At 38.2% G+C, this 57,671-nt stretch carries 46 protein-coding genes and 1 pseudogene (1 of these 47 cut by a window edge); 33 read left to right on the forward strand and 14 right to left on the reverse strand.

Going from position 1 to position 57,671, the window contains the following annotated elements:
- Nucleotides 1-64 precede the first annotated feature (64 nt).
- Nucleotides 65-1,402, forward strand: coding sequence for a branched-chain amino acid transport system II carrier protein (brnQ, locus tag J2S05_RS02525; protein ID WP_306979587.1), 1,338 nt, complete (start codon nt 65-67; stop codon nt 1,400-1,402).
- Between the two features lie 259 nt (nt 1,403-1,661).
- On the opposite strand, the gene J2S05_RS02530 is transcribed toward brnQ, so the two are convergent.
- Nucleotides 1,662-2,243, reverse strand: coding sequence for a LysE family translocator (locus tag J2S05_RS02530; protein ID WP_306979589.1), 582 nt, complete (start codon nt 2,241-2,243; stop codon nt 1,662-1,664).
- Nucleotides 2,244-2,298: 55 nt separating this feature from the next.
- Between J2S05_RS02530 and J2S05_RS02535 the strand changes: the two genes are divergently transcribed.
- Nucleotides 2,299-2,910 carry a helix-turn-helix domain-containing protein gene (locus tag J2S05_RS02535; protein ID WP_306981068.1) on the forward strand — a complete coding sequence of 204 codons (612 nt, stop codon included), beginning with the start codon at nt 2,299-2,301 and terminating at the stop codon, nt 2,908-2,910.
- Between the two features lie 63 nt (nt 2,911-2,973).
- On the opposite strand, the gene J2S05_RS02540 is transcribed toward J2S05_RS02535, so the two are convergent.
- Nucleotides 2,974-3,297, reverse strand: coding sequence for an AzlD domain-containing protein (locus tag J2S05_RS02540; RefSeq protein WP_306979593.1), 324 nt, complete (start codon nt 3,295-3,297; stop codon nt 2,974-2,976).
- Nucleotides 3,294-4,016 (reverse strand): AzlC family ABC transporter permease, encoded by a 723-nt coding sequence (locus J2S05_RS02545; protein ID WP_306979594.1) that lies wholly within the window; start codon nt 4,014-4,016, stop codon nt 3,294-3,296. The genes J2S05_RS02540 and J2S05_RS02545 overlap by 4 nt, the downstream gene beginning before the upstream one ends.
- Before the next feature lie 125 nt (nt 4,017-4,141).
- On the opposite strand from J2S05_RS02545, the gene J2S05_RS02550 reads away from it, so the two are divergent.
- The 10 genes and pseudogenes from J2S05_RS02550 to J2S05_RS02595 all read left to right on the forward strand — a co-directional run bounded on the left by J2S05_RS02550 (nt 4,142) and on the right by J2S05_RS02595 (nt 19,333).
- Nucleotides 4,142-5,512, forward strand: coding sequence for an aminotransferase-like domain-containing protein (locus J2S05_RS02550; protein ID WP_306979596.1), 1,371 nt, complete (start codon nt 4,142-4,144; stop codon nt 5,510-5,512).
- A gap of 269 nt (nt 5,513-5,781) precedes the next feature.
- Nucleotides 5,782-7,791, forward strand: coding sequence for a methyl-accepting chemotaxis protein (locus J2S05_RS02555; RefSeq protein ID WP_306979598.1), 2,010 nt, complete (start codon nt 5,782-5,784; stop codon nt 7,789-7,791).
- A 163-nt stretch (nt 7,792-7,954) separates the two neighbouring features.
- Nucleotides 7,955-9,628, forward strand: a complete 1,674-nt coding sequence (locus tag J2S05_RS02560; protein ID WP_306979599.1) for a type 2 periplasmic-binding domain-containing protein — start codon at nt 7,955-7,957, stop codon at nt 9,626-9,628.
- A 56-nt stretch (nt 9,629-9,684) separates the two neighbouring features.
- A complete protein-coding gene (locus tag J2S05_RS02565) occupies nt 9,685-11,394 on the forward strand; it encodes a sensor histidine kinase (protein WP_306979602.1) in 1,710 nt (569 codons plus the stop codon).
- 14 nt (nt 11,395-11,408) lie between these two features.
- Nucleotides 11,409-12,608 (forward strand): response regulator transcription factor, encoded by a 1,200-nt coding sequence (locus J2S05_RS02570; RefSeq protein ID WP_306979604.1) that lies wholly within the window; start codon nt 11,409-11,411, stop codon nt 12,606-12,608.
- A 24-nt stretch (nt 12,609-12,632) separates the two neighbouring features.
- The gene (locus tag J2S05_RS02575) at nt 12,633-13,592 is read left to right on the forward strand and encodes an ABC transporter permease (RefSeq protein WP_370873598.1); all 960 of its coding nucleotides are present in this window, start codon (nt 12,633-12,635) and stop codon (nt 13,590-13,592) included.
- A gap of 12 nt (nt 13,593-13,604) precedes the next feature.
- Nucleotides 13,605-14,486 (forward strand): carbohydrate ABC transporter permease, encoded by an 882-nt coding sequence (locus J2S05_RS02580; protein WP_306979606.1) that lies wholly within the window; start codon nt 13,605-13,607, stop codon nt 14,484-14,486.
- Between the two features lie 185 nt (nt 14,487-14,671).
- A pseudogene (locus tag J2S05_RS02585) lies at nt 14,672-16,032 on the forward strand (FAD-dependent oxidoreductase).
- A gap of 173 nt (nt 16,033-16,205) precedes the next feature.
- A complete protein-coding gene (locus J2S05_RS02590) occupies nt 16,206-18,236 on the forward strand; it encodes a Na+/H+ antiporter (protein WP_306979608.1) in 2,031 nt (676 codons plus the stop codon).
- 161 nt (nt 18,237-18,397) lie between these two features.
- Nucleotides 18,398-19,333, forward strand: a complete 936-nt coding sequence (locus tag J2S05_RS02595; RefSeq protein WP_306979610.1) for an NADP-dependent oxidoreductase — start codon at nt 18,398-18,400, stop codon at nt 19,331-19,333.
- Between the two features lie 47 nt (nt 19,334-19,380).
- Here J2S05_RS02595 and J2S05_RS02600 read toward each other — a convergent pair whose 3' ends face one another.
- Nucleotides 19,381-20,343 carry a nucleoside recognition domain-containing protein gene (locus J2S05_RS02600; protein ID WP_306979612.1) on the reverse strand — a complete coding sequence of 321 codons (963 nt, stop codon included), beginning with the start codon at nt 20,341-20,343 and terminating at the stop codon, nt 19,381-19,383.
- Between the two features lie 121 nt (nt 20,344-20,464).
- Here J2S05_RS02600 and J2S05_RS02605 point away from each other — a divergent pair, with 121 nt between their 5' ends.
- The 3 genes from J2S05_RS02605 (at nt 20,465) to rlmN (ending at nt 22,759) form a co-directional block, all read left to right on the forward strand.
- The gene (locus tag J2S05_RS02605; RefSeq protein ID WP_306981071.1) at nt 20,465-20,773 is read left to right on the forward strand and encodes an antibiotic biosynthesis monooxygenase family protein; all 309 of its coding nucleotides are present in this window, start codon (nt 20,465-20,467) and stop codon (nt 20,771-20,773) included.
- 1 nt (nt 20,774) lies between these two features.
- Nucleotides 20,775-21,518 carry a metallophosphoesterase family protein gene (locus J2S05_RS02610; protein WP_306979614.1) on the forward strand — a complete coding sequence of 248 codons (744 nt, stop codon included), beginning with the start codon at nt 20,775-20,777 and terminating at the stop codon, nt 21,516-21,518.
- Between the two features lie 170 nt (nt 21,519-21,688).
- The gene (rlmN, locus tag J2S05_RS02615; RefSeq protein ID WP_306979616.1) at nt 21,689-22,759 is read left to right on the forward strand and encodes a dual-specificity RNA methyltransferase RlmN; all 1,071 of its coding nucleotides are present in this window, start codon (nt 21,689-21,691) and stop codon (nt 22,757-22,759) included.
- A gap of 53 nt (nt 22,760-22,812) precedes the next feature.
- Here the strand turns inward: rlmN and J2S05_RS02620 are convergent, their stop codons facing one another.
- Entirely contained in the window at nt 22,813-24,306 is a 1,494-nt protein-coding gene (locus tag J2S05_RS02620; protein ID WP_306979619.1) for a peptide MFS transporter, read from the reverse strand.
- A 230-nt stretch (nt 24,307-24,536) separates the two neighbouring features.
- Between J2S05_RS02620 and J2S05_RS02625 the strand changes: the two genes are divergently transcribed.
- The 6 genes from J2S05_RS02625 to J2S05_RS02650 all read left to right on the forward strand — a co-directional run bounded on the left by J2S05_RS02625 (nt 24,537) and on the right by J2S05_RS02650 (nt 33,631).
- On the forward strand, nt 24,537-26,318 hold the full coding sequence (locus tag J2S05_RS02625) for a cache domain-containing sensor histidine kinase (protein WP_306979621.1): 1,782 nt from the start codon (nt 24,537-24,539) through the stop codon (nt 26,316-26,318).
- Nucleotides 26,315-27,838 carry a response regulator transcription factor gene (locus J2S05_RS02630; RefSeq protein WP_306979622.1) on the forward strand — a complete coding sequence of 508 codons (1,524 nt, stop codon included), beginning with the start codon at nt 26,315-26,317 and terminating at the stop codon, nt 27,836-27,838. Before J2S05_RS02625 ends, J2S05_RS02630 begins: the two co-directional genes overlap by 4 nt.
- Nucleotides 27,839-28,328: 490 nt before the next feature.
- Nucleotides 28,329-29,291 carry an ABC transporter permease gene (locus J2S05_RS02635; protein ID WP_306979624.1) on the forward strand — a complete coding sequence of 321 codons (963 nt, stop codon included), beginning with the start codon at nt 28,329-28,331 and terminating at the stop codon, nt 29,289-29,291.
- 16 nt (nt 29,292-29,307) lie between these two features.
- Entirely contained in the window at nt 29,308-30,222 is a 915-nt protein-coding gene (locus J2S05_RS02640; protein ID WP_306979626.1) for a carbohydrate ABC transporter permease, read from the forward strand.
- A gap of 25 nt (nt 30,223-30,247) precedes the next feature.
- Nucleotides 30,248-31,912, forward strand: coding sequence for an ABC transporter substrate-binding protein (locus J2S05_RS02645; protein WP_306979628.1), 1,665 nt, complete (start codon nt 30,248-30,250; stop codon nt 31,910-31,912).
- A gap of 54 nt (nt 31,913-31,966) precedes the next feature.
- A complete protein-coding gene (locus tag J2S05_RS02650) occupies nt 31,967-33,631 on the forward strand; it encodes an ABC transporter substrate-binding protein (protein ID WP_306979629.1) in 1,665 nt (554 codons plus the stop codon).
- Between the two features lie 49 nt (nt 33,632-33,680).
- Here J2S05_RS02650 and J2S05_RS02655 read toward each other — a convergent pair whose 3' ends face one another.
- From J2S05_RS02655 to J2S05_RS02665, 3 genes are read right to left on the reverse strand one after another with little or no spacing between them, the layout of a single operon-like run.
- Nucleotides 33,681-34,115: a hypothetical protein gene (locus J2S05_RS02655; RefSeq protein ID WP_306979631.1), complete on the reverse strand. Its 435-nt coding sequence runs from the start codon at nt 34,113-34,115 to the stop codon at nt 33,681-33,683.
- Nucleotides 34,116-34,117: 2 nt separating this feature from the next.
- The gene (locus J2S05_RS02660) at nt 34,118-35,692 is read right to left on the reverse strand and encodes a glutathione ABC transporter substrate-binding protein (protein ID WP_306979633.1); all 1,575 of its coding nucleotides are present in this window, start codon (nt 35,690-35,692) and stop codon (nt 34,118-34,120) included.
- 19 nt (nt 35,693-35,711) lie between these two features.
- Nucleotides 35,712-36,407, reverse strand: a complete 696-nt coding sequence (locus tag J2S05_RS02665; RefSeq protein ID WP_306979635.1) for a FadR/GntR family transcriptional regulator — start codon at nt 36,405-36,407, stop codon at nt 35,712-35,714.
- 348 nt (nt 36,408-36,755) lie between these two features.
- Between J2S05_RS02665 and J2S05_RS02670 the strand changes: the two genes are divergently transcribed.
- From J2S05_RS02670 to J2S05_RS02695, 6 genes are all read left to right on the forward strand, one after another.
- The gene (locus tag J2S05_RS02670; RefSeq protein WP_306979637.1) at nt 36,756-38,321 is read left to right on the forward strand and encodes a GGDEF domain-containing response regulator; all 1,566 of its coding nucleotides are present in this window, start codon (nt 36,756-36,758) and stop codon (nt 38,319-38,321) included.
- Nucleotides 38,322-38,347: 26 nt separating this feature from the next.
- Complete coding sequence (locus tag J2S05_RS02675) at nt 38,348-38,710, forward strand: response regulator transcription factor (RefSeq protein ID WP_306979639.1); 363 nt, start codon at nt 38,348-38,350, stop codon at nt 38,708-38,710.
- A complete protein-coding gene (locus J2S05_RS02680; RefSeq protein WP_306979641.1) occupies nt 38,707-41,565 on the forward strand; it encodes an ATP-binding protein in 2,859 nt (952 codons plus the stop codon). The genes J2S05_RS02675 and J2S05_RS02680 overlap by 4 nt, the downstream gene beginning before the upstream one ends.
- 103 nt (nt 41,566-41,668) lie before the next feature.
- Entirely contained in the window at nt 41,669-43,165 is a 1,497-nt protein-coding gene (locus tag J2S05_RS02685) for a phytoene desaturase family protein (protein ID WP_306979643.1), read from the forward strand.
- Nucleotides 43,162-44,631, forward strand: coding sequence for a phytoene desaturase family protein (locus tag J2S05_RS02690; RefSeq protein ID WP_306979645.1), 1,470 nt, complete (start codon nt 43,162-43,164; stop codon nt 44,629-44,631). Before J2S05_RS02685 ends, J2S05_RS02690 begins: the two co-directional genes overlap by 4 nt.
- Nucleotides 44,628-45,461, forward strand: a complete 834-nt coding sequence (locus J2S05_RS02695) for a phytoene/squalene synthase family protein (RefSeq protein ID WP_306979647.1) — start codon at nt 44,628-44,630, stop codon at nt 45,459-45,461. The genes J2S05_RS02690 and J2S05_RS02695 overlap by 4 nt, the downstream gene beginning before the upstream one ends.
- 31 nt (nt 45,462-45,492) lie before the next feature.
- Here J2S05_RS02695 and J2S05_RS02700 read toward each other — a convergent pair whose 3' ends face one another.
- Complete coding sequence (locus tag J2S05_RS02700) at nt 45,493-46,173, reverse strand: TetR/AcrR family transcriptional regulator (RefSeq protein WP_306979649.1); 681 nt, start codon at nt 46,171-46,173, stop codon at nt 45,493-45,495.
- A gap of 175 nt (nt 46,174-46,348) precedes the next feature.
- Here J2S05_RS02700 and J2S05_RS02705 point away from each other — a divergent pair, with 175 nt between their 5' ends.
- Together J2S05_RS02705 and J2S05_RS02710 are read left to right on the forward strand one after the other, a co-directional pair.
- Nucleotides 46,349-47,851 carry a BCCT family transporter gene (locus tag J2S05_RS02705; RefSeq protein ID WP_306979650.1) on the forward strand — a complete coding sequence of 501 codons (1,503 nt, stop codon included), beginning with the start codon at nt 46,349-46,351 and terminating at the stop codon, nt 47,849-47,851.
- Between the two features lie 36 nt (nt 47,852-47,887).
- The gene (locus tag J2S05_RS02710) at nt 47,888-49,936 is read left to right on the forward strand and encodes a CocE/NonD family hydrolase (protein ID WP_306979651.1); all 2,049 of its coding nucleotides are present in this window, start codon (nt 47,888-47,890) and stop codon (nt 49,934-49,936) included.
- A gap of 39 nt (nt 49,937-49,975) precedes the next feature.
- Here J2S05_RS02710 and J2S05_RS02715 read toward each other — a convergent pair whose 3' ends face one another.
- The 4 genes from J2S05_RS02715 to J2S05_RS02730 are packed head-to-tail and all read right to left on the reverse strand — an operon-like array spanning nt 49,976 to nt 54,052.
- A complete protein-coding gene (locus J2S05_RS02715; RefSeq protein ID WP_306979652.1) occupies nt 49,976-51,445 on the reverse strand; it encodes a phytoene desaturase family protein in 1,470 nt (489 codons plus the stop codon).
- A complete protein-coding gene (locus tag J2S05_RS02720; RefSeq protein WP_306979654.1) occupies nt 51,442-52,551 on the reverse strand; it encodes a glycosyltransferase family 2 protein in 1,110 nt (369 codons plus the stop codon). Before J2S05_RS02720 ends, J2S05_RS02715 begins: the two co-directional genes overlap by 4 nt.
- On the reverse strand, nt 52,548-53,264 hold the full coding sequence (locus J2S05_RS02725) for a lysophospholipid acyltransferase family protein (protein WP_306979656.1): 717 nt from the start codon (nt 53,262-53,264) through the stop codon (nt 52,548-52,550). The genes J2S05_RS02720 and J2S05_RS02725 overlap by 4 nt, the downstream gene beginning before the upstream one ends.
- Nucleotides 53,261-54,052 (reverse strand): carotenoid biosynthesis protein, encoded by a 792-nt coding sequence (locus J2S05_RS02730; protein WP_306979658.1) that lies wholly within the window; start codon nt 54,050-54,052, stop codon nt 53,261-53,263. Before J2S05_RS02730 ends, J2S05_RS02725 begins: the two co-directional genes overlap by 4 nt.
- 67 nt (nt 54,053-54,119) lie before the next feature.
- Between J2S05_RS02730 and J2S05_RS02735 the strand changes: the two genes are divergently transcribed.
- Together J2S05_RS02735 and J2S05_RS02740 are read left to right on the forward strand one after the other, a co-directional pair.
- Nucleotides 54,120-54,869 (forward strand): SDR family NAD(P)-dependent oxidoreductase, encoded by a 750-nt coding sequence (locus tag J2S05_RS02735; protein WP_306979660.1) that lies wholly within the window; start codon nt 54,120-54,122, stop codon nt 54,867-54,869.
- A 47-nt stretch (nt 54,870-54,916) separates the two neighbouring features.
- On the forward strand, nt 54,917-55,261 hold the full coding sequence (locus tag J2S05_RS02740; RefSeq protein ID WP_306979662.1) for a metal-sulfur cluster assembly factor: 345 nt from the start codon (nt 54,917-54,919) through the stop codon (nt 55,259-55,261).
- A 45-nt stretch (nt 55,262-55,306) separates the two neighbouring features.
- On the opposite strand, the gene J2S05_RS02745 is transcribed toward J2S05_RS02740, so the two are convergent.
- Nucleotides 55,307-55,846: a GbsR/MarR family transcriptional regulator gene (locus J2S05_RS02745; protein ID WP_306979664.1), complete on the reverse strand. Its 540-nt coding sequence runs from the start codon at nt 55,844-55,846 to the stop codon at nt 55,307-55,309.
- 171 nt (nt 55,847-56,017) lie between these two features.
- On the opposite strand from J2S05_RS02745, the gene J2S05_RS02750 reads away from it, so the two are divergent.
- Nucleotides 56,018-57,163, forward strand: coding sequence for a betaine/proline/choline family ABC transporter ATP-binding protein (locus tag J2S05_RS02750; RefSeq protein ID WP_306979666.1), 1,146 nt, complete (start codon nt 56,018-56,020; stop codon nt 57,161-57,163).
- Nucleotides 57,164-57,166: 3 nt separating this feature from the next.
- Nucleotides 57,167-57,671: the 5' portion of an ABC transporter permease gene (locus J2S05_RS02755; protein WP_306979668.1), read on the forward strand. It continues 149 nt past the right edge of the window; only the first 505 of its 654 coding nucleotides appear in the window; its start codon is at nt 57,167-57,169; its stop codon lies beyond the right edge, outside the window.

Raw genomic sequence — 57,671 nt, forward strand, 5'->3', positions numbered from 1 at the left:
TACTGGGCAACGGACTAGTTTTATTTAGGGTCATAGAAAACCGTATTTAGGGAGTTTTTGTCACGTGTCTAGTAAAGTACCAGCTTCATTTACTGTTGTTATTGGTTTGATGTTATTTGCATTATTTTTTGGTGCAGGGAATTTAATCTTTCCTGCGATGTTAGGTCAATCAGCGGGTGAGTCTGTTTGGATAGCGAATGCAGGATTTTTGGTTACTGGCGTTGGATTACCTTTGTTAGGTGTCTTAGCCTTTGGATTTTCGGGGAAAGAGGATCTCCAAGCATTGGCCAGTCGTATTCATCCATTGTTTGCCCTTGTTTTCACACTAATTTTATATTTATCGATAGGTCCTTTTTTCGCGATTCCAAGGACTGGTGGGGTTTCATTTGAGGTTGGGGTGAAGCCATATTTACCTGATAGTATGGCTAGCTTGGGTTTGTTTGTATTCACAATCCTTTTCTTTGCGGTTACGTGTTTGATTTCTCTGAATCCTGATAAAATTATTGATATTGTAGGAAAAATTCTTACACCAATAAAATTAGTGTTTATAGGAATTTTAGTGATTGTGGCCATTGTGAATCCGCTTGGGAATTTCCAAGCTCCTGTTGGACCATATATAGATCAACCGTTTTTTAAAGGATTTCAAGAAGGCTATCTAACGATGGATACATTAGCTTCTTTTGTTTTTGGGATTATGATTATTCAGGCTATTAAGCAAAAAGGTGCCAAGACAACGAAACAATTAATGAGTGTTTGTTTAAAGGCAGCTACGATTGCTGCTGTTATATTGATGGTCTTGTATACCTCTTTTGCTTTTTTAGGTGCTTCCAGTGTCGAGCGAATAGGATATGCAGATAATGGAGGCACAGTATTAGCTGAGGTTTCTTCCATCTATTTTGGTCAATACGGTGCATTGCTTTTAGGATTAATGATTACGATTGCCTGTTTAACTACGAGCGTAGGACTGATCACGTCTTGCTCAACTTATTTCCATAAACTCTTTCCGAAATTATCATATAAATCGTTTGCCATCTTGCTTTCTGCCTTTAGTATGGTCGTGGCTAATGTAGGGCTTACACAGTTAATCGCCATTTCAGTTCCTGTGATGACCGTAATTTATCCCGTAGCAATTATATTAATCTTTCTTACCTTTTTACATCCATTGTTTAAAGGCAGTCGATATGTTTATCAAGGGTCTATTTTGCTTACATTAGTGGTCAGTTTATTTGATGGTCTGAATGAAGCAGGGGTAACGATCGCATTTATCCATGAACTATTTGTAAGCTTCTTACCTTTCTACGAGGTTGGACTTGGATGGATTGTTCCAGCTATCATTGGTGGGTGTATTGGATATCTTCTTAGTCTAATGGTGAAAGACCAGCAATCAACCGTAAGTTCATAAAGATCATTAAAAGCTTGTTCCAGTAAAGGGAACAAGCTTTTTTGTGGTAGGGTTTGGAGTGAAGTCATTCAACTGATTTCATTTTTATTAGATATCAAGGGGGGAAATAGAGTGAAAAGGGCATGGAATTAGTAAAGAAAGTTAGATATCAGTAATGAGAGATAAAAATCAGTAAAGAGAATAGATATATCAGTAGTGAAGGCTAGAAATCAGTAAAGAAAGAGATTTGTAAATGAGCAGACAGAAATTATGCTAGAGCTTAAGCAAGAACAATAGACAAAGCACTATAAACTAACAATAAACTCATAATAATATTAAAAGGTTTTCTATATTGAACCAAATACTTTTGGAGTATTGTTCCAAACAGGCTCCATGTAAACGTGCTTACTAAACCAACAAATCCTAAAAACATAGAGAAAAGTAAGTAGTTAATTGCTGTTTCATAGTAAGGGAGGATAAAGGTTGTTACGACAGTGATGCTAAATAATATCCCTTTTGGATTCACAAATTGTAATAGGATTCCGATCGTGAAGAAACTTTTTGTCTTTTTCATTTTTTCATTACTTGCTTTGCTTGTGAGTATTTTATAGGCTAAGTACAACATATATCCTACTCCTAAGATGGCTAACGGCATTTCAACGATAGGTAGATACTTTATAAGGGTCCTATTAAAGAAACTACTTAATAATGTAAGTAGAAAAAAGCCAAGTCCTACACCTAAACTAAATCTGGCTGTCTTTTTTAAGCCGTAATTTGTAGCCAATGCCATTGCCGTAATGGTATTTGGCCCTGGAGTGAAACTTGTTACAAAGACAAAGACTAAAAAAGAAAGGATATACATAGAAGCCTCCCATTGAATCGTGTGTTATAATGACCAAAATGAACTATATAACGCTGTGCTTTTTATTATACATAACGGTCTATATATTGTATATAGGGGAAGGTATGTGCAAATGGAGGAAATTCATCAGATTCTTGCGAAGAATTTAAAGGCAATGAGAGAAAAGGAAAAATTAAGTCTCGAAAAATTGTCTCAATTAAGTGGCGTTAGTAAAACAATGATTGGTCAAATAGAGAGAGGAGACTCAAGTCCTACTCTGACGACAATATGGAAAATAGCTAATGGTTTAAAAGTTTCCTTTACCTCATTAGTTCATAATCCGCAGCCTGATAGTAAAGTGATTTTAAAAGAAGATGTTCAACTAATATCAGAAGCCAATGGACGTTTTAAAGCATATCCTTACTTCCCATTTCAAGATGATCGGAGATTTGAAATATTTACAATTGAAATGGAAAAAGAAGCAATACGTGAGTCAACTCCCCATAAAAGTGGAACGGAGGAATACATCACTGTTTTTGAGGGAGAACTGACCGTTATTGTAGGGGAGAGCAAGTATACATTAAAAAGCGGGGATTCTATTAGGTATAAAGCTGATCGACCACACACATATGCTAATAATGGAGACCTTTTAACAAGGTTTAATATGACGATTTATTATCCTGGCTAAGTATATACCTCAACAAAAAAACCAACGTTCTCTTAGTGAGAATGTTGGTTTTCCTTTATCTATTCAAAAAAATATACGAATCAACGCCATAGCCACGACCCCAGTTATCACTGTATAGGATAAGCTTTTAGTCCAGATCGCAACAAACAGAGTGGGGATGCCTGCAAAGAACGCGGTAAAGTCTAAACGAATAGATCCGTGTTCACTTTCCATTAATAATTCATCCATAACTAAGGCGGTTAGAATACAAATCGGGATATACGAAAGCCATTTTAGGAAGGACTCTGGCAGTTCTAGTTTTCTAACAAAAATGAATGGAAGAATTCTTGGAATGATTGTGACGAGAGCACAACCTATTAAGATCCAAAACATGTAGGAACTCATCATTTATCTGTTACCACCCCAATCGTTGCAGCAATCACTGTAGATAACAGCACAGCGATATGTGAAGGCATTATCATACTAAGGCCAACCATCAAAAGTATGACGTAGGTCATTACTAATAGGTAATGTTTTATTTTTGATTGTAATACGTTCTCTAATTGTAAGATAAGTAAGGCTACAAACATCGCTGCAAGCGCATAATCTAACCCTAATGCCTCAGGGTTAGAAATCCATTGACCCAACACTGCCCCAAGAATAGTTACGGCAATCCAACAAAGGTATGCAGTGATATTTAAACCATTCATCCATTTATCATGTAAATAAAGCTGTTTAGAAGCTTTTGTAGTAGCTACTCCAAAGGTTTCATCTGTCACAAGCGCCCCAATACCTATATTTTTTAATAAAGAATATTGCTTGAAATAAGGAGCGATTGTAAGGCAAAGCAAAAGATGTCTCAGGTTTACGACAAATGTAGTCAGAATAATAGCGGCGATAGGAGCCTGCGCAACCATTAATGCACAGATTATAAATTGTGCAGACCCTGCGTATACCAAAATGGATAAGCAGGCAATTTCCCATACGCTTAGATTAGAGGCCGTGCCAACGATACCAAAGGCAAAGCCAACACTCATGTAACCAAATAAAGTAGGTACACAATCTTTAAAGCCTTGAAGATACGTATCGTTTTCATTTAAAAGTACATCTGTTTTTTGTAGTTCCATAACGATAGTCCCTTCGCGTTCAATTTCTTAACAACTCTTAGAATATGTTCTTTACATTAGCAGTATTATTGTATGGTTTCAATGTTATAATTGTATGCAAGACAATATGTGAGGGGACCTTCTAAATGCCCGTTAATTCATTTGATGACTATTTGTTAACCTGGAAACCAGAGAAATCTAAACTTTCTTCTCCTTTGTATCGTTCAATTGCAAGTATGTTGGAATACGACATTATTAATGGCTTTTTACTCCCACATACAAAGCTACCTCCTCAAAGAGAGCTGGCGGATTATCTAGATATTAACCTGAGTACAATGACAAGAGCTTTTAAGCTGTGTGAAGTAAAGGGGTTAATCTATGCGATTACTGGAAGTGGAACGTATGTAGCGCCAAGCGTACGAAATGCAATTTATAGTAAAGAGTATCAAAACATCATTGAAATGGGTATTATTCACCCAATAGATGAAACAAATAAGATGGTCTCTGATACGGTAAAGAATATCGTAAATAAAGATTACCTGGAAAGTTTACTCAATTATAGTTACCCACTAGGAATGCCCTATCATCTGATGGCTGCAAAAAAATGGATAGAAAAAGCTAATCTAGATATGAGTGTTGATAACATCTCCATTACCTCGGGAGGACAGAATACATTAGCTTTGGCGTTAACTACCATGTTTAATCCTGGAGATAAATTGGCTGTTGATGTATATACCTATCCAAACTTTATTGAGTTAGCTAACCTTCTTCATATTCAGTTGGTTCCAGTAAAGTCTGATGAGACAGGTATGATTCCAGCTGAGTTAGAGGCAGTATGTAATCTAGTACAAGGCGTTTATTTAATCCCTACATGTCAAAACCCTACGGCGGTTACGATGGATATGCAACGTAGGAAAGAGCTTGCGAAGATCATTAATACTCATCGGCTGACATTAATAGAAGACGATATTTTTTCATTTTTAGGAGAGGAGAATCTTCTTCCTATTTCTCATTTTGTTCCTAATCATTTTGTCTATGGAATAAGTACATCCAAATCAATTAATTCTGGGTTGAGAATTGGTTATGTTGCCTATTCTAATCAATTTATAGATAAGATCCAAAATGGAATTTTTAACTTAAACGTGAAGACATCTTCATTTAATGCAGAAGTGATAACAGAACTAATTAATAACGGTGTAGCCGAGCAAATTGTCTTACGGAAAAAACAGTTGATTCAAGAAAGAAATAAGATCTATACAAAATATTTTAATATACCAGCAAATGAGCTAAAGTTAAGCTTTTTTCGCTGGCTTCCAATTCCTTTAAAAGCTGCAGTTAATATTGAGGCCCGTGCTTTAGAGCAAGGAATTCAAATCTATCATTCTGATCGATTCCTAACAAAAAAACATTCAGAAGCTCAGTTTATTCGTCTCTCCATATCTTCTCCAAAGGATACGAATGAATTAGAAACAGGGCTACTTACCCTAAAGAACATGTTAGGAAATACAATGAAATAGATGGAGTTTTAAAATTTAAATGATGCTACAGCGATTAGTAGGAAAAATAATAGTGAAGTACGATTCTTAAGGCGCATACCACGTATAACTGGTATGTGTTTTTCTCATTTTAACTGACATAAATCAATAGAATCTTTAATTCTTATTAAAGAATAATGTGGATTAGACGATATTAAGATTGTTGCAATATACAGAGGTTTTATCCCGGGGATTCAAACAAAGTAATGGATGTTGCGAAATAAAACAAGTAGGGCAGGGAACGGAATTATATGAGTAAAAAAGAAAAGCAGTCCAAAGGAACGTTTATGTCACTAAGAACTAAATTAATTATGGCTTTTAGCATTGTTTTACTTTTGCCGAGTCTTATTATTGGTCTAAGTTCTTATTATAGTGCAAGTACGAATGTTAATCAGCAAATGATCGAATCAACAAAAGAAAGTTTACTTATTATTGATAATACAATTGGTAACTTTATTAATACGCAAGAAGAAAATATTTCTTATATTGCGGATGCAAGTGTTGTGGAGAATGGTTTTCTTGAAGAGGAAACGCCTGAGCAACGTATATTACTAGATACGTTTCAAAATACAAAAGGGGATGTAGAACAGACTTTTGTTGGAACAGAGGAAGGGAATTTTATGAATTCACCAACTTCCTTCCAAAATCCGCCTGATTATGATCCTCGTGAACGACCTTGGTATCAAACAGCTATGGATGCTGGTGGAGAGGTTATTATTACTCCTCCTTATATCTCAGCTTCTTCAAATGAACCTGTTACGACGGTTGCACGTATGACAGCGGATCAGCTTGGAGTGGCAGCGCTTAATCTTAAACTTAGTGTTATTACAGAAATGTTAAATGAGATCTCTGTAGGTAAAGAGGGCTATATCTTCTTGCTAGATCAAAACAATATGTACATCTCGCATCCGACTGAAGAGTTAGGAGAAGAAGCAGATGAAGCGTTTCTTAAATTTCAGGATTCTGTAAGCGGTCAAATTGACTATACATATGAGGGCCGTGAGCAAACGCTTAACTATTTAACAAATGAAGAGACAGGCTGGAAGATGGTTGCTGCAATGTATAAAGAAGAAAGCCAAGAGACCATGGCACCAATCTTTAATACAACGGTGATTGTGATGGCCGTATCTATTATTAGTGGAGCGGTTCTTATTTTCTTCTTGTTACGTTCGATTATTGGTCCAATTTACCGATTAACGAATGCAGCAGAACGAATGAGTCAGGGAGAACTTGGAACAGAGTTCTATGTAAACCCTACTCGTAATGATGAAATCGGACGATTGAGCAAAGCCTTTGAAAAAATGAGGTACTCGTTATCATCAATGGTTTCAAATGTTCAAGATAAGGCTCAGCATCTAGCGGCGTCATCTGAACAGCTTGCTGCAAGTACAGAAGAGAATACAAGAGCAACAGAGCAAATATCTAACGAAATGCAAGAGATGGCAACAGGTGTGGATTCACAGATGGAGAGCATTCATCAAGGGAGTCGTGTCTCTCAAGAGATGTCTAAGTCTGTTCATACGGTTGCAAGTCGCTCCGAACAAGTACAACACACGACATCTAATGCATCAAAGGTTGTAGACAAAGGAAACGATGCAATACAAACCAGCATTGAGCAAATGACACAAATTAAAGGAACGGTACTTGAACTCTCAAGCAGTGTTGAAGGACTTGGAAATCGTTCGAATGAAATCAGCAAGGTTGTTGATGTCATTAAGAGTATTGCAGAACAAACGAATCTTCTTGCACTAAATGCAGCAATTGAAGCAGCACGTGCAGGTGAACAAGGAAAAGGATTTGCTGTTGTCGCAGAGCAAGTTCGTAACTTAGCTGAACAATCAGCTGAATCTACTCAAATCATCAGTGACATAATTCAATCCATACAATCTGAGACGTCCAAAACGGTGAAGAAAATGGGTGAAAGTACGAGTCAAGTTGAGAAGGGTATTGAAGTTGTAAATATCGCTGGAAAATCGTTCACTGAGATGAAAAAATTCATTGATGAAGTGGCTGATGAAGTAAGTGAAGTTTCAAATCAGACTAAATCAATGGCTTCAGGGACTGATCAATTCGTACGCACCTTCAATGAGATCCTAGCTATTTCTGAAACGACTTCAGCTAGCACGGAGAATGTATCAGCTTCAACGGAAGAGCAGTTAGCCTCCATGCAAGAAATATCCGCATCGGTTACAACACTAACTGGATTAGCAGAAGAGTTACAAAACCTTGTTCAGCAATTTGATGTAAATGAAAAAGAATAAAATGAATGACTATAGATTTGAGACAGAAATGTCTCAAGTCTTTTTTTATGAAGATTACTTTAAGATTAAAACATTACCATCAACCTTAAAATTATCATGTTTTCGATTGTATGAAAACAAAGTACGATATAAATGTAAGGGCTTACAAAAAAGGGGGATATAGATGAATAAATTACTTAAGGTATCTATGTTAGCAAGTGTCCTGGCTATTGCCGCATGTAGCAATAATGAGGCGGCCAACAAAGAGAGTAAGTTGGAACCAGTTGAATCTGCTTCTGAACTACCGGAGAAATTCGAAGAACCTGTTACGTTAGATTTAATCAAACATGTGTCGGGAGATATTTTTTTCCGAGATGGAGAAACGATTGAAGATAATGTTCATACAAAGTGGGTTAAAGATACCTTTAATATTGACCTTAACTACATGTGGACGACAAGTGGACCAGAGGATACGTTTGATACAAAATTACAGCTTAGTATGTCAGCAAATGAAGAACTACCATCCATATTAGCTTTAAGAAGTGAGATTACTCAGGACTTAATCGATTCTGGCAGAGTCAAAGAGGTTGGAGAGATCTTCGAAAAATATGCGTCACAAACTTGGAAAGATGCAATGGAGGCTGATCCACATGCATGGGATTCTTATACAAGGGAAGATGGCCGCTACGCTATACCTATCTTAGATTATGAAATGAATGGTGACACTGTTTTATTTATTAGACAAGATTGGTTAGATAAACTTAATCTGGATGGGCCAGAAACAATGGACGATGTAGAGGGAATTATGGACGCATTTGTAAATGAAGATCCTACTGGAACTGGAGAAACAACTTATGGTTTGGCAGTTGGTTTTGCTAATGCTCTGAATACGTGGATGTCAACGGCAGATTGGGTGTTTGGTGCTTATGGAGCAATGCCTGATCAGTGGAATCTTGCAGATAATGGGATGCTTGAACATGGATCAATTCAACCAGAAGTGAAAGAAGGATTAGAAACAATGAGAAATTGGATGGAAGAAGGATATATTCATCCAGAGTCTGGACTATGGGACGAAGGGAAAGCTGGAGAACTATTCACTTCTGGTAGAGCGGGGATTATAGCTGGCCCACATTGGATGCCAGATTGGCCACTAAGTGAATTGCTCGATAACGTGGATGGTGCAGAATTCAAGGCCTATGAAATTCCAACAGGTCCTAATGGTTTTTCTGGACGATCTACTGGTATAACATCTCAAAATGGATCTGTCATGATCAACGAAAATGCTACGGAGGAAGAAATACAAGCTTTTTTTGTTTATCAGAATTATTTATTCGAAAATTATGCGAACCCAGAAGTGGGAAGCGAGTTTGAGTATGGATTTGCAGAAGGCTATGATTACTCTTTTGAAGGAGACGAGGTTAAATATCGTGATGATGAGATACCGGGTGGTCGCATAGATCCTGTTAAATATACACTTACCTTCGATGGTGCTAGAATTCCATCCTTGTATATTAACACATTGGCCGATTTTGCAAGAGGAGACGAACCTGAGACACCATTTGAACACAAAATGTATTTACAATATCCAGAGGAAGCTTGGGAAGGCGCTAAGATTGTTGTAGATGGTGAATATAAGCAAATCCCAGGTATGTTTACTGGCGCACCTACTCCTACGATGTTATCAAGACAGGACACATTAGATACAATGCTTTCAGAATCATTTAGCAAAATGATCTATGGAGAATTGTCATTAGATGAATTTGATTCAACTGTGGAAAAATGGAAAAGTTCTGGTGGTGAGGATATCACAAAAGAAGTGAATGAGTGGTACGAAACCGTTGAAGAAAACCGTGAGTAGAAAATCTCCCATTCATACCCTAATAAGCTAAAATAGAGTATGGAAGGGAGACTATTATGAGGAATAAATTAACTCTGTTTAAGAAAGCAGTTATTGTCTTACTAATATTATTGATTCCAACACTTATATTGTATAGTTACTCAAATTATGTGACGGAACAGGTAATAAAAGAAGAAATTCATTCTCGTAACGTAAATCGATTAGAAGTCTCTGCCAACCGCTTAGACGCTGACTTAGAGCAAATCTCTCAATTCTTGATGGCACTAAGCATTGACTCGGACATTAGCAGTCTACGAAATATTGATCTCTATAGTCCTTATGATGCAGTGGTTCTTAAAGAAAAAGTCTCAAATAAATTACTCACATACCAACAGTTGAGCAGGTTATTAGTGGATGTTTCTATCTATATGCCTAACAATGAAAGCGTTATTACGACGATGGCTACATTTCCAGGTCAGCCCAATGATTTATCTGAGTCATGGTCATATATTTCAGATGTAGAAAATTCAAGAGAGATATGGACTAACGAGTATTTTTTGCGCCATGTAAGGTACCCAACTAATAATCAGCAAATAGGAAACGAAGTTGTGATAGAGGCGAGGGTTTATGTGGATAGCATCAGGAAACATCTAGCAGAATTAGAATCAGCAGATCTGAATGATGCTTTTTTGATTCACAATCAATTCGGAAGAATAACCTCAAGAAATCATACGTATAAACCAGAAAATAGTAATATGAAGGAAGAAATGAAAGGTGATAGTGGAACACTGCAGCTTACTTATAATGGAAAGCAACACCTTGTAAGTTATGTTCAATCAGAAGCATTAGGGTGGACACTTGTAGATTATGTTCCATTGGAAGAAGTTCTTTCTCCTGTCTATAAGAGTAGGCACCTTTTATATGGGTCCGTTGCTCTAATGGTGCTACTTGGCTTTATTTCTGGATGGCTATTGTACAAGAATATTCATATTCCAATCCGTCAATTAAAGGATGGTATTAAAAGAATTAAGCGGTCTGATTATTCTGTTCGAATGGAGATCGGGATCCAAAATGAATTTAGCTCTCTTATGAGTGGATTTAATGAGATGACCGTGCAGATTCAAACATTAATTGAACAAGTGTATGAAGAAAAGATTCGTTCTCAAGAAGCATCTCTTAAGCTTTTACAGGCCCAAATTAATCCACATTTTCTCTATAACTGTTTGTTTTACATTAAGAATATGGCGAAAGTACAACAAACCGATGCAGTCGAAGCGATGGCTTTGCACCTTGGACAATATTTTCGATATCGAACAAAAGTCGAAGAAGAAAATACACATCTGTCGGAAGAGATGGATCTTATTAGTACGTTTCTCGCCATTCATTCTTTAAGAAAACGTTCACTGACTTACTCTATTTCTATTCCAAAACAAATGGAAGACTTGATCATACCAAGGCTACTTATACAGCCTATTGTTGAAAATGCGGTTGTACATGCTATTGAGAAACTTGAGGGTAATGGTCACATTACTATAACTGGAGGAATACTCAAAAACGGCTATTTTGTCGCTGTAGACGATAATGGTAAAGGTTTAATGGATCATGAACGTAAGGTATTAAAGAATGAGTTGGAATTAGACGAAATGCTTGAGGGAAGTTACGGAATGAGAAATGTTCATCACCGTTTAAAAGGAAGGTACGGTGGAACTTCGGGCCTCTCTATAGAAGAGTCAAAACTTGGCGGGCTTCGTGTGGAATTAATTTGGGAGACGGGGAAGTCAGATTAAGGGGATGCGTTTATTTGTATACACTTTTATTAGTTGATGATGAAGAAGCAACTCTACTTGGGATAAGAGCTCTACCATGGGAGCAATTATGTATTTCAAAAGTACTGCTCGCTTATTCAGCTAGAGAAGCACTAGAAGTACTGGAAACAGAGAAAGAAGTACATGTTGTTGTTACAGATATCTGTATGCCAGGAAAAACAGGAGTTGAGCTTTTATCGGAAATAGAAGTTAGGGGATACCAAACAAAAGGTTTGCTTCTTTCTGGTCATGCGGACTTCACATATGCTAAGCAAGCTATAAGAGCCAACGCCGTAGATTATTTATTAAAACCATGCTCAGATAAAGATTTAATGGATGCTGTTCAGTTTGCAATTAAAACAAGTCTAGAGGAACGTCAAGCAATAGTTGAGAGGAATCAGTTGGTTGCTCAATTCAGTCATAACCCTGTATTCCTGGGTGAGACTTTATTAAAGAGTTGGCTTCAATCAACTAATTCTCTGGAAACTATTCAACAACAAATCAACAAATATCAACTTCCAATCAATCTAAATCACTTATGCATGTGGCTCAACATTCAGAGTAATGAAATGAAAGATTTTTCATTTATAAATGGAGTTGTTGCGGAGTTCCTTTCTGACTTTTCTTTTCAAATGATTATGAATGAGTCGTCATCAAGCATAAAGGTGTTACTTTTTTGCAACAAAGATCAAATAGAGTGGGAAAAGAAAATAAGGTATGATCAGCTTCCATATTTAAAAAAAGAGTTATTTTTCAGATTAAAAGGGAGCTGTTCCATACAATTGACCGAACCATTTATTTTTAGTGATCAGCTAAGACAAACTTTTGAACTGATGGAGAATACGGATAATCAAGAATTCATTTTAGCAAATAAACCCGCTGCGGAGCTGCTAGTTGATCGCGTTCATCAATTTGTATATCAACATTTAGATAAGCACCCCACTCTTCAGGATGCAGCAGACCATTTAAATGTGCACGCTGCGTATCTCTCAAAAATTTACAAAGATGTTTCAGGTGAGAACTTCTCAGATTATACACATCGGTTAAAGATGGAGAACGCTGTTCATTTATTAGTTCACACAAACAAAAAAATTAATCAAGTTGCCACCATTTTGGGCTATAGCGATTCTTCCTATTTTATTAAAGTGTTTAAGAAGTATTTTAGCAAAACGCCTCAAGAATTTAGAAGTGGGTAAGAAAGAAAGGAATGTGATCATTTAGTGGGCCCTGTAACTAATCAAGAAAAGCAGTCTGTTCCTAAACAGCCTTCTATCAAAAAGAAACAAAGTTGGAACCTAAAACGAAATTGGCCATTACATGTTTTAGTTATGCCGGCAATTCTTTTGGCTCTTGTATTTAATTACGTACCACTAGGCGGTATCGTGATGGCTTTTCAAGAGTACAAACCTTGGCTTGGTTTTAGTGGGTCTGAGTGGGTAGGGGTAGATCAATTTAAGAGAATTTTTGAATTTAGTGAGGGCAGACAAGTTATATGGAATACTCTTGTCATTTCCAGTTTTAAAATTGTATTTCAATTAATCATTCCAATTATATTTGCATTGCTTTTAAATGAAGTTCGAGTTATGGCATTTAAGAGGTCCATCCAAACGTTGGTCTACTTGCCACATTTTCTTTCTTGGGTGATTCTAGGTGGAATCCTACTAGATCTTTTAAGTGTTGATGGTGGATTAGTGAATCAGTTACTTAACTTTTTTGGGATGAAATCGATCTTTTTTCTCGGTGATGGAGACTGGTTTCGAGTAACCGTAATTGCAAGTGACGTATGGAAGGATTTCGGATTCTCAGCCATTATTTTTTTAGCTGCACTTGCGGGCATTAATCCCAATCTATATGAAGCAGCTGTTGTTGACGGAGCAAACAGATTCCATCAGGTTCTATTTATTACGTTGCCTGCTCTTTTGCCCATTACAATAGTAGTTGCAACACTTGCTTTAGGTAATATTTTAAATGCTGGATTTGACCAGATCTTTAATCTTTATAATCCACTTGTTTATGACAAGGGGGATATTATCGATACGTATGTGTATCGTCAGGGATTACTTGGAGGAAATTTTAGTTATGCCACAGCTGTAGGTCTATTCAAATCAGTCATTGCTTTTATATTAATTGTTATAGGTTATCGTTTAGCCTATAAATATGCCAATTATCGCATCTTTTAGGGAGGAATGAGTATGAACCACACTAGTACAGCCTATCGAATATTCAGTATTTGCAACATCATCTTTTTATCTTTATTAGGACTGGTTTGCATCATTCCTCTTATTCATATATTAGCTGTTTCATTTAGTGCACCAGCACCTGCTAATGCGAATTTGGTACGATTTCTACCGATAGATTTTACAGTATCAGCATGGCAACAAACGCTTGGAAATGATAACTTTTTAAGAGCACTATGGAATGGCGTAACAAGGACAGTGTTAGGTACAGTTGTAAGTCTTGCAACAATCACTCTTGCAGCATATGCATTATCTAAAGAAGATCATGAGTTCAAAGGAAGGAAGTTTTACATTTATTTTCTTGTATTTATTATGTTATTTAATGGAGGTTTGATTCCTACCTATATACTTGTTCAGAATCTTGGTTTAATCAATACAGTTTGGGCATTAGTACTACCAGGGGCTGTTAATGTATTTAACCTTATTCTACTTCTCAATTTTTTTCGGACCGGAGTTCCTAAGTCACTTGAAGAGGCGGCACTAATTGATGGAGCGGGCCACTTTAGAATCTTATTTAGTATCTATCTGCCAATTTCATTACCTGCACTTGCAACGGTAGGTCTATTTACAATGGTAGGACAGTGGAATTCGTGGTTTGATGGGTTAATTTATTTAACGGATGCATCTAAGTTTCCATTATCTACATTTCTACAAACAATCATCGTACAAAACGATTATTCTCAAATGAATGTTAATTCAGATGAAATGAAAGCAATGTCCGAGAGAACAGTCCGTTCCGCCCAAATTTTTATTGGTGCTTTACCAATCATTTTAGTTTATCCATTTCTACAAAAGTATTTTGTTAAAGGAATCGTATTAGGGTCTGTTAAAGAATAATAATGCATGTAAAAGAAAAGGAAGTAAAAAAGCTTCCTTTTTTCTAAAAATAACTTGCTCAATATTTCACAATGTGATAATCTGTATTCATAGAGACACAGGAGAGGAAAGTAACCTACTCTTGTGAAGTGTTGAACAATCATATGTGATTATTTTCACAAATACATTCTATTGGAGGAATTACCATGAAAGTAATAGTTATTGGATGTACCCACGCTGGAACAGCAGCCGTTTCAAATATAGCAACTCTTCACCCAGAAGCAGAAGTGACCGTATATGAACGAAACGATAATGTCTCTTTCTTATCATGCGGAATTGCCCTTCATGTTGGTGGAGTTGTAAAACAGGCGGATGATCTATTTTATTCTTCACCTGAAAAGCTGGAACAATTAGGTGCCGTAATGAAAATGGAACATGAGGTACTGGATGTAGATACTGAAGCAAAAACCATCCGTGTGCGTAATTTAAAAACCGGAGACGAAATCATTGATCGTTTTGATAAATTAGTATTAGCTACAGGCTCTTCACCGATTGTTCCACCCATTCCAGGTGTTGGTCTTCAAAATATTCAGCTTGCCAAGAACTATCATCAGGCAAAAGAAATTATTGAAAAAGCAACAGAAGCAAACAATATTGCAGTCATTGGTGCTGGTTATATTGGTGTAGAATTGGTAGAAGCTTTTGAAGCCTATGGTAAACATGTTACGTTTATTGAAGGATCAGATCGTGTGTTAAATAAATATTTAGACGAAGAATTTACTGAGGTTGTTGAACAGGAATTAAGCGAGCATGGTGTTCAACTTGCACTTAATGAGACGGTCGAGCTATTTGTTGGTGATGATGCAGGACGTGTTAAGAGGGTTGTTACCTCACAAGCAACGTATGATGCTGATCTTGTTCTACTCTGTGTTGGATTTAAACCGCAAACAGATCTTTTAAAACATAAAGTAGATATGCTGCCAAATGGCGCGTTAATTGTGAATGACTACATGCAGACAAGTCATCCTGATATTTATGGAGCAGGAGATAGCTGCGCTGTGTATACAACCCGGCTCGGACACATGCCTATATTCCACTCGCTACAAATGCAGTTCGTATGGGTACGCTAGTTGCGCATAATATTGTGAAGCAAAACGTTAAATACAGGGGGACTCAAGGAACATCAGGTTTAAAGCTTTATGATCTTAATATGGCTTCAACGGGAGTCACTGAAGCAAATGCTTTCTTTTTCGGATTGAATGTGAAAAAAATCACAATTGATGAATCATATCGCCCTGAGTTTATGCCAACGGCTGAGAACGTGAAGCTAAAAATTGTATATGAAGCTGAAACAAAGCGTTTAGTTGGTGCTCAAATTATGTCTAAGGTTGATCTGACACAAGCTATGAACACATTATCTGCGTGCATTCAGCAGAACATGACGATTGAAGATTTGGCTTTTGTTGATTTCTTCTTCCAACCTCACTATAACCAGCCTTGGAATTATCTAAATAAAGCTGCCTTAAAAGCGATGGAGCAAGAGCAAGGTCAGTTGGTAACAGTTTGATTACTACGATCAAAGGAGTATGTGTTTCCTAAACAGGAACCATACTCTTTTTTGATTAAAAAAAGTCTAAGCACAATTTAGTCTTCCAGAATCTTATTTATGATAAAATGGATTTTGTTTCATACTACATAATGACGGTAGTTTGTTTTTATAGAGTGAAGGGTTGGTACACCATGGATGTCATGTATATCGTTTTATTGTTGTTCTTTATTATTGGGTTATCTAATGTCATTCAAAGATTTGTTCCGTTTGTTCCTCTTCCTTTGGTTCAAATTGCGATAGGAGTAGTCATCTCGATCAGTCCATCGGGGCTTCATATTCCTCTTGAGCCAGAGTTGTTTTTTGTTTTGTTTATAGCACCTTTGCTATTTAATGATGGAAAAGTAACCCCTCGAGATGAGTTATGGAAGCTTAGAAGACCAATTCTTCTTTTAGCGCTTGGGCTGGTGTTTGCGACAGTAGTAGTTGGTGGATTATTTATTCATTTTCTTATTCCATCGATTCCATTGCCAGCGGCGTTTGCACTAGCGGCTATTTTATCGCCAACGGATGTTGTAGCTGTTGGTTCCATTGCAAGTCGAATGAGAATGCCTAAAGGAATTATGCGACTTCTTGAAGGAGAAGGCTTGATGAATGATGCATCTGGTCTTGTTGCTTTTAAATTTGCAGTTGCAGCAACGGTGACAGGCTTTTTCTCAATCTACCAAGCAGCTGGGAGCTTTTTGCTTATTGCGATAGGTGGGTTAGTATCTGGAGCTCTAATGGCGCTATTAATTATTTGGATAAAAGTTTTATTGCGTCGTTTTGGACTTGAGGATATTACCGTTCATATGTTAATACAAATTATTACGCCATTTGTTATTTACATATTAGCTGAGGAACTAGGGTTCTCCGGTATTTTGGCAGTTGTTGCTGCAGGTGTTGTTCATGCCGTAGAACGAGAGCGCTCAGAGTCACGAACACTCGAACTCCAAAAGGTATCGGACAATACCTGGTCGGTCATTCTGTATATCTTAAATGGTTTAGTGTTTGTTTTGCTTGGTCTGCAAGTACCTGATGCAAGCAGAGTGATTTTTTCTGATCCAACTTTCAGTAACTGGGATGTAATCTGGTATATTTTCGCCATTACAGCCGTGTTATTAGCGCTTCGCTTTATTTGGCTAACGCTATTTTGGAGAAAAATAAAACCACTACTAACTTTTAAGGAAAATGATCTAGCTAAATTTCGTGCTATTACTACGTTAACGGTTTCTGGTGTGCGTGGAGCTGTAACGTTAGCTGGTGCTTTCTCTATTCCGTATGTTATTGGTGACGGGTCTGCTTTTCCAGAGCGTGATCTGATTATCTTTTTAGCGGCCGGCACAATTCTTCTGACATTAATCATTGCCAGTGTCTTTTTACCATTATTGGCTAAGCAGACTGCTGGAGAGAGTATGGATCAAAAACAACTTGATTTTGAACAAGCTGCAAACAGAACCTGGCAGGAGGGACGTACCTATCTGCAACATTTGAGGACTTCTGAAAATCGTGTGGCTTATCGTAGGTTAACGAGAGAATATCTGCAAGCTTCTGGAGATATCTTTTTTGGAAATGGGTCAAGCTGGGACTTTAGCTTAAAAAGAAAAGAACAGCATGTTCGTTTTCATGCGATGCAAACAGAGCATCGACTTCTTGCTGAAGAACTTAAGACAAACGACCAACTTTCGGATGCAGCTATTGCTTATCTCGAATTACGCTTACAAATGATTGATGAAGTTCTTAGTCATAAAACATGGTTCTCCCTGTTTGCAATTCGTTTGAAACGATTAGCTCAGCGGGTAGTACCAGGTACAAAGCATAATAACTTAAGCACGGCTGATGGCAAGGTCATTCGAGAGATTCTCTCCAAAGTCTATACACAGATCATTAGTGATCTGCAGAAAGGACTCAAGTCAGAGCAAAATCATGCAGCATGCTTAAGTTTAATACCACTTTATGAACGCGTTCTTCATCATATCAGTGAATCTGATCATGCTGTTGATCCGGTCATTGAACATCAAGTATTGGACCTTCATTATCAAGTAATGGAAGAGATGCGTAGAGTGACACAACAGCTCTTCCAGGAAAATAGTATATCTAGAGAAACAACTCAGAAACTACGTAGATACTTAAACTACGTAGAGGCCGCTGTGGCAGAAAATGCGCAGACACCGGCAGATCATTAAGATTAAAAAGAACCTTCACCCTTTTTTAAAAAGGTGGAGGTTCTTCATATATCCATTTAATCACTTTTTGATCATTTTACATCGTTCAAGTAACTAAATGTGGCTTGACTCTGTTTAAAAAGGGAATAGTAAAGAACAGATAAAAAGAAGGAGTGTTCTTTATGAAAGCAGTTGTCATTAATCAATATGGAAACAAAGAGGAGTTAAAAGAACAGGAAGTACCTAATCCTCAACCGGGAAAAGATCAGGTAATCGTAAAGCTAGAAGCGACATCAATTAATCCAATTGACTGGAAGCTTCGTGAAGGATATCTAAAAGGGATGTTTGATTGGGAGTTTCCGATCATACTCGGCTGGGATGCAGCGGGAGTTATCTCAGAGGTTGGGTCGGACGTAACCAAATGGAAAGTTGGTGACCGAGTATTTAGTCGTCCCGACACAACAAGAAAAGGCACGTACGCTGAATATACGGCTGTAGATGAGCACCTGTTGGCACGTGTTCCTGATTCCACTTCATTTGAAGAGGCAGCAGCAGTTCCTCTTGCTGGTTTAACAGCTTGGCAAGCGCTGTTTACTCATGGTGAGTTGAAAGAAGGAGAATCAATTCTCATTCATGCGGGTGCAGGAGGAGTTGGTGTTTTTGCCATCCAGCTGGCTAAACACTTCGGCGCGCATGTCATAACGACGGCTAGTGAGAAGAATCATGAACTATTGTATTCACTAGGCGCAGACCAGGTTATAGATTACAAAAAAGAAGACTTTAAGGAGATCGTGTCAGAAGTTGACGTTGTGTTTGATACGATTGGAGGTCAAGTTGAAGAAGATAGTTATCACGTATTAAAAAAAGGAACAGGTCGATTGATTTCTATTGTAGGAGAGCCTAATCAGGAACGCGCGAAATCACTTGATATAAAAGCCAAAGGAATTTGGCTTGAGCCAAGTGGAGAGCAGCTGCAAGAAATGGCTGACCTTATAGAACAGAAAAAACTAAAGGCAATTGTTGGAGCAACATTTCCATTTAGCAGAGAAGGAATATATGATGCCCATGCACTAAGTGAAACACATCATGCAGTTGGAAAGATTGTTATAGCTTTTTAACTATAAAAAGGATGGAGAGATATTTTGATATCTCTCCATCCTTTTATTTAATGTACATACGACTCATCTGGTTGCTTCATCCGTTTTCGATCATATTGATTCCAGACACGTGAAATGACAATGGTAAGCAATAGCGCAGCGGCTAACCTAATGAGAAGTAGCGGCCAAACTGGGATACCTAATATTAAAAATACCAATGTGTCTTCAACAACGGCATGACAGGCTACTAGGAAGATAAAGACAATATAGAGATCTTTCTTTTTGACCTTATCTTCTTTCACCGCATCAATCATGACACCTGCTCCATACGCGAGACCAATTGAAAGTCCTGAAGCGAGCGTGATAGACGTGTTTTTTTCGACGCCAATTAATTTTGTAAGTGGTGAAAGACTAGTAGCAATGAGTTTTAGCCAATTTTTTTCGCGCATAATTTGTACAATCATCATAAGAGGAATCACAATAAGTGCGAGCTGTAAGATACCCATTAGACCTGCCGTAACGCCTTCTCCAATAATAGAAAGCCAGCCAGTAGATTCTGCTCCTACAACTGCTGCTTCTGAGCCTGAACTAAATCCGTATACTGCTTGTTCGCCCCCACCTTGCCAAACAAGATTAATAATAAATGCTGAAACAAGGGCCAGTCCTATTCTAACTGCAAGAATAATTGAGATTCTCAACCCAACCTTTGCGGCGACGGCTGATTCAATAAATAAGTTGTGAGAGAATGAAAGCATAATTGCGAGTATAAAAACTTCTTTCACCGTTAAATCCAAGCTAAGAATGGCTCCAATCCCGGCATATAAGTTAAGCGCATTTCCGATCACTAATGGAATGGCAGCTTCACCAGACAAGCCAATGACATTCATTAATGGCGCTATAAATGTAGCAAGCCAATCTAGTACGGGTGTGTAGCCTAATATGGTAACAAAAAGTGTGATTGGAAAAATCACTTTACTTAAGGTCCATGTGGTTCTAAGACCTGAGAGCAGACCTCTTTTTAGCATAAACATCATGTCCTTCCGTGCGTTAATCTACCAAATCATTATACATGATTCAATAAAGAATAATCACTTTTCTTTTTTGCGGTAAATTCGTTATAGTAGAAGGAAGGATAAAGAGAGGGTGAATGAAATGTATGTAGTGATGAATGAATTACACGTACCAAGCGAACGCAAGGAGATGTTAACAGAACGTTTTTCTCGTTCAGCAGATAATATGAGTCAGGTTCCAGGATGTATTGAATTTCTATTCCTTGATAATGAAAAGGAAGATGGAAAGCAGGTTGTTTTTACTAAATGGGAGTCAAAACAGGATTATGAAAATTGGCTAGAAAGTGATGCTTTTCAAAAAGCTCATAAAAGCAAAGGAAGCTCTGAGAAACCTGCTGCACAAACAAATGAACTCCAGGCATACACTGTAGCGCATCAGAGTTCAAAGTAATATGCGAATTGCCGCTTTTTCAGACGTCCATGGAAATGCAGTAGCGTTCGAACAGGTCCTTAAAGATATGAAAGAGATGAGTCCGGATGCCATCTTTTTTCTTGGTGATGCTGTGATGAAAGGACCTCAACCAGGAGAGTGTCTAGAGCTTCTTCAAGGGCTACAGTTGGATGTAGCGGTAAAAGGTAACTACGACCATATGTTCACTCGATTTCCTAAACCGGGATGGACCCCAGCAAATGCAAAGCAGGATATGGTTTTGCAAGCCTTCCATTATGATTTATCTTATTTATCGGAGGCACAGCAAAATTGGTTAGGTACATTACCTGAAAAAGAAAATTTGCTTGTAGATCAGACAAATATTGAATGCTTCCATGCTGCATGGAATTCATTAGTTCAGGTCACATACCCTTGGTCTGCTCCGGAAGAGATGCATCTTCTACATGAGTTTGACCAGACAGATCTCATTCTATTTGGCCATGTACATCACGCGTTTATTAGACAAGCAAATAGGAGAAAAGTCGTCAATACAGGCAGTGTCGGTCTCTCTTTTGATGGAGATCCACGTGCAAGCTATGCGATTATTGATATCGATGATCAGAACATAGCTGTTCAGCTACGAAGAGTGTCGTATGATCGGGAAAAGGTTATTGAGATTGCTCGTAATCGAAACATGCCTTATCTAGAAGCATTTGAATCAGGTATTCGTCTTGCTACATATCCATCATTTGAGAATACTAGGTAAGAACATAGCTAGCTGTAGAATGATCTTATTCTGTGGCTAGCTTTTTGTTATAGTAGGTGCTATAATATATGGTTGATGCTATTAATAATCAAACAAACAGTATATTTGCGTGAAAACATGGAATTAAGTAAACTATCGATAGAGAGAATCAATTGAAATGAGGGTATATAATGAATAAGCCATCCATATATGGATTAACAATGGAACAGTTGGCAGCTTGGCTAATGGAACACGGTCATAAGAAATTCCGTGCTTCTCAAGTGTGGGACTGGTTATATAGAAAACGTGTGACAAATTTCTCAGAAATGAATAACGTCAATAAAGAGTGTATCCAAGTGTTAGAAGATAACTTTTCCATTCAAACATTAACGGAACATGTTCGACAAGAATCAAAAGATGGAACGATTAAATTCCTATTCCGTCTGCAAGATGGAAATTTAATCGAAACGGTTTTAATGAGACATAAATACGGATTATCTGTTTGTGTAACGACGCAGGTGGGCTGTAATATCGGCTGTAGTTTTTGTGCGAGTGGATTGCTTACAAAGAACCGTGATTTAACAAGCGGTGAAATTGTAGAGCAGATCATGAATGTACAGCTTCATTTAGACGATCGAGGCCAGGAAGAACGTGTAAGCCATATCGTTGTAATGGGAATTGGAGAGCCGTTTGATAACTTCCAGAACACAGTTGATTTTCTTGAAGTGATTAAGGATCACAAAGGACTTGCTATTGGTGCTCGTCATATTACGGTATCAACAAGTGGGCTAGCAAATAAAATTTATGAATTTGCTGATCTAAAGCTACAAGTGAATCTTGCTGTTTCTCTTCATGCTCCAAACAATGAATTACGTACGAGCATTATGAAGATTAACAAAGCGTTCCCAATTGAAAAATTAATGGATTCAATCGATTACTATCTTGAGAAGACAAATCGTCGAGTCACGTATGAATATATTCTTATTAGGGACGTTAACGATCACAAAGCAGAGGCTTTGCAGTTAGCTGAGCTAATTGGGGATAAACGTCATCTGTCTTACGTGAACCTTATTCCTTATAATCCAGTTGATGAGCATGGTGACTATCAACGTAGTACGCCTGAAGCCATTTCTGAATTCTTTGATACACTTAAGAAAAAAGGAATTAACTGTGGAGTGCGTCTAGAACAGGGTGCCGATATTGATGCAGCTTGCGGTCAATTAAGAAGTAAGCAAGAGAAGAAGAAAGAAAAAGTAAACTAAAGGCATTAAAAAAAGCGCCGTCCTAAGTGGATGGCGCTTTTTGTTCGATTAGTTTAGTCTACACCTTGCATAAACTTACGGATAAATGGTGTGAAGAGGTAAAGCAGGATTCCAAGTGCAATAGCGGACCCACCAATGATACCGAAATACATGATTTCATTTTCAATACTGTAGTACTGTACAACTTGCGCATTAATGGCCTGACCAGCAGCGTTAGATAAAAACCATAAGCTCATTGTTTGTGCAGAAAATGCAGCTGGAGCTAGTTTTGTTGTAGCCGAAAGTCCAACTGGTGATAAGCAAAGTTCACCCAGTACAACAATAAAGTAACTCAAAACAAGCCACAAAGGATTCACTAAACCACTACCACCAGAAAGGTAGGCTGGAAAAAGCATAACAAGAAAAGATAAACCGGCAAATAATAAACCAATTGAAAATTTCTTAGGGATGGAAGGTTGTCTTGCTCCTAACTTAACCCAAAGCCATGCAAACACGGGTGCTAACATAATAATAAACAACGGGTTCATGGATTGAAACCAAGCGGGCGATAGTTCGATTCCAGCAAAGCTTAGCTGCGTTCGTTTATCTGCATAATTCGCAAGAATGGTTGACCCCTGTTCTTGAATGGCCCAGAACATGACCGAGGCTATAAATAGTGGGATGTATGCAAGAACTCTTGATTTCTCAGTAGGTGTTGTCTTAGGGCTACGGTACATGACAACAAAATAAACTGTCGGAATTAGAAAACCTAATATACCTATTATGCCAACAAATACGTCAAAGGTTAAGTAACCATAATAAAGGCCGGTTCCTACAAATAAAGCAATGATGATGGCTGCTATGCTGAAGAGTAAGCCAGTCCGTTTTTTTTCTGCATCATTTAACGGATTAGAAGGAAATTGTCCGGCTAGACCAAGGTTCTTAGAGCGAGTTAAAAGAAATGTGATTAAGCCAATAAACATACCTATTGCTGCCAGAGCGAATCCAAGGTGAAAATCTACCTCAGTTCCAACTGTTCCAACAATAAATGGAGAAAGAAATCCACCAAGATTAATCCCCATATAAAAAATACTGAATCCTGCATCTCTACGATTGTCCGTCTCGCTGTACAAATCACCAACAACACTTGATACATTCGGTTTTAACAAACCAGTTCCAAGTACAATCAGAACCATGGACACAAAAAACATCGGGACACTTCCTGGAATAGCTAAAACGATGTGTCCAAGCATAATGAGGACACCGCCATAAAAAACGGCCTTAGAAGTTCCAAACAATCGATCAGCAAGCCATCCGCCAATGATCCCAGACATGTAAACAAGTGAACCATAGATCGACATAATCGCTAAGGCAGTATTTTCAGGTAGTCCAAGTCCTCCTTTAGAGACCTCATAGTACATATAAAAAACTAGAATCGCTCTCATTCCATAATAAGAGAACCGTTCCCAGAATTCTGTGAAGAACAGGGTAAAAAGTCCTTTAGGGTGGCCAAAAAACCCTTTTTGAGGCACACTATCAACTATTTTTTGTTTATCTAGATGAGACATAAAATAAAACACTCCTTTAATATTAGACGATAATACTCTTTAACACTTTAGTTGTCAAAAGTGTTAATAATCAAATGATTTTAAAGAGTTTTATACCGTGAGAAAAATGTCGTAAACGATATAAAAATGTAAAAAAGTAATGTGTATGATGGTGAAATAAAGGTTTTTACTTAGTGGGAAATACGGTATAATCAAATGAAAACGCTTACTTACGAGGGAGCTATGACGTCTTGTTAAAACGAAAGCTTCTCAAATGGATGAATCACTTAAAACTTAGAGATAAATTAATGCTCACGTTTATCGTAGTGGTCTTGATTCCCATTTCGTTAGTGGGAATGATGTTAACTCAAGAGCTAAGGTCGATTGCGTTAGATGAGATGAATAAACAATCCCAATCGAATATTGAAAGGGTAAAGGAAAGAACCTACGATCTTCTTAAGATTCCCACGTTCATATCAAATAGTCTTGAATTTGATAAGGAATTAGATGATCTAGTGAATACCTCTTATCAAACAACGTATGAGGTATTCCAAAGCTATTATCAATACCAGAACTTTCAATCCTACCTTTATACGCAGCGAGAAATAAATAGTATTCGATTCTACATTGATAACCCTACTCTTATTAATAATTGGGAGTTTATACCTGTTGATGACAAGTTAAGGGGAAAAAGCTGGTTTCAGCAGGTAGAGGACGAGGTGGGCTTTAATCAGTGGCGATTATTAGCAGATGAAACGAATCATAACCAAACGTATCTCAGTTTAATTAAACGGATTAACTTTCTAGAAAGTCAAACGTATGGGGTTGTCGTTATTACCATTGATCCGACTCAGCTAAATGCCATTTTAAATCAAGAATCTTTATTAACCTTTATTACAGACGAGGAAGGCCATATTATCTCGTCGAATAAAATGAATTATATGGGAGGATTATTAAGTGATTTTATCGATCCGACCATCTTAAGTGAAACGGGTACACATGAATCGATTTTTGAAGGGGAACAAGCCCAAGTAACAGTAGATCAGCTAAACCCGATGTTAAGTCAGAGTGAATTGAAAATCGTATCTGTTACGTTAAATAATCTTGTTGTAGAGCGGGCGAATCGATTAGGTGTTACTGGAATTATGATTACACTCATTGGGGTAACAGTTGCTGTTGTATTAATTGCTATTTTTTCAAAACTTCTTTCTCAACGACTCTCAAATTTAAGCCGGAAAATTGAACGTGTCGCTGCAGGAGACTTAACAACTAAAATTACGATCGACGGCACAGACGAGATTGGCCAGCTTTCACAGCAATTTAATGATATGGTTGAGAATTTAAAAGGAATGATAGAGCAAGTCCTTGAAACGAATCGTCAAAAGAACTTAATGGAAGTTACACAAAATGAAATGAAATTTAAAATGCTTGCGAGTCAAATCAACCCTCATTTTTTATTTAATACTCTTGAATCGATTCGAATGAAAGCACACATCGAACAAGAGAAGGAAATTGCTAATGTCGTAAAGCAATTAGGCATTATTATACGTAAAAGTCTGGATACGGAAGGAAAACCTCTCCCTTTAGAAAATGAAATGGAGCTGGTTAAAACGTATTTAGATATTCAAACATTTCGGTATGGAGACCGTCTTCAGTATCAATTAAATATTGCACCAGAGTCTAAGCATATACTCATACAGCCTTTAACGATTCAACCAATTGTAGAAAATGCAGTCTATCATGGACTTGAAGCAAAAGAAACAGGGGGAAAAGTAGTCGTATCTACGTATAGACAGGACAACACAATCATTATTTCAGTTAAAGACGATGGAGTAGGTATAAGCACAGATCGATTGGACCAAATTCAGGATATGCTTGAAGAGATGGAGAGCAACGGACAAAACCGGATTGGATTGAGGAACGTACATCAAAGACTTCAAATCATGTATGGATCAAACGCGGGACTTAAGATTTCAAGTAAAGAGGGGGAAGGTACACATATTCAATTCAGCATACCATGGGAGGGGACATGATGTATCAAGTTATCATTGTTGATGATGAACCAATGATTCGAGAGGGGTTACGTTCATTAATACCCTGGGAGCAATATGGGTTTTGTGTAAAAGAGATTGCGAAAAATGGAAAAGAAGCCTTTGAACTGTATCAGCGTCTAAAACCAGATTTAATGATTGTAGATATACGGATGCCAGAAATGGGTGGGTTAGCATTAATTGATCTTATTAGGGAAAAAGATTCAACGATTCATTTCATTATCCTAACGGGGCACGCTGACTTTAGCTATGCACAAAAAGCTTTGTCCTCTAGAGTAGACGGGTACTTGTTAAAACCATTAGATGAGGACGAACTAATAGACCTGCTTATTCAGATTCGGACTGAGCTGCAGAGGCATAACGCAATCAATTTATTAAAGGAAAAAGATCAACTTTGGCAAAGAGATCTTCTAATTAAAGAGACATTGTCTGAACCAATCGACGAAAAAAACCTTATGCCCTTTTATGAAAAATGGAAGGGGCATGGTCTGCTAGCAGAAAGATATCGAATCATATTGGTAACTGTTCCTGAATCCATGGATAAAGTTCATGCATCACTTAGTTCTATTGCTAATGAAAAGAAGGATGCCATTCCTTTTTCTATATGTACCTTTAATGGAGTCATACTTTTTAATGATGCGCTACACACTGAAAAAAAGGTTGCTGCTTACATTCAATCAACAAAAGGCTATGGTGCCATAGGAGCAACAATAACTGATCCAGCCGACCTGTATCAATCCTATGAAGAAGCCCAATCCTTATTAAATCAAACATTTTTATTTGAAGAAGCTACATTCATAACAAAGGATTTGATAGCAGGTGTTCAAGAGCATGAGTCAGAAATAGTAACGGAGCTTTCGATGGATCACTATGTAGAAAGTCTTTCCATTACGATTACTCTTGGTCAGATAGAATCATGTCAATCTCAACTACAGGAGTTCACAAATGAATTGATTAAACGCAAATATGATTCACAGCAAATCAAAAAAAATATTGTCCATCTATATTCAATGGTTATAAACCGGCTTGTTCTAAATGATTCTAGAAAATTAAAATCAATAGAGTCTACGCAATTTAGTACGAGTCAAATTTATGATCAGCATCATGTCCATGCTATTACTGAAGCTGTGAGTGATCGGTTTACAGAGTTAATTCATCTTGTTTACTCGGGAGGAAAGGAAAGTACGATTAAAAGAATGTTAGATTTGATTAAACAGCAATATGATCAAAATCTTCGTCTCGAGTCATTAGCTGATCTTCTTAATTATAATTCTGCATATCTAGGCAAGCTCTTTCGTGAACACACGGGAGAATATTTTAATACGTATCTTGATAAGGTTAGAATCGAGAACGGAAAAAAACTATTAGTAAATGGATATAAAGTTTATGAAGTATCCGAGAAAATTGGATACAAAGATGTGGATTATTTTCATCGTAAATTCAAAAAATACGAGGGTATTTCACCAAGAACATTTCAAAAACAGCAAACAGCGATTAAATGAAGATGAAAAACTGGAGATATGACAAAACAACTCGTGTTAGATGGAATCGAATAAGGTGTACGATATCCCTACATTAAAATCGTCAACTACTAAACAAGCGGACGAAAATGGAGGGCCGACACCAGCGGGAAGTACAGACGTATTGAAATGAACGGGCTAGCCCGGTTCGTTCAATGCCTGCCCCCGGTAAGCGTGCCCCCATTTTCGGGAGCGATAGAGTAGAACCCTTATACGGATAACCCCTAACTCCTCCTTGTTCTAATTGGAACATTCTTCTTTGAGGAACATCTGAACTCTTACATACTATGTATATAATAAGGGTCGAACAATAACGTCATTGTTCGGCCCTTATTATGCTATAAAGAACTCTATCCCAGCTTCTCTTAATTTCGGATGTAAATCACTGATTTTTATCTGATATCTTGTGAAATTTATCATGTATTTCCATCCACTAATCTCGTTTATGATGAGATAAGGAAGGAGAGAAGAGATGAAAACAGAAAAAATGAAAACGCATTCAAAGTTAAATGGATTGTCTCAAAAAAAGAGTTTCTGGACTGTTTTTAAACAACAAAAATATCTATATTTAATGTCCTTACCTTTTGTTGCATGGGTTTTTGTCTTTAACTATCTCCCATTAGGCGGCTGGGTAATGGCCTTTCAAAACTATCGACCTGGTCTTGGTTTCTTTGAACAGGAATGGGTAGGATTTCAACAGTTTATAGAGTTATTTCAGGATGATCGATTCTATCTCGTTCTGAGAAATACCATTGTGATGAGTCTTATGGGATTAACGGTTGGTTTTACCGTACCCATTTTCTTTGCAGTTTTATTAAATGAAATTCGAGTGAAAACATTTAAGCGTACAGTACAAACGGTCTCTTATCTACCTCACTTTGTCTCATGGGTTATTGTAGCGGGAATTGTTACAAAGATGCTTTCAGTTGATGGTGGTGTAGTCAATGATTTGCTAGTTGCTGCAGGTTTGCTTGATCAACCTGTGCAATTTATGACTAAGGGAGAATATTTCTGGGTGATTGTTACACTAGCTGATTTGTGGAAAGAAATGGGTTGGAATTCTATTATATTTCTAGCGGCTATTGCAGGAATAGATCCTCAGCTCTATGAAGCGGCAAAAGTAGATGGGGCGAGCCGGTTTAGGCAGATATGGCATATTACTTTAACGGGAATTAGGCCAACAATTTTAGTTGTGTTAATTCTTTCAATCGGGAATCTTATTACAATCGGGTTTGAAAAGCAATTTTTGCTTGGAAATCCTACGGTTGTGAACTTTTCAGAAGTATTAGAACTGTACGCGTTGAATTATGGAATAGGCTTAGGAAGATTTTCATATGGTACAGCCATTGGGATCTTTAATTCATTAGTGAGTATTATGCTCTTGTTCTTAGCTAATGGAATCTTCAAACGATTCGCGAATCAAAGTGTCATGTAGAAGGGAGGGTGAACCTATGAAAAAGCTATTTGCAAGTAATAGAACAACGGTTAACGATCGATTGTTTGACATCTTTAACTATACATTTTTAACGATCGTGTTTGTGGTTACACTGTATCCATTCCTTAATGTGCTGGCTATTTCATTAAATGATTCCACAGATACGGTTCGAGGCGGTATTCATATTTGGCCGAGGGCTTTTACTCTTGAAAATTACAAAACAATCTTTGAGTATGACAACCTGGTAACGGGATTAATCAATTCAGTGCTCCGTACTGTTATTGGAACGATATTGGGTGTTCTTTCCTCAGCTATGGTAGCGTTTACATTGAGTCGAGCAGATTTTCAAGGTAGAAAGTTTGTATCGATCTTTATTGTCTTAACTCTCTATTTCTCTGGTGGGTTAATACCAGGTTATATGCTAATGAGAGAATTGAACTTAATTAATACCTTTTGGGTGTATATCTTACCCGGCATGGTAAATGCCTTTAACATCATCATTGTAAGGTCGTTTATGGATGGACTTCCATATTCCCTTCAAGAATCAGCAAAGATTGATGGTGCTAGTGACTTCACGATATTCTGGAGAATCGTTATGCCACTTTGTATGCCGGTTTTAGCTACAATTGCATTATTTGTGGCTGTCGGACAGTGGAATGCTTGGTTTGATACTTATCTTTATAATAGTTCAAATCCTGCATTAACAACCCTTCAGTATGAATTGATGAAGATTCTACAGAACACAAATATGGGAGCGTCGGATCCTAATGCGTTCAGGGGAGTAGCTGGAGAAGAAGCGGCTAAGCAAGTTTCTCCAGAGTCGATAAAAATGGCGATTTCTATGGTCACCATCATCCCTATCTTATTAGTTTATCCATTCTTACAAAAGTACTTTGTTCAAGGAATGACATTAGGCGCAGTGAAAAGTTAGTACGTTGTTAAAAAGGAGGAATAGGATGAACATTTTTTTAAGAAATGGATTGATCTTCACTTCAATTCTTTTAATAGCTGGGGTAACAGGATGTAGCAAAGATTCAGCGAATGTAGAAGATGAGGATCCTGATGGTGACATTACACTGAGTTTATTTGGTGCAGACATGCACTCTCAGTGGGATAACATGGATAGCCCTGTTAGTCAGATAGTGAAAGAAGAGACAGGGGTCACGTTAAACGCTGAATTCGATGTGAATGGCGGAGACCAAAAAATATCGTTAATGGCAGCAAGCGGCGATTACCCAGACTTAATCTTACCTAAGGGAAACGCTAGCACACTTGTAGATTCTGGAGCATTGCTTGATTTAACAAATTTGATCGATGAACATGCTCCTAATCTAAAAAAAATCTACGGAGATTACTATGACCGGTTGAAATGGAGTAATGAGGATGAGTCCATTTATATCCTTGCGACCCCTCCAGTGGATCAAACATATTGGCAGCCAGGTACCGGCTTTATGTTGCAACATGATGTAGTTGAGGAACTTGGCTATCCTGATATTCGAACTGTGCAAGATTTTGAAGATGCAATAAAAGAATATAAGGATAAAAATCCAACAATCGATGGCCAACCAACGATTGGGTTATCCCTGCTAGCTGATGATTGGAGAATCATGATTTCCACGACAGATCCTGCTGCCTTTGCTACAGGTTCAACAGGAGATGGAGAGTTTTACGTTGATCCAGAAACCTATGAAGCTAAACTACATTATCGAAGAAGCGAAGAAAAGGACTACTTTCGTTGGTTAAATCACATGAATGATATCGATTTGTTAGACCCTGAGAGTTTTGTACAAAAGTATGATCAGTATCTTGCGAAAATATCATCAGGTCGCATTTTAGGGCTGATTGATTCAGATTGGCAAGTAGGGGAAGCGCAAAGATCACTAAGAGAAGCAGGAATGGAAGGACGGATGCATGGTATGTATCCTGTTACATTAACAGAAGATTTTAAACACCCTAATTTTCAAGATACCGGCTATCTTGGCGGATGGGGTATCGGAATTTCTGTTGATTGTGAAAACCCTGTTCGTGCCATCAAATTCTTAGATTATCTTGCTTCAGATGAAGCGCAAATTCTTCAGAACTGGGGGATTGAAGGCGAACATTATACAATAGAAGATGGAAAACGTGTGATAAGCGAAGAAGAAATGGATGAACGTGATAATAATGCGAACTACCAAAAACAAACAGGAATCGGTGTTCTGAAAGGGTTTGCACCAGCTTACGGTGATGGAGTTGAAGATTCAACGGGTCAGACTTACACCATAGCTAGTCCTGAACAAATTAAAGACTCGTATACGGATAAAGAAAAAGAGGTTCTTGGTGAATATGGAGCTGAATTATGGAAAGATCTATATCCGCAAGAAGATGAATTTCCAGCTAAGCCATGGGGCGCAGCCTATAATATGGCCGTTCCATCGGGATCTAGTTTAGAACTAACGCTGCAAAGATGTCTGGACATCATGAAACGTAAAATTCCAGAAGCAATTTTGGCAGATCCAAATGATTTTGACAAGGTTTGGGATGAGTTTATGACTGAACTCGAAGGAGCAGGCGTTGAAGAGGCAGAGAAAGAATACACTGAATTAATCAAAAGTAGAGTAGAGCTTTGGGGAGGAAGTTAACGTAACAACCATTACTTTAGCTAAGGTTAAATCTAATAATAAGGGGAGAGTTAAATGAACAAACATTGGAGAAAAGGTATGTTTTTATCTTCACTTGTTTTGGTTGGGGGCATTTTGGGGTGTAGCAAAGATACAGCCAATCTGGAAGATGAAGATCCAGATGGTGAGATCACATTAAATTTATTCAGTGGTGACATGCACTCGCAATGGGATAATATGGATAGTCCGGTTAGCCAAAAAGTGAAAGAAGAAACCGGAGTTACAATTAATGGAGAGTTTGATGTAAACGGTGGAGATCAAAAGATTTCACTAATGGCAGCTAGTGGTGATTATCCCGATTTAATAATGCCAAAAGGTAATGCGGGAACACTTGTTGATGCAGGAGCCTTCCTTGATCTTACAGATTTAATTGAAGAACACGCACCAAACTTAAAGAAAATCTACGGTGATTATTTTGACCGTCTTAAATGGAGTAATGATGATGAATCAATTTATATCTTGCCAACATCTGAAGTCGATCACACCTACTGGGAACCAGGAACAGGCTTCATGCTACAGCATGCTGTTGTAGAAGAGCTTGGTTATCCTGAGATTAGAACCGTTGATGATTTTGAAAATGCAATTAGAGAATACAAAGAAAAGAACCCAACCATTGATGGCCAGCCAACAGTTGGATTATCCCTTTTAGCAGATGATTGGAGAATCATGATCTCCACAACAAATCCTGCATTCTTTGCAACAGGCGCTCCGGATGATGGAGAATTTTACATTGACCCTGATACCTATGAAGCGCAATTCCATTATCGTCGTGCTGAAGAAAAAGAGTACTTCCGTTGGCTAAATCATATGAACGACGAAGGATTGTTAGATCCGGAGAGTTTTGTTCAGAAGTACGATCAATACCTGGCGAAAATTTCTTCTGGACGTGTTCTTGGTTTAATTGATGCAGATTGGGAAGTAGATGAAGCGCAAAGAGCATTAAGAGAATCTGGCATGCCAGAACGTATGCATGGTATGTATCCAGTTACGCTAACAGAAGAGTTTAAACATCATAACTTCCAAGATACAGGTTATTTAGGTGGATGGGGCATTGGTATAACTGTGGATTGTGAGAATCCTGTTCGAGCGATTAAATTCTTAGATTATCTTGCTTCAGAAGAAGGACAAATTCTTCAAAATTGGGGTATCGAAGGTGAACACTATACTTTAGAGGATGGTAAACGAGTTATTAGTGAGGAACAAATGGAAGAGCGTAATAATAATGCGAATCATTCTAAACAAACAGGTATTGGTGTACTAAGAGGATTTGCACCTGTTTATGGGAATGGTGTTGAAGATTCAACGGGTCAAACATTCACTATTGCAAACCCGGATCAAATTAAAGACTCATACACTGATAAAGAAAAAGAAGTGCTAGAAGCATATGATGCAGAGCTTTGGAAAGATCTTTACCCTCAAGAAGACGAATTCCCAAGTAAGCCTTGGGGTGCAGCGTATAATATGCCTGTTCCAGCAGGGTCAAACCTAGAGTTGGTCATGCAAAGATGTCTTGATATCATGAAACGGAAAATTCCTGAAGCTATTTTGGCCGATCCAGAAAAATTTGATGCCGTTTGGGATGAATTCCAAGACGAATTATTAGCAGCGGGTGCCGAAGAAGCAGAGCAAGAATATACAGAGCTTATCAAAGATCGTATCGAATTATGGGGCGAAGAGTAAAACAAATTAAAAAAGCCGTGAGAAGGGAACTTCTCACGGCTTTTTTTGTTCAAAATTTTGATTGAATCGAAACTGAACTCTCATTATTTTCCGAGAACACATTCCAACGGCTTTGAATAAGATTGGCTAGTTCAATTCTCTGATCGGATGTCAGCACTAGTTCAGAAATGACAAAATCGGTTTGTTTGTAATCGATATTTTCTAGCTTTTTGTAACGTAGCTTTAAAAGCTTTTTAACACCATTCATGTGAAGAAATTTAAATTGATAACCTTCTAATAAGGCCTTCTCCCAGGACTCATTTAGGTCTTCAGCTGTTTGGATACGATCATTAAAATCCATATTTGGTTCGTTGACGCAGTGCGCTATGGCCTGGAAATCTCTACTTTTGATTAAAGAAATGAGTTCCTGATCTGGCAATCCACTTGTTCTACAATTTTCAATTAAAAAGGCAATCGGCATTGAGAGTCGAACTGGAGTACTCACAATTATTCAGCTACCTTTACATCTTTTAATAACACAACGCCAGAAGGTAATGTTTTGACGCCGCTAATTTGGTTAGACACACCTAACAGGTCAACTGGATAATACAAGAAATCAAATGGAACATCATTAGCTACAATTTCTTGAGCTTCTTTAAACAATTCTGTTCTCTCTGTTTCGTCTTCTGTTTGAATAGATTGGTCAACTAGTGCATCGAATTCAGGGTTAGCATACGTATATCTTAGCTGGTTGCTACTTTGTTTGTTTGAGTGAAGGATCGTAAATAAAGCATTATACCCATCACCAGTCGGACTTGAACGTCCTAATAAATAGAGATCAGCTTCACCTTGACCTGTATATTCAACAAAAGAAGCAAACTCCATTTGACTGATTTCAACAGTAACGCCAATTTCCTCTAAAGCCTGCTGGATGTATGTTGCAATATCTACACGTGTACGATCGTCATTAACAGAAAGTTCAAGTGTTAGATCACTTTGACCTGCTTCTTCCAATAAGTCTTTGGCGGCATCTGGATCATACGGTAACCCTTCAATATCAGCAAATCCAAAATCGTTGGGTGAAAGAGGACTATTTGCTGCTGTACCAACATTGTTTAAAATGGATTCGACTATAACATCTTTATCAATAGCCATAGAGATGGCTTGTCTAACACGTACATCATCAAAAGGTTCTTTATTGGTATTAAAACCAAGAAAATTTACATAGGTTGAATCTGTTTCAAGAACGTCAGCGGCATCACTATTATTAATTTGATCGATACTATTTGGGTTCACTGAGTCGATAATATCAGAAGCCTGTGTTTCTAAATCAGCTACACGAGTGAGCTCCTCTGGGACGATCTTATAAGTGACCCCTTCAATTTCAGGTACTCCATCCCAATAATCTTCATTTCGTTCTAGCGTAATATCTGAACCAGGGTTCCATGAAACAAACTTAAATGGTCCTGTACCAATTGGTTTTTCCGCAACAACACTACCAGGATCTGCACCATTTGCTACAGCTTCATTATCTTCTTCAATCACCTCAGGACTTAACATGGAGCCACCATATTGAGCTAAGTGAGCTGGTAAGGAAGCAAAAGGTTCACTTAGATGAAAACGAACTGTATAGTCATCTACAACTTCGACTTCTTCAATACGATCATACAAATATGCAGTGGGGGAAATCGTCTCCTCAGCTAAACTCCGCTCTAAATTAGCTTTTACTGCATCCGCATTAAATTCAGTCCCATCATGGAATGTCACATCTTCACGAAGCTTGAACTCCCAAGTGGTGGGATCAATTGTGTTCCATTCAGTAGCAAGTCCAGGTTCAAGATCCATGGATTCATTTTGAGTAACTAATCGATCGTATACATTAAAGCCTACCTTCCAGTTCACAACCACATTTTCTGTGTGTGGGTCAAGCTTTTGAATGTCTGAAGCAAGAGAATACGTAATCGATCGAGCCGGTCCATTAGTAGCTTCAGATTCTTCTGGAGCACCTTCATTTGAATCACTTGCGCAAGCGCCTAATAAAAGAGTAAGGGTTAATAAAGATGTAGTTAAGTATTTTTTCAAGGGATAGCCTTCTTTCTTGTTATGTCTCATCATGGGTGATGGTTTTTAGTGACATTCTCTTAGCGACAGCGTTAGAGGTGCCATGGATATGTTGGTACATAATGTCTTTAGCTAATGTGGCATCTTTACGTTTAAAGGCATCTATAAGCTGCTTGTGATGGGTAATTGTACTTGATTTGACTTCATGACTAAATGGCATTAAATCTAATGCAGGATTAATTCTAGTTCGTATTTTTCTCACATCACTTGCGATATATGCGTTACCTGAAGCTTGACCAATTAATAAGTGGATTTTTACATCAATGGACCTAAATTCTTCGCGAGAAATCGTTTCACTTTGACTTTGATGAAGAAGGAGCTCTAACTTGTCTAGGTCAGCTGTGGATCGTCGATCAGCCGCAAGTTTGGCCGCTTCTGGTTCGATGATTAATCGAAATTCAAATAGATCTAATAACTCACTCCACATTGTTTTAATCTTCTCTTTTTTCTGATTGTAAGCATTCTGTGTAACTGGAAGTACAAAGGTTCCACCCTTTGCTCCTAATCGCTTCTCAATCAATCCTTTATTTTCAAGCGCTGATAACGCGTCTCTCAGGGTTATTCGACTACAGTTAAACAAGGTTGCTAATTCTCTTTCTGAAGGAAGCTGTTCATTTGATAAAAACTCTTTTAAGATGATTGCTTCTTCAAGTTGATCCAGAATGAAATCACTCACTTTTTTTGATTGAACCTGTTTAAAACCTTGATCAGAAATAAAGAAAACCCTCCTTTAAGCGTTTAAGGTCTAAACCTTAAACCATTTAGTCTAAAAAAAGTCAACAATCCCCACCGAATTACATGGGTTTCGATAAATTGAATCCTAGCATAGTCCTATTAGGCTGTCAATATAATGAACTGGGTCATGACTGAGTAAATAAAATAAATCATTTGTAATTATCTTAGATCATAAAAAAATTCACCTGAAATCATGATTTATTGATTAATTTTTACTATAATAGATACATGACTTTGGATAATACATCCATTATGTAGTGAGTATGGAGCAGTAAGAAAGGAGTTACCTATGAAAAAGTATCAAACTAAGTTTCTCGAGAAAATAAGGCAAACTCTTTCAGATTGGGAGAGTCAACAGACAATTTCATTTGACGAATTATATAGATTTTTACATTCTATTGCTGGGACAGGAGCTTCTATTGGGTTACATCAATATTCAGCGGAGGCTCGAGAAAGATTAGACGGATTAGATCCTGATAAGGACTATTGGATATATGAAGATATCTATACCTATCTCGTTGAAACAGTCTTAATAGAAAAAATGCCAGAAAATCAAGATGTTTCATTGATTCTTGTTATATCGGAGCATGCTGAATATCTTGCTTTTATAAAAGATCACCTTGAACCTTTTGGATATATGGTTATTGGGGCGATTACCCTGGAGAAGGGTAATCAATTATTTATTGATCAAAAACCAGATTGCGTGTTATTGGATTATCCTTATGAATATGAAGATGCTCCAGCCGAATTAGATGCATTGTCTCAAAAAGCTTTTGCGGAAATTGTTCCGGTTATCATTTTAAGTGAATTATCCTCTAAAGATGTTCAAAATCAAGCATATAAAAGAGGGTTAACCGATTACTTTGTTAAGCCAGTCGATTTTGAAGAATTGGCTATTCGAATTTCTAACCGAATCCAGTTACGATCGATTTTTGAACATTCTATTATGTTTGATGAGCTTACAGGCGTATTTACGAGAAGGTACCTAAGACTCGAGGGGACAAGACAATTAGAGTTATATCACCGTTATCAAACGATTTTTTCACTTGTTTTAATGGATCTTGATTTCTTTAAGAAAATTAATGATACATACGGGCACCAAACTGGCGATGAAGTTCTTAGAGGATTTGCTGACTTTTTAACTGGACTTAAAAGAGAAGGAGACCTTGTTATTCGATTAGGAGGAGAAGAGTTTGTCTTACTTCTTCCTAATACGAATTCTGAACAAGCAATGATTATGATTGAACGGTTTAGACAGATGTTTAGGGATGTTCAATTCACTTATAATCAGAAGCCATTTTCAGTTACCTTTTCAGCTGGTATTTCTGAAGTAACAAAACCAATTAATAAAATTGAAGAACTAAGTGATGAAGCGGATAAAGCGTTGTATGCAGCAAAACGAACAGGAAGAAACAAAACGTTAATATTTGATCCTAATGCCTTGTACGAAGCAGAGCAAATCGTTACGATCTGTATTATTGACGATGACGAAATCCTTAGACATTTGGTCGAAGAGCAATTACATAAGGTGCATGTCAGTGGATTTTCCTTTCAAATTTTAACGTTTGCGGATGGAGAAGAATTCCTCGAAACGAATTGGTATCAGCCTAGACAGAAATTTTTGGTTGTATTAGACCGGATGATGCCAGGTTTGGATGGACTAGAAGTTTTAAGTCAGATTCGAAGCAATTACCCAGAACTCGATATCATGGTTGTCATGTTAACTGGCCAATCAGATGAAAGGGAGATTGTACAAGCCTTAAATGCTGGAGCAGACGACTATATCACTAAGCCGTTTCAGCCGGACGAGTTACGAGCACGAATTCAGCGGTTATTACAAAGAACGTTATTATAAAAAGATATGAAATGGGAGAGACAGCAATGAAAAAGATATTAGTTGCAGATGATGAAGAAGTATTAAGAATGCTAATAACCGATACACTTGAGGATTTGGAGTGTGAAGTTATAGAGGCGGCAGATGGGCAGGAAGCGATGGACCTTATCCAAAAACATGATTTTGATCTATTAGTTCTCGACTATATGATGCCGGAAATGACTGGACTTGAGGTAATTGAACGTGTGAGGAAGATGGAGCATAAAAAGCATGTTTTAATCATGATGTTAACAGCGAAAAGTCAGCAAGCAGATCAAGATAAAATGATGCGTATCGGGGCGGACTTCTTTTTGGCAAAACCGTTTAGTCCAATTGTCTTAATAGATCGTATTGAGGAGATTTTGCAATGAAGACCTACTTCAAGAAAAGCTTGAACAGACAGCTGCTTTCATTTATGGCTATCATTATGTTCTTGACGCTATTCCTTGGAACTGGCTTACTACTTTACGTCAGTACAACTCAATCAACCTATATTGACAATCGAGAGAAGCTGGTTGAAAAGCAAGACCTTGCTTTTCAAATTGATACACGGGCAAATCAATTGGTTATTCATTCGAGGGGATATTTTGCATTTCAATCAGACAATGAACTTGCGTCCGTAAACAATGACTTAATGAACGTCAAACAGTCAATCTCTGAATTTCTAACGCTAGATCTTAGCCAAGAAGAGTTGGTGTTCATAGAAGAAGTTCAAAGCTTACTCAATCAAATTGAGGGGTTCATGCCAATTGCGATTGATTTAATTGATAACGGAAACCAAGAGGAGCTTAGGGAGCTAGGTGTGACAAGTGGTGGAGAAGTAGTAAATGAACTAACCTATTTGACCTCAAATTATTTAAAGCTAAGCAATGAAGAACTGGCATCATTAAGTGCAGACTATACAAAAGTGAATAATATTGTATTATGGATGCTTTTCGGTTTCATCATTACATTTATTGGTGCATTATTTCTAATCATTCGTCGCATCTTTACGAAGATTGGAAAACCATTAAGTGATCTTACGCTTGCTAGTGAACAATTAGCTTCGGGGAAAGATGTTCATCTTGTTGAAAGTAAACGGGAAGATGAGGTTGGAATCCTCTCACGTACATTTAATGAAATGGTTTATACGTTACAAGATAAAGAAGAAGAGCTAATCGCACAAAATGAAGAGTTAATTAGTCAACAGGAAGAGTTAGAAAATCAGCAGTTTAAGCTTCGTTCTTCATTAGAGGAAACGGAGAAAGTTCGCCTTATGCTAGAGAAATACAATCGATTAAACCACTTTATTTCTGTTACTTTAGATGAACAAGAGCTATTAGATCAAATTGTTCAACATATGAGCGATATTTATCCAGTGGACCGGATGGGTTTAATCTTACTAAAGGGAAGTCAAAGATTTGCACTACGTGGTATAAGTGAAAATATCATTAAAGAGCTTTCAAGAAATTTTCACGATGGGATCGGTGTATTACTGAAAGAGAAAAAGGCTTCTCATCAAGTGAAGCGAAAATCTAGTAAATACGAACAAGGTATAGCTGAACATGAGATTGACGTATACGATCTATACGTACCTGTGTATTCGTCAGCTGAGGATTTAAAAGCAGTCTTTTGCGCAACTAGAGTAGGAACTGAATTTACAGAAAAAGAACGGGAAGAATTGCAAGGTGTAATGAGCCATATTGCCATAGCGATAGAGAAAGTTATGTTATATGAACAAACGGAAAATGATCGACAGGTTAACCAAGATATAATTGACAATGTGAACGAAGGCATTCAATTTATTGATAGGGATGGCACGCTGTTACGTTTTAATGAGTTGTTCAAAGAAATGGTTAACTTGTCCTCAAATGAAGATGAAGGAAATTGGAACATCTATGAGGCTTGGAAAGAGAGTATTCTTGAGAATGTAGAAGAGCCTAAAGCTTTGGGAGAATTCTTTGATACAATAAAGAGTTCAAAAACGGAAGACATTCACTCAATGAAATATAAATTGGTAGAAGGATCACGTATGATAGAAGTGTATGCTGAACCTGTTTATAAAGGAGAACAACGAAGAGGGACTATCTTAGTCCATCGGGATATTACAAAAGAGTATGAAGTGGATAAAATGAAATCGGAGTTAGTAAGTACAGTAAGCCATGAGTTAAGAACTCCATTATCCAGTATCCTTGGCTTTACGGAATTAATGATAGAAAGGGACTTAAAACCCGCCCGTAAAGAAAAGTATTTGCAAACCATTCACAAAGAGGCGAATCGTTTAACGAATTTAATTAATGATTTCTTGGACTTGCAGAGAATGGAATCGAACGTTCAGACATATAACAAAAAATCAGTAGACTTAAAAGAATTAATCATTCAGGTTATTGCGAAGTTTGAGCCTACGTACCAGCACCATCAATTTATGGTACGTGATTTGGCAGCATATACATATGCATGGGCTGATCCAGATCGCATGGAACAAGTGTTAACAAACTTAATTAGTAATGCCGTGAAGTTTTCTCCGGATGGAGGAAAAGTCGAGCTAGTACTCTTTAATCATGTAGATATTTTGCATATCCATGTAAATGATGAGGGCCTTGGTATTCCTGAGGTTGAGCTTAAGAAGTTATTTACGAAGTTCCATAGAATTGATAATAGTGATAGAAGAAAAATTGGCGGGACAGGTTTAGGATTACCTATCACAAAAGAAATCGTTGAAGCTCATGGTGGGACGATTTCTGTTCAATCAGAAAGCGGCATTGGAAGTACGTTTGATATTGCCATACCTTTTGAGAATAAAACGTCGTTATTACCCATTTCAACGATACAATCCAATGAACTGAATCGCTTCAGAGTGGCTATTATTGAGGATGATCAAAGTTTGGCTTTGCTTCTTGCAGAGGAATTAAAGCAGAGTGGATTTGAAGTTCAACATTTTCTTAATCCGAAGAAAGCGTTGGAAGAACTAATGACTCAACAAATGGATGCCGTTGTAGTTGATTTAATGCTTGGAGATGAAATGGACGGATGGGACTTTATTCAGGCACTTAAGCAATCAGACCATACGGAGAATTTGCCGGTGTTTATTTCATCCGCTTTAAATGAAGTGAGGAAAAAAGCAGAACATTATGGTGTGAGCAAATACCTTACAAAGCCTTATCCACCGCATGAATTATCGACTGTCATAAAAAATACCTTATCAAGTGATAAAAAAAATGGTCAAATCGTTATGCCCGAGGAGTAAAAAGGTTTATTATATAAGATAAGAGGGAATTTTTTAGAGATGCTCTTGCATGTCTTTTTTCTTAGCAAAATACGTTTTATATTCATAGACAAGGTGGAAACTAATGACTAAACATATAGTAGTGGTAGGAGCGGGTCCAGGTGGGCTAGCTTCAGCTATGCTTTTAGCAGGACGCGGTTATAAAGTAGAGGTCTATGAGAAACAGCCATATGTAGGTGGACGAACATCTGCCTTAAAGAGAGATGGCTTTACATTTGACCGGGGCCCAACTTTTTTAAGTATGCCGTATATTTTAGAAGAGTTATTTGATGCAGTTGGAAGAAAACTAAGTGATTATCTTGATCTCATACGGGTTGATCCTATGTACGAGTTGCGATTTAAAGATGTAGTCTTCTCTCCGTCTGATGATTTCAACTCTACCTTTGAGCAGATTCGAACTCTTTTTCCTGGAGATGAAGAAGGATACAAAAGATTTATGATCGATACTAAAAGGAAGATGCAGGCGCTTTTACCTGTTTTGCAGAATCGTCATGGGTCGTTATTAGATTACGCAAGATGGCGCACCATTAAAGCCCTGCCAGAGCTATCTCTAAATCAGACATTGTATGAAGTGTTGGATTCGTATTTTTCAGACGAGCGTCTAAAACTTTCTTTTACTTTCCAGTCTAAGTATCTTGGGATGTCCCCTTGGGAATGTCCAGGTGCATTTAGTATCTTATCTTATATGGAGCATGAATATGGCGTTTGGCATCCTAGAGGAGGCCTAAACCAGATCTCTGAAGCGATGGCTGAGGTTATTGAAGAATATGGAGGGAAAGTGCACACAAATACTCCAGTAAAACAGATACTCACAAAGAACGCTTCTGTCTATGGTTTAGAGCTTGAGGACGGAGAAGTGATTGAATGTGATGAACTGATTATTAACGCAGATTTTGCTTATGCTATGACGGAACTATTGTCTGAGAGCCATTTAAAGCAACATACAAAAGCTAAGCTCGATAAGAAAAAGTACTCCTGTTCTTCTTTTATGATGTATGTTGGGTTGGACACGCAATATGATCTTGCACATCACACGGTCATTTTTTCTGATGATTATAAGAGAAACGTTGAAGAGATTACTAAAAGTAAGACGTTATCGGCTGATCCGTCTATCTATGTTCAAAATCCTATTGTGACGGATCCAAGTTTGGCACCAGAGGGGAAATCAGGCTTATATATCTTAGCTCCTGTACCAAATAACTTTAGTCTATTAGACTGGGAAAAACATAAACATGAGTTTAGAGACTTAATCTACGAGATTCTGGAACAGAAATCGGAGTTTAAGGACTTGAGAGAACACATTGTATTTGAAGAATTGTTAACACCTGATGATTGGCAAAAAAATCATAATATCTATCAAGGTGCTACCTTTAATCTAGCGCATAATTTAGGACAAATGATGTATTTCAGACCTCATAATCAATTCCAAGAGCTAGATCACTGTTGGTTGGTAGGTGGAGGAACACATCCTGGCAGTGGACTGCCTACAATATTTGAATCGGCTCGAATTACCGCGAACTCGTTAATGGATGCTGACAAAAAGGGGTTATACAGATTATGAAAACCATTATTGTTGGCGGAGGTATTGGTGGTCTCATCACCGCTCTTTATTTAACAAATCGTGGTGAGCAAGTCACGATTATTGAGAAGGAGTCCATTCTTGGAGGACGCTTAGCGTTTATTCAGAAGGATGGATTTACGATAGATAAAGGTCCTACGATTGTGCTGCTTCCAGAAATGATTCAATCGATTCTTGAAGAAGTAGGGATCAACCCAGATGCACTCGAACTGATTCGAATCGATCCGCTTTATTCATTAACCTATGCAGATGGAACCACCTTCACAAAGTGGAGCAATCAAGAGAAGCAACTTGCAGAAATAAATCGTGTTTTCCCTGGTGAAGAACAGGCGTTTCTTACGTACCTAGATACGATGAAGCAACGATTTACACTTGGTAAATCAGTCTTTTTAGATCGTCATTTTATGAACAAACGTGATTTTTTCAGTTTTCCATCTCTAGCGGCACTAGTAAAATTAAAAGCCTACCAGTCAGTAGAAAAACAGACCGCTCAATTCTTTCGTAATGAAAAACTGAGGGAGGCTTTTTCCTTACAGACCTTGTATATTGGAGGCGCACCGACATCATCACCGGCACTGTATTCTCTCGTATCATTTAGTGAGCATTACCATGGAATTTGGTATGTAAAAGGTGGCTACGGAAGTCTAGTTCCATTTCTTGAAGCAGAATTGAGAAAACGTGGGGTAGACATTCACTTCAACACGGAAATTACTCGTATTGAGGAAAGCAATGGTCGAGTAACGGCTGTCCACTCTGATGATCAGCGTTATGAAGCCGATCAATTTGTCATGAATGGTGAAATCCCTATTGTGAAAGCAATGCTTCCGGAACATCAACCAAAAAAAGAAAAATATGTGTCATCATCATCATGCTTATTGCTCTACTTTGGCTTAGATAAAGTTTACGAAGAAGCAGATGTGCATCAATTTTTAATGTCGCAAGATTTTAAGAAAAATATGCGGGAGATTTTTGTAGAGAAAAAGATTCCATCAAATCCATCGATCTATGCGTTTCATCCTTCGAAAATTGATAACACATTGGCCCCCGAAGGCAAGAGTGTGTTGTATGTGTTAATTCCAGTTCCAGCTGGATCAGATGTAGAGTGGAATGAGATTGATTCATTTGTGGATTCTTGTATCGATTTGCTCGAGGGTTGGCATTTCCCTAATCTTAGAAAGCATACAGAATGGATGGAAGTCCGTACACCAAAAGACGCTGAGAATGAAGGACTCTTTCAAGGTGGGAGCTTTGGATTAGCCCCTGTGTTAGGACAATCAGGAGTCTTCAGGCCACAGTTAAAGCCATTTGGTCGAGATAATTTATATGCAGTTGGGGCTTCTGTTCATCCAGGTGGTGGGATTCCAATTGTAATGCAAGGTGCAAAGCTATTATCCGATTATCTTGCGGAAGAAGCTGACCTTGCTAATAGAAAGGAGAAATCTGTTTGAAGACGTTAGAAGAAGCCTATCAGGATTGCCATACAATTATAAATCGTCATTCAAAAACGTTCTCAAAAGCTTTTAGTCTATTACCATCAGGAAAGCGAAAAGCAGTGTGGGCCATTTATGCCTTTTGTAGAAGTGTAGATGATATTGTAGATGATGGAGAGAATCCTGTTGAAGAACTGGCTGAATTCGAAAGGCAATTCACTTTGTTTTTAGAGAAACAACTTCCTCTTGATCATTCGATGTGGACGGCTTTAGATGATGTATTTACAAAATTCCCTGTTGATAAGCAGGCTTTTACGGATATGATTACAGGACAAAAAATGGATCTCGTTAAAAGTCGATATCAGACAATGGAAGAAGTGGAGCTTTACTCTTACTACGTAGCTGGCACTGTAGGGTTAATGCTATTGCCTATCCTTGCCCCGAAAAATCACGAACAGCTTGAAGTCGGAGGCAAAGCTTTAGGAACAGCGATGCAAATCACAAATATCCTGCGTGACATAGGTGAAGATATTCAAAGAGGAAGAATTTATTTGCCTCAAGATTTAATGGACAAGCACGGAGTATCAGTGGAACAGATTCAAGCTGGGAAGGTGACAGATGCCTTTATCGATCTATGGGAGGAAATGGCTGAGCGTGCTGAGCAACTTTATGATATGGCATTGGAATCCATTGACTACTATCCTATAGATGCACGATTTCCAGTTAAGGGTGCTGCCTATATGTACAGAGCGATATTAAATTCAGTAAGACGGAATCATTATGACGTATATACTACTCGTTCATTTATTACTCAAGAAGAAAAACAAGACATTCTTTCGCAATTATAAGATATAAAAACGATTGATTCTCAGATGAGAGTCAATCGTTTTTTTGGGGTGGTACTGTAAAGACGTTACTGTTCATGACAATTTGCCGAATGTACCTCATCGTATGTTCAGTTGCTTCCTCAGGAGTGAATTGATATCGATTATTTAATAAATTGGTCAGCATTCCTTGCCAAATAAGGGTTGTTAATTCCGTAATGGTTTCGACTTGTTTCTCCTCTATTAAACCTTCTTGATTTGCTTTCTCAAGAAGAGACAATCCTCTTTTTGTCATGCTGCGCTGAAACAATACAGGCTTCAAATCTTCAGGGAAATCGTTTATATCGGATGAATAGACTTGATAATATTCTTCAAAGAGTGCATCTGGTTTGTTTCCTAAATCCATGATAAAGACTGCGTGAAATAATTGAGGCTGCTTAAACGAATGCTTGCACAAGCATTCCCATCCTAATAAGTATTTCTCCAAGGATGTATTGCCTCTAGACAAGTACTCAGCTACGTCATTTGTATAAGGTTTTAAAAACCTCATCGAAGCGAAAAAAATAACATGTGAAAGCTCAGAAAAATAATTATAAAGCGTTCCGCTGTTATAGCCTGCTTTATCTGCTATTTTTCTTATGGTTATATGATCAAATCCTTCTTCATTAATGATGTCAGCCGTTGCTTCAATAAAGTATTGCCACATTCGCTGACGCTTAATACTTCTCTTATCCATTCATTCATTCTCCTAACATAAATGGCTTAATCTCTTTATTATAATATGTTTTATGAACAAGTTAAAATAGAAACAATGCCATTTGTATCTTCACCCTTTCTATGATAACATAATCACGGTTATAAAATAATCATGATTATATTTTGATCGCGATTAAAACGAAAAGGGTGATGAGATGAAAAAGGCTAAGGTAGATCCATTTATTTTTTGGGCGTCAATCATTGTGATCATTGTCTCATCGGTTTTGCTTGTCATAAACCGTGAAACAGCGGAACCGATTTTAGATGATATTATGACAGGTATTACATTCAAACTAGATTGGTTATTTCAGTTCATGACATTTGCTTTGTTCATTATTCTAGCATGGCTAGCATTTGGTCGGTTTGGAAAAATTAGATTAGGAGAAGAGAAACCTGAGTTCTCGACCTTTAGCTGGGGAGCCATGTTATTTTGCGCAGGTATGGGTACGAGTATTATGTTTTGGTCCATTCTTGAACCCATTTACTATTATACGGCACCACCTTTTGGGATCGAATCAGCGAGTAATGAAGCAGCTGATTGGGCAGTCACATACGGATTGTTTCATTGGGGGTTATCGGCTTGGGCTTTATATGCACTACCAACCGTTGTTATTGCCTACTCGTTTTTTGTTAAGAAACAAAAGTCTCTCAAGATCAGTACAGCTTGTCGCGGTGTTTTAGGAAAACATGCGGACGGTTTTATAGGGAAATCTATTGATGTACTTGTTATTTGGAGTTTAGTAGGAGGACTAGGCACATCTCTTGGACTTGGTGTACCAATGGTTTCTGCAGTAATTAGTGACCTATTTGGTATAGAGCAGTCACTCGGGTTAAGTATTGGAATTATTTTAATATGGACAGTTATTTATTGTGCAAGTGCGTATTCAGGATTGTATAAGGGAATTAGTAAGCTTAGTAACATTAATGTCTATCTAGCTTTAGCATTAGCCATATTCGTTCTATTTGCAGGACCAACGTTATTTATTTTATCGAACTTCACTAATAGCTTTGGACTAATGATGCAAAACTTTATGCAGATGAGCTTCTATACTGACCCAAATGGACAAAGTGGGTTTCCACAAACATGGACCGTCTTTTATTGGGCATGGTTTGCTGCAACGGCACCATTCATTGGATTATTTGTCGCAAGAATTTCTAGGGGACGTACCCTAAGAGGATTAATTTGTTCCATTTTACTATGGGGATCAGTCGGTAGTTGGTTATACTTCGCTGTATTTGGTGGGTATGCTTTAAATCTTGAGACAAACGGAATATTATCCTTAACTGATATTCTAACGAATGATGGAGAAACAGCTGTAATTGTAGAAGTATTGCGCTCATTGCCATTAAGCACATTTGTTTTGTTCTTCTTCCTAATCCTTGCTTTTATATTCTTAGCAACATCATTGGATTCGGCTACGTATGTGCTTTCTTCCATAGCAACAAAAGAATTAAAAGATGGGGAGGAACCTGCACGCTGGCATCGTCTTGTCTGGGGAGTAATTTTAGCTGCTCTTTCAATCTCTCTACTAAGTGTTGGAGGACTGCGTGTGGTTCAAACATCAGCTGTTATTGTGGCTGTGCCTGTAGTCATTATTTATTTGCTTTTGACTATCTCATTAATAAGATGGTTAAAAACCGATTTTCCTACTAAATAACTAGACGAAACAATTCAATCAATTGGAGGTATTTTCATGGTATTTAATGTACGTGATTCTAAGTTACACATAAAAAAACAATTTCCTCATAACGTACGAGAAGTTGAGAATGTCTGGATTCCAATGAGTGATGGGACCAAACTATCAGCAAAAATCTGGTTGCCTGAGGATGCGGAACAGAACCCAGTTCCGGCTATTCTTGAATATCTTCCTTATCGTAAAAATGATTTTACAGCTTTACGTGATTCGATTCGACATCCTTATTTTGCAGGGCATGGCTATGCGAGTATTCGTGTGGACATGAGAGGAAGTGGCGATTCAGACGGAATTCTATATGATGAATACCTGCCACAGGAGCAAGAAGATGCACTTGAGATTTTGCAATGGATCGAAAAACAGGATTGGTCAACTGGACGTGTGGGTATGATCGGAAAGTCTTGGGGTGGGTTTAATGGTTTGCAGGTTGCATCTCATCAACCTAAACAGTTAAAAGCAGTTATTACCCTCTGCTCAACCGACGATCGATATGCAGACGATGTCCACTACATGGGTGGAAATATCCTGGCATCTGACATGCTTTGGTGGTCTTCCACAATGCTTGCCTACAATGCAAGACCAGCAGATCCGATGTATGTAGGTGATGAGTGGAAAAAGAAATGGCTTGAACGCCTTGAGCATACACCACCATTTGTGGAGGAATGGCTGAATCATCAGCATCGAGATGAGTACTGGAAGCAAGGTTCTGTTTGTGAAAATTACGACGATATAAATATTCCTGTTTTTGCGGTAGGCGGATGGACAGATGGGTATACAAATGCGATATTCCGACTATTAGAGGGTCTTAACGGACCGAAAAAAGGCTTAATTGGACCTTGGGCTCATGAGTATCCAGAGGTTGCCGTACCAGGACCTTCTATTGGATTTTTGCAGGAATGCTTACGCTGGTGGGATCAGTGGCTGAAGGATGAAGACACAGGCATCATGGATGAGCCTCTTCTTCGCGCTTGGATGCAGGATAGCGTTCCACCAGACGTTGATTATGATGAACGACCAGGACGATGGGTGGAAGAAGAGGTTTGGCCTCCACAATCTGGCATAAATAAAGAGTACTATCTAGGTGAATCTACATTGTCAGAATCTGCAGAGAAGAAAAGCTCAGTTTCTGTCTCAAGTGTTCAGCAGCATGGTTTATATAGTGGTGTTTGGTGCCCATTTGGACAACCGGGTGATTTGGCGTCAGATCAAAGAATGGAAGATGGCCTTTCGGTGTCATTTACGACAAATCCATTGTCGGAGGACTTAGAGCTACTAGGATTTCCAAAGATGGAGGTAGAATTCAGCTCCGATCAACCGGATGCATTATTGGCAGTTCGACTATGCGATATTGCTCCTACTGGTGAATCTACGTTAGTAAGTTGGGGTATGCTCAATTTGAACCACCTCGACGGTCATGAATTCCCTAAAGAGCTTGTACCAGGAACCGTATATACAGCGGATGTCCAATTAAATGCAATAGGACAGAGAATACCAGCTGGACATCGACTTCAGGTTTCTTTATCACCAACTTATTGGCCACATGCATGGCCATCTAAAAAACCAGTGACACTAAATGTGATAACTGGTGAAAAAACGAAGCTGACCCTTCCGATTAGACCTATAAATGAAGACGAAGAAGATCACTGGCCTTTTCAAGCTCCTGAAGCCGCTCCAGTAGCTGAAAAAGAGATTTTGAGAGACGAAAGTAGAAGTCGAACGATTCATTATGATCTACTAACGAAGGAATGGATTCTAGACGATTTCTCAGATGAGGGAGCAAGGAAGATCGTAAAGAATGGGGTAGAATACGGGAGTACCAATCGTAATACGTATTCAATTAAAGAAGGCGATCCGTTGTCAGCAAAAGCGTCGTGTGAGTGGACTTTAACAGTGGGCCGAGAGGAATGGCAAACTCGATTAGAAACCTTTAGCGTGATGACTGCAGATGAAAATCATTTTTACCTTGAGAATGTCGTTATAGCATATGAATCAGAAGAAGAGATTTTCTCTAAAACATGGAAGAAAATAATTCAAAGAAATTTTCAATAATAAAGAGGCTCCCCCTTGTAAAAGGAGGGAGCTTCTTTGTTACATTATATTGCTCACTAGCTCAGCTACGTTTAGTCCGCTTAGTACAACCATGGGTGAGCCGCCTCCGGGATGTGTCGATCCGCCAACAAAATAAACGTTTGTTAGATCGCGTGCCCGGTTCGCTGGGCGAAGAAATGCGGTTTTTTTGGTATTGGCAGATACGCCATATAGAGCGCCACGATAAGCGTAATAATCGTTTTCAATGTCACTAGGTGTGATAATTTGGTCCTCAATGATATGCGGAGTCAGATCAAGACCATAGGATGTTAATACGTTATAGATATGTCGTTTGTAACTTTCAAGGTCTATGGCATCATCCCCTTGCTTGTTCAAGGCGGGTGCATTCACAAGGATAAACAAATTATCGCCATCAGGTGATACAGAGGCATCTGTATAAGAAGAATTACTAATATAGATAGTGGGATGTTCGCTGTATTTCTTTTGAGAAAATTGCTCATCAAACTCCCGTTGGTAATTAGAGCTGAAATAAACTTGGTGGTGAATGAGTTCAGACATACGTGTATTAAGTGAAGCAAGGATGACAAAAGCGGAGATAGATGGTTCAAGCTTGTCTCGCTTTTGGTCAGTAAAGGACGGTCTACTCTTTTCTTCAACAAGATCTGGAAATACTTTTAATAAATCACCATTTATGATGACATGGTTACAAGAGACTAAGGAACCGTCCGAGAGTTCAACACCTTTTGCTCGTTTATCTTCTGTCTGGATGCGAACCACTTCCATATTGCAGTGTAGCTCTACACCAAGCTCGAGAGCTCGTTTTGAGAAGCCCTCCGCAATGGTTGGATTTCCACCTTCAACATAATAAACACCTTGTATCAATTCCAGGTATGCAATCATTGAAAATGTTGCTGGTGTGAGAAATGGTGATGAACCGATATAGGTAGCATATCGATTGAGCATTTGTACAATATTAGCATGTTGAAAAAAACGTCGATGAAATGCATCTAAGGATAGAAGTGGATGCACCTGTAGAAGAGCTTTAGATAATGAAGGTGACAAATAATCCGTCCAGTTTGTAAAGGTTCGTGGGAAGAAATGGTTTGTAGACAATTTGTATAAGTGGTTGACTTCATGTAGATAGCGATCATACATAGACGCAGTGATACCAAATGCAGAAAGGTTCTGTTTCATTTGCTCCTGGTCGGCTGTCATATCTAGATAGGTTCCATCGGCAAAATGATTCCGTGTATGTGTATCGAGTCTCTTAAATCTAAAATAATCCTCTGGCTCAGCTCCTGATTCACGAATGACCCGATTAAAAACCTCGGGCATGGTCATTGTGTTGGGACCAAAGTCGAAGGATGCATTGCCGACCTGATAGCGACGCATCTTACCTCCCAGATGACTATTTTTCTCATACAATTTTACGTTAAACCCTTTAGAGGCAAGGGAGATCGCAGAGCTGAGCCCAGCTAAGCCTCCCCCGATAATAACAATTGATTTCATGAATAAGAGCGTCCTTTCCAAGTGAATCCTGTTTTGGTTATCGCGAGATACATCGAACGAATAAGAATACAGATAAAAGCTAGAGCTGAAAAGGGCATGAGGAATCCAATCCATTTTTTCTGATTCGACATTCGATCAATCATTAAGCGAATTGAAACACTAAGAACAAGAGGCAGTGCAAACAGCCAATGTAATGAGAAGGCAAACCAAATAAATGGCAAGGGAAGTACAAATACAAGGCTATAGAATACAATCACAAAAGCCGCTAACACGTAAGAACGTCCAATGCCAGGAAAGGCATTTTTAGAGAAGCCGCGCCATACATCTTGATTGCTCTGGTACATGAAGCAGCTGACGAAATCTGTAATGTTAGCCAGACACGCTCGAGCTCCAGATCGTTTTACGGCTCTAGTAAGGTGGACATCTTCAACAAGTGAATGCTTGACTGCTTGGTGACCACCAAATGAGCGATAGATCTCCGCATCAAATAACATAAAGCTTCCGTGTGCTGCACTTGCTGCGGGAAGCCTCGTGTAATTAGCAAGATAGAGGGGCAGATGAAGATAGATTAATACATGTTGCATAGGCACAAGCAAACTAGCTAAAAGACCTTTGACTGGGAATCTTGGAAAGCCCGAGAGAAGACCTGCTTGCTGCTTGTGGAGTAACCCTAATGCTACGTCAATTGTATTAGGCTGCAATCTAACATCTGCATCTAGAAAAAGAAGGTATTCCCCATTCGCTTGCTTGCTTAATTGGTGACAAGCGAATACTTTTCCTACCCAATCTTTTGGAAGGGGTTCTCCGTGCACGATTCTACTAGTTGTTACCTTCTTTTGATGAAGCTTGAGTAATTCACCCGTACGATCGGTTGAATGATCATCTAAAAAAACATATTCAAGGTTGGTATAAGACAGCTTCGCTAAATTATCGATTAACGCTTCCACATGCGCTTCCTCGTTTCGTAGTGGAATAAGGATTGAAACAAGAGGAGCATGTTGAATGGAAGTCCTTTGATGAAGCTTTGGCATAAAATGTTGATTTAGTCCTACCCAAATAAACTGACAAACAAGAAGTGTGATAAGAACATAAACAAATATCATCATTTTTTTGAACCAGATAGAAAGCCAAACCAATCGCTAACAGATCGATTTCCCGATAAAAGCTCTGAATACCCAGAGAGAGATGAAGTGGCGATAGACGTTCGTTGCTGCTCAAGTTGATGAGTCATCTTTGTTTCAAGCATCGTTGTCACATCCTGACGAGTCTGGTTAGATAGATCAGCTGGATCTATTGGTGAGCTGATTTCAATATACAGACGAGGTTTTTGTTCATGGGACATCGTGTAGTAGTACGTGACGATATACACCGGTGTACTCGGAACTTTGAGCGATAAATAAGCTGATCCTGATTGGAATTCAAGAGGCCTTTTTTCTAATGGCTGCTCAGCGCCTTGTGGAAACATCCAAACAGCCTTTTGATTGGCTAATAAGTTGGTTGAATAGTGAAGAGTTTCTATAACCGATCGAGATGAAGCTGCGTTTACAGAAAAAGCCCCTATCCGCCTGAAAAAAGGAAACTTTTTCATACCCTCTTCGCTCATCATTGCGTAACTGTCAAATGGACAAATTGTCTCCGTTAAATAAAATGTGACCAGACCATCCCACCAGCTTGAATGATTCACTAAAACTAAGGCGGAAGAGTCCTGGTTGAAAGATCCTTTAAGATAAATGGTTGAAAAAGAGCGTTTTAATAACCAATAGGTGTTGTAAAGGTGGAACGCTCTGCTGAAGATCTGATCTTTCTTCGCTTTTATCATAAAGAAGGATTTTCCTTCCATTTAGCATAGCCACTAAACAATAGAATACTAAGTAATGTTGAGATACTAACAGCTAACCATAATCCGTGAGTGATAGCTAAGACAAGAAACATAACTAAAACCATGAGATATAGCCATACCATTCTAGGCTGCCAATAGGGGTGGACATAACCAGTCCATCTTTTCGTTAGCTGAAGAGTAATAAAAACAACCGTATGTAATATAAAAGCTAAGACAAACCAGCCGACAAAGTTAGATAACGGAATATCATAATAAAAGCCACCAGCAGTCCATACCCAATACTCTTTTACTTGAAAGGCAACGGGATCTAAAACGATATCCATCACAACGGCAGCAATTGATCCAACGAATGAGTATGTGAGCCATTCCAACAGTTTGTTCGATATACGCCATGAATAAGCTCTAGCTAGCACATGAGTAGTAGAAATGACCATTAACCATGCTGCTCCAATTGTAAAAGGAACCTCAAATAAGATTAAACCAAAGTCTGGATTGTAGTAATAATCACCGAAAAGAATGCCATAGTGCACCCCAGCCCCTTCAATTACAAAGGTAATGATGACAATTAATAAAGAAAGGATTGAGCCGATAGGTGCACCATATTGACGAATTAGAAACACAGCACCTAATACACCCGTGAGCACTAAAAAGACAGCATTAGCCCACTCTAAACTAGGTGGAAGAATATCGAAGGTGAGCAGAATTAACCCACAACCGTACCAGAAAACAAAAAAACGAAAAAGCAATTGATCAAAGTGCTTGAACATGACAACCTCCTGATGACCCACTAAAATAAGTATAGAATATCCTCATTGTACAATGAGTGAAGGAGGAATGGCTATGAATAACCGAGTTGTGCTTGTTACTGGAGCAGGCAATGGAATTGGTGCTGAAGTGGCATTTGCGTTCGCAGCAAAAGGTGACAAGGTCATCGTGTCAGATATTAATCAGGAGCACGCAGAACGATCTCAAAAACAAATTGTTGAAGCAGGAGGGGAAGCATGTGCCTATACGTGTGACGTGTCTAATGTTGAGCAAGTCATACACATGATGGAATGGATTGATGAGACATATGGCCGCATTGACGTGTGCATCAATAATGCTGGAATCTCTAAATGGATTTCGCCATTGGAGCTCAGCATTGAGGAGTGGGACAAGGTGCTAAACACAAATGCTAGAGGAACATTTGTATGTAGTCGAGAAGCTACAAAGTATATGAAAAAACACCAAACTGGTGGATCTATCATTAATATGGCATCAACAAGAGCGCAAATGTCTGAACCGAATTCAGAAGCGTACGCTGCTTCTAAGGGGGCCATTGTCTCTCTTACTCACGCGCTTGCTGCATCTTTGCAAGAGGATGGAATTCAAGTGAATAGTATTAGCCCAGGCTGGATCCATACAGGGGATACTCAAGAACTAAGATCGATTGATCATTCTCAGCATTTCTCGAAAAGAGTGGGCGAACCCGCAGACATAGCTCGTGCTTGTTTGTTTCTAAGTGATCCCCAAAATACATTTATTACAGGAGAAAATCTAACAATAGATGGAGGAATGACCCGAAAAATGATCTATGAACATTAAGATTGGTTTGATTTTTTGAAATTAGGGAAACGTATAGATGTGAGGTGATGAACGTGAGTCAAGAAATTGAAAAACAACAAACGAAAGATCAAGTAATGGGTCAGCTTGAAAATGTCATTGATCCTGAGCTTGGTGTCGATATTGTTAATCTTGGACTTGTCTATGAGATTCAGCTAGATGATAAAGATAACGTCACTGTTGTGATGACACTAACCGCGATGGGCTGTCCACTTGCAGGAGAGATTAATCAATCTGTCAAAGATTCATTAAAAGAGTTGCAGGAAGTCGGAGACATTGGTGAGGTAGCCGTTGATATCGTTTGGAACCCACCTTGGTCTAAAAGTATGATGTCTCGATATGCTAAGATTGCGCTTAATGTTCATGAGTCATAAAATAAACAACCCCGCCAGAATGAGTGGCGGGGTTAGCTATGCGAATTATTCAGGTTTAGGAACGTGCTTGAAAATCTCTCCGCTTTCAAAGAAATCAACAAGTTGATCAAGCCATTGGTAATAGTGCATCCATTGTTTCGTTTCATCTAACCAAACATTTAGCTCTTGCTCAGTCTCTGGAGTTAATTCTCCATTTTCTAGCTCTTTAGTTAATTGATTGGCTAGACGTTTACCAATCGTTTTGTTTTTTTGAATAACCTTTTGCCAATTTGAGGTGAAAAGTGAGATGAAGGTTTGATAATAATCTTCCTCGACATTATACAAATCTTTTCTGAAGCCTTTTTCATATACCTTGCTGGCGATGTTTAAATCAATCATTTCTCGTACGACTTGACTCATTCTTGTTTTACTCATACCGGTTTCAGCTGAAAGTTCTTCTAGCGTCATCGGCTTTCGATTTGTATAGATAACACCTAATACACGTCCAACAGTGGCCGAAACACCGTATGTCCGCATGTTATCTGCAATACCTTCGATATACTGCTCTTCAATTTTTTGTAAGAAGATAGAGGAAGACCCTTCCATTCTCGCGCACCTCATTCAGTTGTTGTCAGAGATAATGTAACATATTTTTTTCAGTAAAAGAAGTATCAAAGCCAAAAAAAAAATAATTTCATACATTATAAACTTTTTATAAACTTTTTATTGTAGATAGTTTATAATGAATCTTGTTAGATTATTCGGAGGTGCTATTGAATGTTACGTATTGAAGAAGTTACCAAAAAGTATAAAGGTGGAAAAATAGCTGTAGATAATTTTTCACTGGATATTAAGAAAGGTGAATTTATTTGTATTATTGGTCCAAGTGGATGTGGAAAAACCACAACTATGAAAATGATCAATCGACTGATAGAACCAACAAGTGGTCGTATATTAGTAAATGATGAAGATATGTTAAAGCAGGATGCCGTTAAGCTTAGAAGAAAAATCGGCTATGTCATTCAGCAAATTGGTTTATTCCCACATATGACGATTGGGGAAAACATCTCGCTAGTTCCGCGTTTATTAAAGTGGACTTCAACTGAAAAGGATAAAAGGGCAGAGGAATTATTAGAGTTGGTTGAAATGCCAAAAGAATTTCTTGATCGTTATCCGCATGAATTAAGTGGAGGTCAACAACAACGAATTGGTGTATTACGTGCACTTGCTGCGAATCCACCACTTATTTTAATGGACGAGCCTTTTGGTGCATTAGATCCGATTACTCGTGATGCTCTTCAAGAAGAGTTCAAGCGACTTCAAAGATCTTTGGATAAAACCATTGTTTTTGTCACACACGATATGGACGAGGCAATCAAATTAGCAGATCGTATTGTCATTATGAAGGATGGAAAGATTGTTCAAGTTGATTCTCCAGAAGAGATTTTAAGAAATCCAGCAAATGAATTTGTTGAAGATTTCATTGGAAAAGAAAGATTGCTTCAAGGAAGACCAAATGTACAAACAATTTCACAAGTCATGAGCAAAAATCCAATCTCAATCACTGGAAAACAAACACCTGCTACTGCATTAAGAGTCATGAAAGAAGCACGTGTAGATTCATTATTAGTAACAGATGAATCAGGTTTGCTAAAAGGGTATATCGATCTTGAAGCGATCGATCGTAATCGCTCCCTTGATTCAATTGATACGCTAATTAAACCTAGCTTATATAAAGTGGAGGAACATTCACTATTAAGAGATACGATTCAACGTTTGCTTAAACGAGGCGTGAATTATGCACCTGTTGTAACAGAGAGTGGTCATTTAGTGGGAATTGTTACGAGAGCAAGCCTTGTAGATATGGTGTACGATTCCATTTGGGGTGACGAAGAATCACAGGCAGAACAGGTGGAGGTATAAAAGATGAATGCAGTAACCGAGTTTTTACAAGCGAATGGAAGTGAGCTACTTCTAAAAACCTGGGAGCACATCTACATTTCCTACTTAGCTGTGATATTAGGAATTATTGTTGCAATTCCATTAGGCATTGCATTAACTAGGGTTCCTCGAGTAGCCCAATGGGTAATCGGAATCGTCAGTGTGATGCAAACGATCCCAAGTTTAGCAATTCTTGCATTTTTCATACCATTTTTAGGAATTGGAACAGTGCCTGCGGTTCTTGCCTTGTTTATATATTCTGTTTTACCGATTTTACGTAACACGTATACAAGTGTAAAAGATGTTGATGATAGCTTGATTGAAGCTGGTCGCGGTATGGGTATGACTACATGGGAACGTATTAAGGGAATTGAGCTACCATTAGCTTCACCTGTCATTATGGCAGGAATCCGAGTGTCATCTGTTTATCTAATTGGATGGGCAGCCTTGGCATCATTTATAGGTGCTGGCGGGTTGGGTGATTTTATCT

This window comes from Alkalicoccobacillus murimartini (assembly GCF_030813245.1).
GTDB lineage: Bacteria > Bacillota > Bacilli > Bacillales > Bacillaceae_D > Alkalicoccobacillus > Alkalicoccobacillus murimartini.

Bases quoted from the DNA above. Each gene is read 5' to 3' on its own strand.
- J2S05_RS02680 (WP_306979641.1), top strand. From the start codon at position 38,707: ATGAAGACCTACTTCAAGAAAAGCTTGAACAGACAGCTGCTTTCATTT.
- J2S05_RS02540 (WP_306979593.1), bottom strand. From the start codon at position 3,297: ATGATGAGTTCCTACATGTTTTGGATCTTAATAGGTTGTGCTCTCGTC.
- J2S05_RS02735 (WP_306979660.1), top strand. From the start codon at position 54,120: ATGGCTATGAATAACCGAGTTGTGCTTGTTACTGGAGCAGGCAATGGA.
- J2S05_RS02600 (WP_306979612.1), bottom strand. From the start codon at position 20,343: ATGTTTATGCTAAAAAGAGGTCTGCTCTCAGGTCTTAGAACCACATGG.
- J2S05_RS02565 (WP_306979602.1), top strand. From the start codon at position 9,685: ATGAGGAATAAATTAACTCTGTTTAAGAAAGCAGTTATTGTCTTACTA.
- J2S05_RS02740 (WP_306979662.1), top strand. From the start codon at position 54,917: ATGAACGTGAGTCAAGAAATTGAAAAACAACAAACGAAAGATCAAGTA.
- J2S05_RS02710 (WP_306979651.1), top strand. From the start codon at position 47,888: ATGGTATTTAATGTACGTGATTCTAAGTTACACATAAAAAAACAATTT.
- J2S05_RS02750 (WP_306979666.1), top strand. From the start codon at position 56,018: ATGTTACGTATTGAAGAAGTTACCAAAAAGTATAAAGGTGGAAAAATA.
- J2S05_RS02550 (WP_306979596.1), top strand. From the start codon at position 4,142: ATGCCCGTTAATTCATTTGATGACTATTTGTTAACCTGGAAACCAGAG.
- J2S05_RS02590 (WP_306979608.1), top strand. From the start codon at position 16,206: ATGGATGTCATGTATATCGTTTTATTGTTGTTCTTTATTATTGGGTTA.
- J2S05_RS02745 (WP_306979664.1), bottom strand. From the start codon at position 55,846: ATGGAAGGGTCTTCCTCTATCTTCTTACAAAAAATTGAAGAGCAGTAT.
- J2S05_RS02620 (WP_306979619.1), bottom strand. From the start codon at position 24,306: ATGTCTCATCTAGATAAACAAAAAATAGTTGATAGTGTGCCTCAAAAA.
- J2S05_RS02705 (WP_306979650.1), top strand. From the start codon at position 46,349: ATGAAAAAGGCTAAGGTAGATCCATTTATTTTTTGGGCGTCAATCATT.
- J2S05_RS02530 (WP_306979589.1), bottom strand. From the start codon at position 2,243: ATGTATATCCTTTCTTTTTTAGTCTTTGTCTTTGTAACAAGTTTCACT.
- J2S05_RS02640 (WP_306979626.1), top strand. From the start codon at position 29,308: ATGAAAAAGCTATTTGCAAGTAATAGAACAACGGTTAACGATCGATTG.
- J2S05_RS02670 (WP_306979637.1), top strand. From the start codon at position 36,756: ATGAAAAAGTATCAAACTAAGTTTCTCGAGAAAATAAGGCAAACTCTT.
- J2S05_RS02715 (WP_306979652.1), bottom strand. From the start codon at position 51,445: ATGAAATCAATTGTTATTATCGGGGGAGGCTTAGCTGGGCTCAGCTCT.
- J2S05_RS02700 (WP_306979649.1), bottom strand. From the start codon at position 46,173: ATGGATAAGAGAAGTATTAAGCGTCAGCGAATGTGGCAATACTTTATT.
- J2S05_RS02610 (WP_306979614.1), top strand. From the start codon at position 20,775: ATGCGAATTGCCGCTTTTTCAGACGTCCATGGAAATGCAGTAGCGTTC.
- J2S05_RS02560 (WP_306979599.1), top strand. From the start codon at position 7,955: ATGAATAAATTACTTAAGGTATCTATGTTAGCAAGTGTCCTGGCTATT.
- J2S05_RS02595 (WP_306979610.1), top strand. From the start codon at position 18,398: ATGAAAGCAGTTGTCATTAATCAATATGGAAACAAAGAGGAGTTAAAA.
- J2S05_RS02675 (WP_306979639.1), top strand. From the start codon at position 38,348: ATGAAAAAGATATTAGTTGCAGATGATGAAGAAGTATTAAGAATGCTA.
- J2S05_RS02555 (WP_306979598.1), top strand. From the start codon at position 5,782: ATGAGTAAAAAAGAAAAGCAGTCCAAAGGAACGTTTATGTCACTAAGA.
- J2S05_RS02685 (WP_306979643.1), top strand. From the start codon at position 41,669: ATGACTAAACATATAGTAGTGGTAGGAGCGGGTCCAGGTGGGCTAGCT.
- J2S05_RS02545 (WP_306979594.1), bottom strand. From the start codon at position 4,016: ATGGAACTACAAAAAACAGATGTACTTTTAAATGAAAACGATACGTAT.
- J2S05_RS02650 (WP_306979629.1), top strand. From the start codon at position 31,967: ATGAACAAACATTGGAGAAAAGGTATGTTTTTATCTTCACTTGTTTTG.
- J2S05_RS02690 (WP_306979645.1), top strand. From the start codon at position 43,162: ATGAAAACCATTATTGTTGGCGGAGGTATTGGTGGTCTCATCACCGCT.
- J2S05_RS02630 (WP_306979622.1), top strand. From the start codon at position 26,315: ATGATGTATCAAGTTATCATTGTTGATGATGAACCAATGATTCGAGAG.
- J2S05_RS02580 (WP_306979606.1), top strand. From the start codon at position 13,605: ATGAACCACACTAGTACAGCCTATCGAATATTCAGTATTTGCAACATC.
- J2S05_RS02605 (WP_306981071.1), top strand. From the start codon at position 20,465: ATGTATGTAGTGATGAATGAATTACACGTACCAAGCGAACGCAAGGAG.
- rlmN (WP_306979616.1), top strand. From the start codon at position 21,689: ATGAATAAGCCATCCATATATGGATTAACAATGGAACAGTTGGCAGCT.
- J2S05_RS02730 (WP_306979658.1), bottom strand. From the start codon at position 54,052: ATGTTCAAGCACTTTGATCAATTGCTTTTTCGTTTTTTTGTTTTCTGG.
- J2S05_RS02725 (WP_306979656.1), bottom strand. From the start codon at position 53,264: ATGATAAAAGCGAAGAAAGATCAGATCTTCAGCAGAGCGTTCCACCTT.
- J2S05_RS02645 (WP_306979628.1), top strand. From the start codon at position 30,248: ATGAACATTTTTTTAAGAAATGGATTGATCTTCACTTCAATTCTTTTA.
- J2S05_RS02720 (WP_306979654.1), bottom strand. From the start codon at position 52,551: ATGATGATATTTGTTTATGTTCTTATCACACTTCTTGTTTGTCAGTTT.
- J2S05_RS02635 (WP_306979624.1), top strand. From the start codon at position 28,329: ATGAAAACAGAAAAAATGAAAACGCATTCAAAGTTAAATGGATTGTCT.